51 protein-coding genes are annotated in these 51162 nt (G+C 34.4%); 33 read left to right on the top strand and 18 right to left on the bottom strand.

The genetic code is table 11. From position 1 onward, the window contains the following. Positions 1 to 46 precede the first annotated feature (46 nt). The 8 genes from ASG22_RS17205 to ASG22_RS17170 all read right to left on the bottom strand — a co-directional run bounded on the left by ASG22_RS17205 (position 47) and on the right by ASG22_RS17170 (position 8994). Positions 47 to 1231 (bottom strand): hypothetical protein, encoded by a 1185-nt coding sequence (locus ASG22_RS17205; RefSeq protein ID WP_055987356.1) that lies wholly within the window; start codon positions 1229 to 1231, stop codon positions 47 to 49. A gap of 106 nt (positions 1232 to 1337) precedes the next feature. After that, positions 1338 to 2171 carry a type 1 glutamine amidotransferase gene (locus tag ASG22_RS17200; protein ID WP_055987355.1) on the bottom strand — a complete coding sequence of 278 codons (834 nt, stop codon included), beginning with the start codon at positions 2169 to 2171 and terminating at the stop codon, positions 1338 to 1340. A gap of 33 nt (positions 2172 to 2204) precedes the next feature. Further along, positions 2205 to 3323 carry a carboxylate-amine ligase gene (locus tag ASG22_RS17195; RefSeq protein ID WP_055987353.1) on the bottom strand — a complete coding sequence of 373 codons (1119 nt, stop codon included), beginning with the start codon at positions 3321 to 3323 and terminating at the stop codon, positions 2205 to 2207. 25 nt (positions 3324 to 3348) lie between these two features. Further along, positions 3349 to 4302 (bottom strand): RimK family alpha-L-glutamate ligase, encoded by a 954-nt coding sequence (locus ASG22_RS17190; RefSeq protein WP_055987351.1) that lies wholly within the window; start codon positions 4300 to 4302, stop codon positions 3349 to 3351. A 53-nt stretch (positions 4303 to 4355) separates the two neighbouring features. Continuing rightward, positions 4356 to 5069 (bottom strand): alpha/beta hydrolase-fold protein, encoded by a 714-nt coding sequence (locus ASG22_RS17185; protein WP_055987386.1) that lies wholly within the window; start codon positions 5067 to 5069, stop codon positions 4356 to 4358. Positions 5070 to 5101: 32 nt separating this feature from the next. Beyond that, complete coding sequence (locus ASG22_RS17180; RefSeq protein ID WP_055987348.1) at positions 5102 to 6313, bottom strand: acetyl-CoA carboxylase biotin carboxylase subunit family protein; 1212 nt, start codon at positions 6311 to 6313, stop codon at positions 5102 to 5104. A 141-nt stretch (positions 6314 to 6454) separates the two neighbouring features. Beyond that, on the bottom strand, positions 6455 to 7870 hold the full coding sequence (locus ASG22_RS17175) for a M17 family metallopeptidase (RefSeq protein WP_055987346.1): 1416 nt from the start codon (positions 7868 to 7870) through the stop codon (positions 6455 to 6457). Positions 7871 to 7872: 2 nt separating this feature from the next. Beyond that, complete coding sequence (locus ASG22_RS17170; RefSeq protein ID WP_055987344.1) at positions 7873 to 8994, bottom strand: alpha/beta hydrolase; 1122 nt, start codon at positions 8992 to 8994, stop codon at positions 7873 to 7875. Between the two features lie 208 nt (positions 8995 to 9202). Here ASG22_RS17170 and glgB point away from each other — a divergent pair, with 208 nt between their 5' ends. The 7 genes from glgB to apaG all read left to right on the top strand — a co-directional run bounded on the left by glgB (position 9203) and on the right by apaG (position 19845). Beyond that, positions 9203 to 11149: a 1,4-alpha-glucan branching protein GlgB gene (gene glgB / locus ASG22_RS17165; protein WP_055987343.1), complete on the top strand. Its 1947-nt coding sequence runs from the start codon at positions 9203 to 9205 to the stop codon at positions 11147 to 11149. A gap of 3 nt (positions 11150 to 11152) precedes the next feature. After that, on the top strand, positions 11153 to 12559 hold the full coding sequence (locus ASG22_RS17160) for a glycogen synthase (RefSeq protein ID WP_055987341.1): 1407 nt from the start codon (positions 11153 to 11155) through the stop codon (positions 12557 to 12559). 198 nt (positions 12560 to 12757) lie between these two features. Further along, positions 12758 to 14026, top strand: a complete 1269-nt coding sequence (locus ASG22_RS17155) for a glucose-1-phosphate adenylyltransferase (protein ID WP_055987339.1) — start codon at positions 12758 to 12760, stop codon at positions 14024 to 14026. Between the two features lie 83 nt (positions 14027 to 14109). Further along, positions 14110 to 15150, top strand: a complete 1041-nt coding sequence (locus ASG22_RS17150) for an SRPBCC domain-containing protein (RefSeq protein WP_055987337.1) — start codon at positions 14110 to 14112, stop codon at positions 15148 to 15150. A 123-nt stretch (positions 15151 to 15273) separates the two neighbouring features. After that, positions 15274 to 18081 carry a 2-oxoglutarate dehydrogenase E1 component gene (locus ASG22_RS17145; protein ID WP_055987336.1) on the top strand — a complete coding sequence of 936 codons (2808 nt, stop codon included), beginning with the start codon at positions 15274 to 15276 and terminating at the stop codon, positions 18079 to 18081. Positions 18082 to 18119: 38 nt separating this feature from the next. Beyond that, positions 18120 to 19373, top strand: coding sequence for a 2-oxoglutarate dehydrogenase complex dihydrolipoyllysine-residue succinyltransferase (gene odhB, locus ASG22_RS17140; protein WP_055987333.1), 1254 nt, complete (start codon positions 18120 to 18122; stop codon positions 19371 to 19373). 82 nt (positions 19374 to 19455) lie between these two features. Beyond that, positions 19456 to 19845 carry a Co2+/Mg2+ efflux protein ApaG gene (gene apaG, locus ASG22_RS17135; RefSeq protein ID WP_055987331.1) on the top strand — a complete coding sequence of 130 codons (390 nt, stop codon included), beginning with the start codon at positions 19456 to 19458 and terminating at the stop codon, positions 19843 to 19845. A gap of 20 nt (positions 19846 to 19865) precedes the next feature. Here the strand turns inward: apaG and ASG22_RS17130 are convergent, their stop codons facing one another. Genes ASG22_RS17130 through ASG22_RS17120 form a run of 3 tightly spaced genes read right to left on the bottom strand, consistent with a single transcriptional unit; the run spans position 19866 to position 22310 of the window. Continuing rightward, a complete protein-coding gene (locus ASG22_RS17130) occupies positions 19866 to 20420 on the bottom strand; it encodes a 3'-5' exonuclease (RefSeq protein WP_055987329.1) in 555 nt (184 codons plus the stop codon). A 21-nt stretch (positions 20421 to 20441) separates the two neighbouring features. Beyond that, positions 20442 to 21431 (bottom strand): glycosyltransferase family 2 protein, encoded by a 990-nt coding sequence (locus ASG22_RS17125; RefSeq protein ID WP_055987328.1) that lies wholly within the window; start codon positions 21429 to 21431, stop codon positions 20442 to 20444. Further along, a complete protein-coding gene (locus ASG22_RS17120; protein ID WP_055987326.1) occupies positions 21432 to 22310 on the bottom strand; it encodes a lysophospholipid acyltransferase family protein in 879 nt (292 codons plus the stop codon). Positions 22311 to 22389: 79 nt separating this feature from the next. On the opposite strand from ASG22_RS17120, the gene ASG22_RS17115 reads away from it, so the two are divergent. Beyond that, positions 22390 to 22959 carry a thioredoxin family protein gene (locus ASG22_RS17115; RefSeq protein WP_055987324.1) on the top strand — a complete coding sequence of 190 codons (570 nt, stop codon included), beginning with the start codon at positions 22390 to 22392 and terminating at the stop codon, positions 22957 to 22959. Between the two features lie 37 nt (positions 22960 to 22996). Here the strand turns inward: ASG22_RS17115 and ASG22_RS17110 are convergent, their stop codons facing one another. The 6 genes from ASG22_RS17110 to ASG22_RS17085 all read right to left on the bottom strand — a co-directional run bounded on the left by ASG22_RS17110 (position 22997) and on the right by ASG22_RS17085 (position 28330). Then, positions 22997 to 24358: an aldehyde dehydrogenase gene (locus ASG22_RS17110; protein ID WP_055987322.1), complete on the bottom strand. Its 1362-nt coding sequence runs from the start codon at positions 24356 to 24358 to the stop codon at positions 22997 to 22999. A gap of 229 nt (positions 24359 to 24587) precedes the next feature. After that, positions 24588 to 25106, bottom strand: a complete 519-nt coding sequence (gene rplI, locus ASG22_RS17105) for a 50S ribosomal protein L9 (protein WP_055987320.1) — start codon at positions 25104 to 25106, stop codon at positions 24588 to 24590. A gap of 117 nt (positions 25107 to 25223) precedes the next feature. Then, positions 25224 to 25526 (bottom strand): 30S ribosomal protein S18, encoded by a 303-nt coding sequence (gene rpsR / locus ASG22_RS17100; protein ID WP_055987318.1) that lies wholly within the window; start codon positions 25524 to 25526, stop codon positions 25224 to 25226. Between the two features lie 30 nt (positions 25527 to 25556). Next, positions 25557 to 25898, bottom strand: coding sequence for a 30S ribosomal protein S6 (rpsF, locus tag ASG22_RS17095; protein ID WP_055987316.1), 342 nt, complete (start codon positions 25896 to 25898; stop codon positions 25557 to 25559). Between the two features lie 230 nt (positions 25899 to 26128). Continuing rightward, complete coding sequence (locus ASG22_RS17090; protein ID WP_055987314.1) at positions 26129 to 27439, bottom strand: dihydrolipoamide acetyltransferase family protein; 1311 nt, start codon at positions 27437 to 27439, stop codon at positions 26129 to 26131. 63 nt (positions 27440 to 27502) lie between these two features. Next, positions 27503 to 28330, bottom strand: coding sequence for an S-adenosyl-l-methionine hydroxide adenosyltransferase family protein (locus ASG22_RS17085; protein ID WP_055987312.1), 828 nt, complete (start codon positions 28328 to 28330; stop codon positions 27503 to 27505). Between the two features lie 131 nt (positions 28331 to 28461). Here ASG22_RS17085 and ASG22_RS17080 point away from each other — a divergent pair, with 131 nt between their 5' ends. The 5 genes from ASG22_RS17080 (at position 28462) to ASG22_RS17060 (ending at position 32476) form a co-directional block, all read left to right on the top strand. Continuing rightward, on the top strand, positions 28462 to 29421 hold the full coding sequence (locus tag ASG22_RS17080; protein ID WP_055987310.1) for a PhoH family protein: 960 nt from the start codon (positions 28462 to 28464) through the stop codon (positions 29419 to 29421). Positions 29422 to 29563: 142 nt separating this feature from the next. Continuing rightward, complete coding sequence (locus ASG22_RS17075; protein ID WP_055987308.1) at positions 29564 to 30232, top strand: porin family protein; 669 nt, start codon at positions 29564 to 29566, stop codon at positions 30230 to 30232. 131 nt (positions 30233 to 30363) lie between these two features. Further along, entirely contained in the window at positions 30364 to 30873 is a 510-nt protein-coding gene (locus ASG22_RS17070; protein WP_055987307.1) for a hypothetical protein, read from the top strand. A gap of 213 nt (positions 30874 to 31086) precedes the next feature. After that, the gene (locus tag ASG22_RS17065) at positions 31087 to 31743 is read left to right on the top strand and encodes an outer membrane beta-barrel protein (protein ID WP_055987305.1); all 657 of its coding nucleotides are present in this window, start codon (positions 31087 to 31089) and stop codon (positions 31741 to 31743) included. Positions 31744 to 31831: 88 nt separating this feature from the next. Further along, positions 31832 to 32476 (top strand): OmpW family outer membrane protein, encoded by a 645-nt coding sequence (locus ASG22_RS17060; RefSeq protein ID WP_055987303.1) that lies wholly within the window; start codon positions 31832 to 31834, stop codon positions 32474 to 32476. 80 nt (positions 32477 to 32556) lie between these two features. Here the strand turns inward: ASG22_RS17060 and ffh are convergent, their stop codons facing one another. Then, on the bottom strand, positions 32557 to 33918 hold the full coding sequence (gene ffh / locus ASG22_RS17055; protein WP_055987301.1) for a signal recognition particle protein: 1362 nt from the start codon (positions 33916 to 33918) through the stop codon (positions 32557 to 32559). Positions 33919 to 34115: 197 nt separating this feature from the next. Between ffh and ASG22_RS17050 the strand changes: the two genes are divergently transcribed. From ASG22_RS17050 to ASG22_RS16955, 20 genes are all read left to right on the top strand, one after another. After that, on the top strand, positions 34116 to 34487 hold the full coding sequence (locus tag ASG22_RS17050) for a hypothetical protein (RefSeq protein ID WP_055987299.1): 372 nt from the start codon (positions 34116 to 34118) through the stop codon (positions 34485 to 34487). A gap of 59 nt (positions 34488 to 34546) precedes the next feature. Next, entirely contained in the window at positions 34547 to 35647 is a 1101-nt protein-coding gene (gene atpB / locus ASG22_RS17045) for a F0F1 ATP synthase subunit A (RefSeq protein ID WP_055987297.1), read from the top strand. Positions 35648 to 35694: 47 nt separating this feature from the next. Continuing rightward, positions 35695 to 35889, top strand: a complete 195-nt coding sequence (gene atpE / locus ASG22_RS17040; RefSeq protein WP_002979108.1) for an ATP synthase F0 subunit C — start codon at positions 35695 to 35697, stop codon at positions 35887 to 35889. Positions 35890 to 35975: 86 nt separating this feature from the next. Further along, the gene (gene atpF / locus ASG22_RS17035; protein ID WP_055987295.1) at positions 35976 to 36473 is read left to right on the top strand and encodes a F0F1 ATP synthase subunit B; all 498 of its coding nucleotides are present in this window, start codon (positions 35976 to 35978) and stop codon (positions 36471 to 36473) included. Between the two features lie 2 nt (positions 36474 to 36475). Then, on the top strand, positions 36476 to 37015 hold the full coding sequence (atpH, locus tag ASG22_RS17030) for an ATP synthase F1 subunit delta (protein WP_055987293.1): 540 nt from the start codon (positions 36476 to 36478) through the stop codon (positions 37013 to 37015). A gap of 17 nt (positions 37016 to 37032) precedes the next feature. After that, complete coding sequence (gene atpA / locus ASG22_RS17025; RefSeq protein ID WP_055987292.1) at positions 37033 to 38610, top strand: F0F1 ATP synthase subunit alpha; 1578 nt, start codon at positions 37033 to 37035, stop codon at positions 38608 to 38610. Positions 38611 to 38696: 86 nt separating this feature from the next. Beyond that, positions 38697 to 39560, top strand: coding sequence for an ATP synthase F1 subunit gamma (atpG, locus tag ASG22_RS17020; RefSeq protein ID WP_055987290.1), 864 nt, complete (start codon positions 38697 to 38699; stop codon positions 39558 to 39560). Between the two features lie 101 nt (positions 39561 to 39661). Continuing rightward, a complete protein-coding gene (locus ASG22_RS17015) occupies positions 39662 to 41020 on the top strand; it encodes a hemolysin family protein (RefSeq protein ID WP_055987289.1) in 1359 nt (452 codons plus the stop codon). 21 nt (positions 41021 to 41041) lie between these two features. After that, the gene (locus tag ASG22_RS17010; protein ID WP_055987287.1) at positions 41042 to 41347 is read left to right on the top strand and encodes an ATP-dependent Clp protease adaptor ClpS; all 306 of its coding nucleotides are present in this window, start codon (positions 41042 to 41044) and stop codon (positions 41345 to 41347) included. A gap of 138 nt (positions 41348 to 41485) precedes the next feature. Further along, positions 41486 to 42100 carry a uridine kinase gene (gene udk, locus ASG22_RS17005; protein WP_055987285.1) on the top strand — a complete coding sequence of 205 codons (615 nt, stop codon included), beginning with the start codon at positions 41486 to 41488 and terminating at the stop codon, positions 42098 to 42100. Between the two features lie 12 nt (positions 42101 to 42112). Beyond that, complete coding sequence (locus ASG22_RS17000; protein ID WP_055987283.1) at positions 42113 to 42469, top strand: FtsB family cell division protein; 357 nt, start codon at positions 42113 to 42115, stop codon at positions 42467 to 42469. Between the two features lie 143 nt (positions 42470 to 42612). Beyond that, positions 42613 to 43764 (top strand): methylmalonyl-CoA mutase family protein, encoded by a 1152-nt coding sequence (locus tag ASG22_RS16995; RefSeq protein ID WP_055987281.1) that lies wholly within the window; start codon positions 42613 to 42615, stop codon positions 43762 to 43764. Continuing rightward, positions 43764 to 44204: a DinB family protein gene (locus ASG22_RS16990; protein ID WP_055987279.1), complete on the top strand. Its 441-nt coding sequence runs from the start codon at positions 43764 to 43766 to the stop codon at positions 44202 to 44204. The genes ASG22_RS16995 and ASG22_RS16990 overlap by 1 nt, the downstream gene beginning before the upstream one ends. 3 nt (positions 44205 to 44207) lie before the next feature. Next, positions 44208 to 45356, top strand: a complete 1149-nt coding sequence (locus ASG22_RS16985; protein ID WP_055987277.1) for a class I SAM-dependent methyltransferase — start codon at positions 44208 to 44210, stop codon at positions 45354 to 45356. 136 nt (positions 45357 to 45492) lie between these two features. Further along, complete coding sequence (locus tag ASG22_RS16980) at positions 45493 to 45777, top strand: hypothetical protein (protein ID WP_055987275.1); 285 nt, start codon at positions 45493 to 45495, stop codon at positions 45775 to 45777. Between the two features lie 168 nt (positions 45778 to 45945). Continuing rightward, entirely contained in the window at positions 45946 to 47325 is a 1380-nt protein-coding gene (locus ASG22_RS16975; protein WP_055987273.1) for a dipeptidase, read from the top strand. An 89-nt stretch (positions 47326 to 47414) separates the two neighbouring features. Beyond that, positions 47415 to 48431: a T9SS type A sorting domain-containing protein gene (locus tag ASG22_RS16970; RefSeq protein WP_055987271.1), complete on the top strand. Its 1017-nt coding sequence runs from the start codon at positions 47415 to 47417 to the stop codon at positions 48429 to 48431. Positions 48432 to 48510: 79 nt separating this feature from the next. Continuing rightward, positions 48511 to 49218 carry an SDR family oxidoreductase gene (locus tag ASG22_RS16965; protein WP_055987269.1) on the top strand — a complete coding sequence of 236 codons (708 nt, stop codon included), beginning with the start codon at positions 48511 to 48513 and terminating at the stop codon, positions 49216 to 49218. 196 nt (positions 49219 to 49414) lie between these two features. Continuing rightward, positions 49415 to 50161, top strand: coding sequence for an electron transfer flavoprotein subunit beta/FixA family protein (locus tag ASG22_RS16960; protein WP_055987267.1), 747 nt, complete (start codon positions 49415 to 49417; stop codon positions 50159 to 50161). A gap of 41 nt (positions 50162 to 50202) precedes the next feature. Beyond that, a complete protein-coding gene (locus tag ASG22_RS16955; protein WP_055987266.1) occupies positions 50203 to 51150 on the top strand; it encodes an electron transfer flavoprotein subunit alpha/FixB family protein in 948 nt (315 codons plus the stop codon). The last annotated feature ends 12 nt before the right edge of the window (positions 51151 to 51162 follow it).

The following is a 51162-nucleotide window of genomic DNA, read 5'->3' as shown; positions in this document are numbered from 1 at the left end:
GGCATCGAAGATGCCGCCGAAATTTTTATTTGTTTGTATTTTGTATCTATTCTGCAACAAAAAATGCATTCGAACTGCCAATCCAGATGGCATCTTTTTTATTAAAATCTACATTTACCATTGCGGCTTTTGTCATTCTTCCCAAATTTTCCAATAGGATAGGGCGTTCGTCATTTTCACGCCAGATATATAATAAACGGATTTCGGCTTTTGAAAACTCACCGTTAATATCTTCGAACACCGGTTCGTAAGTGACTTTTCGTTGTAAAATATAATTTTCTTTATCTTCAATTGCATCCGTAATTTCTTTGGTTGGCTTTAAATTTACGCCGCTTCCCGCAAAAGAAAATAAAGGTTTTAAAACAAAATCCTCAAGGTCTTCATTGTCTGGGAATTCATGCAGAAAATAACTTTTCGGAACAAATTGATGTTTTAAATAAGGTAATAAAAATTTAGAAATTTTAAAAAACCAATTCGGATGAGTAACCCAGGTTACCTCAATATCTTCACGGAAATCAAATTCAACTTTTAAATCAGGAATTCTGTCCAGTTCATCGAAAATGATACGATTATAAATTCTTTTAATTTCGATTGGTTTTCCCTCATTTTCATAGAATAATTTTTTTCCTTCTTTCTTTACTTTTGTTAAGCAGACCGTTTTTATTCCTAATAATTTTTCAGTTAAAGCAAAATCAATCGCTGTCTTTTGTTTTTCAGGATAAATTTCAAGCAGAATTACATTTTCGGGATTTTCATTGCCAATAATCACTTCTTTTAAGTAGTTTTTAAATTCCTCATGCGGCATTTTGTTTCTGATTTCTGAAAGAAAAGGATAGACTTCACAAAATGAATCTTCAAAAACTTTTTGAAAAGCATATAACGAAGGAAAAGCTTGAAGTTCAATGAGCTGTGGCTCTATTTCGCCGTTTTCACTTTTGCAGATTCCAAAATCGATGGTGAAAAAATGAGGTTTTTCGGTATCATTCGGAACCCTGCAATTGTCAGGAATAGCTTTCTGTAAAGTTTCAGATGGTATATTTTTAATTTGATCAATAATGCTTTCCGTGACATCCAGCAGTTTACTTTCAAATTCTTTAGTAAGAAAAAACGGACTTTCAGAAATTCTGAAACCTGGTTCTAATCCACTTTTTTGCTTTAAAAGATCTTTAAGCTGATCGTATTTTTCCTGTGAAAATTCCTCATTAAACTGCTTTCTGTATTTTGGAATCATATTTTTTTCTTTTGTGATTTAAAAAATCGGACACTCTTTGCCCGATTTATATATTGTTGTTTATTACAATAATTCTTCTGAATTTGTCAGAGAACGTATTATAATTTTAAGCGTTAGTTTTAATTTGCTTCAAAATATTTTCTTTCGCAGACTGCAGAAATCTCGGAAGAATCTGAGCTTGCGTGAGCATAATTTTATCCTCATCATCCATTCTGTCAACAGTTTCAAGATATTTTTCCATTCCGTAGTTTTCAATCATGGCATTTTTATTCTTTTCGTCTTTAAGATTTTCAATCATACCTTCAGAATTTGCTTCAGGATGAAACTGTGTTCCGAAAATTTCTTCCGAAAAACGAATGGCCATAATCGCTCTTTCCAAATTAATGTGTGGACGGAACTTTTCAATAGCGACGATTTTCATCCCCAATTTTTCAAAACGATCATGATCAGGCTCTATAAACTGAAAAGCCCTTGAATCTACTGCGTAAAAAGGATCGGGAAGGTTTTCAAATAAAAACTCATTTTCGCCTTCTTTTGTTTTGTGAATAGGCATCACTCCAAAAGAATACGATTTTCTTCGGTTGATCATTCCTAACTCCCAATGAATACTTGCCAATTGGAAAGAATGGCAGATCAGAAATAAATATTTTTTCCTGTCATTTTCTTTATTATATTGAAAAACAGAAGTTAAAAAACTTGCAAACTTATCTTCCCATTCTAGTCCTTCTCTGTGAGGATTTCCGGGACCACCGGATGATATGAAAATATCAAAATCTTCCACATTTGGCATTTCATTTTTAAATCTCACATCAAAAGTCTGAATACTTACATTTTCTTCGGAACTCCACTGAAAAGCTTCAGAAATTTCTTTAATATTTCTAAACCCTTGATTTACATTGTTGTTATTCATATCCAGCAAAGCGATTCGAATATCTTTCATACTACATTATTTTCTGCCAAGTTACCAAAAATATTACAAAGCTGTCTCGCCATGTGTGATGCCATATTCTGTCTCTGAGATCATATAATCAACAACTTTGGTCAAATCTCCAGTCTCATGGAAGATCTTAAGCTGCCGGTCTGCGCCTGTTCCGTTTTCAAGGATTTTCCAGGCATATTCGACTTCTTTTCTACAACCCAAATCATCCACGACATCATCAATAAACTCTAAAAGTTCTTTTAATAAATGAGGATAGGGAACAGATTCTTCTTTACCAAAATCAATCAAATGGGCTTCTATTCCACTTTTTGAGGCTCTCCATTTATTTTCGTTTAATAATAATCTTCTATAGCTTCGGAAGCTTAAATTTTGCTGATGAAGTTTATAAATTTTTGCTACCAAACTCTGCATAATTGCCGCCATACACACCGTTTCATCAATTCTCAACGGCATATCGCAAATTCTAAACTCAATAGTAGGGTAGAATGGATGAACTCTTAAATCCCACCAAATTTTCTTAGCGTTGTCAATCGTTCCTGTTTTAACTAAAAGATCTACGTAACTGTCAAATTCTGCCAAAGAATTAAAGTAGCTTGGAATCCCTGTTCTTGGGAATTTTACGAAAATTTCCTGTCTATAAGATTTGAAGCCTGTATTTCTTCCGATCCAGAAAGGCGAATTCGTTGAAAGCGCATACACGTGAGGTAGAAAATAACGCATCACATTCTGAATTCTCACACCTTCTTCACGATTTGGAATTCCGATATGAACATGCAGTCCGAAAATAAGGTTTCCACGGGCAACATCTCCCATATCATCTACGATTTTATTGTATCGTTCTCCATCTGTAATTGTATTATGCTCCCAGTTTGAAAATGGGTGAGTTCCACCTCCGGAAACGCGAAGCCCCTGTTCATGAGCTGTATTGATAAGGTGTCTTCTTAAATTCGTAAGCTCGGCCCTTGCTTCCTGAATATTCTGGCAGATTCCGGTTTCCATTTCAATCATGGATTCGTGCATTTCGTGCTTTAAGTTTTCACTTAAAACTGCTTTTCCGCCTTCAATAATTTTCGAAACATGAGAGATCAGATCTCTGCTTTCAACATCGATGATTTGATATTCTTCTTCGATTCCAATAGTAAACTGATGCATTTTTTTTCGATGTGTTTATAGTTGTTTATTTTACTGAATCTTTTACGAAAGTTCCCCAGGAAATATTAGGTTTGCCAGGAATATATTCTTTGGCTTTTTCAATCGCAAGTTTTGCCGAATGTTCCACAATCCATGCGAAGTTTTCTTCACCAACAGCATTTCTGTCGGCATCCGGAGCCGGATTACAGAAGTCGATGGCATAAGGAATTCCGTCTCTTACCGCAAATTCTACCGTATTGAAATCATACCCTAAAGCTTTATTCATTTTGATTGTGTAATCGTGAATGGTCTTTAATAATTTTTCCAATTCTTTACCTTCGGTCTGGTGAGTTGTTGCATATCTCAAATGAGGTGCATTTCTTGGCTCATAAGGCATAATGTGAACATATTTTTGCCCGAGACAATAAACTCTGTAATAATCATCAAAAACAATTTCTTCCTGTACCATCATTACCAATTGCTCAGTTTCACCCAGTTTATTCCAAAGATCTTCAGGATTTTCCACTCTGTAAACGCTTTTCCAGCCACCGCCGTCGTGAGGTTTCATGTAAGCAGGAAATCCTACGTATTCAAAAATATAATCCCAATCGTGAGGGAATTTTAAATTTCTGAAAGATGTTTCTGAAGTATTGGAAGGTCTCTCGTATGAAGGCAATAAAACTGTTTTCGGAAGCGGAATTCCCAATTTTGACATTAAAGCATTGTTAAAAAATTTTTCGTCTGCACTCCACCAAAAAGGATTATTGATAACATAAGTTCCATTGAGCGCTGCATTTTTCAAATAAGCTCTGTAGAAAGGTACATCCTGCGAAATTCTGTCGATAATTACTGCATATCCGTAATCCGCTCCTTGTTCCAGCTTGTCGATATGTACAGGTTCTGCAATGATTTCTCCGCCGCCTAATTCATTTACTTTATCGATAAAAGCCCAGGGAAACGTATCTTCCATACCGAATAGAATTCCTACTTTTTTTGCCATAATTGTATTTTTTTAATTTTTTATATTAATATTTTGATGTAAGTCTAACGTTTTTAAGAAAAGAAATTCCCTATGAATGTAGGGAAAACCATTCTCCACAATACCCAGTCATGGTTGATCCATTTTCGTTCATCGTACCAGAAATCAATTCCTTTTGTCCTTAAGATATCTGCCATTTCGAGATTTTTATCTTTACAAATGTCTTGATCAGATGTGCTTAAAACAATATGCATATGCTTATATTTCCAGGCTTCGTCATTTTTTACAAACTCTCTTGGGCAATTGAAATAAACCAGGTCATCAGAATATCCATCCATGAAATTTCTGATGCTGAAAGCGCCTGAAAGACAGAATAAATGTGAAACAACATCTGGGAATCTAAACGCAAAATTTGCTGCATGATAACCACCGAAACTTGCCCCCGCAACCGCAACACGATGTACTTTGTGAAGTTTTTGGATATAAGGAATGAACTCTTTAATTAAAAACTGAACATATTTTTCGTAATTTCTGATTCTTTGTTGAGGAGAAATATTATCGTCGTAAAAACTCCAAGCATCAATCGTCTGAATATTGTAAAGCTTAACTTTTCCCTGTTCGATAAACCAATTAATGCTTCCATTCAAATGAAAATCATGGTTTTGTGTATATTGTCCCTGAGAAGTCGGAAACATAATGATCGGATGACCATAATGACCTGTAATTTCTACTTTGAGGCTTGTTCCTAAAATATGTGAGTAATAATCTGTATGTTCTATGTGAGGCATTTTTCTTCTTTTAAGATTTTCAATTGACAATTTTAGCTTGTCGGTTTGCTTTTGGGAGGTAAAATATTCAGCATTTCTGCATGAATTTTTTCGGCTGCAAGATCCAGTTTTTCCTGTATAACAGCTGCATCGCTTGATTTGTAAACAATTCCCACATGATAATCGATCGGTAAAAATTTTACAACTTCTTCACTTTCAAACTGACTGTAATCGGGTTCTTTATCTTTAATTAAAGCAATAATTAATCCCGAATAATAATCTGTAGATTTGGCAATAGTATAATCTTTTCCTCTCAGTAAAGCATCTTCAATTTTTGCCCATTCTCTCCAAATATTAATATTGCTTGAAGCTTCTACTAAATCTGGAATATGCGCTCCGCCAACTCTTGAAGATGTTTCCAGAAAATAGTATTTTCCATCGTCTTTACTACGAATAAATTCTGTGTGAGTAGCGCCGTTCATTAGTCCAAAATTTGAAAGAACTTTTGTGTTGGCTTCATCAAGAGCTTTAAATTCTTCAGAATATCTTCCTAATGTTTTTGTTCTGAAAACTCCGCCTTCATGAGAAACCTGCATTGGCGGTGCCAGATATTTTGAGGCAGATGTGAAAATGATATTTTTGTTAAATGTAAGACTGTCGACGTGATAAACATCTCCGGGTTTGAAACTTTCCAGCAGAAAAAGGTGTCTTTCCTCACCCAAAGCATTTAGTTCGTCCCAAAGTTCTTCTTTGGTTTTGATTTTTTTAATGCCTGATGCAGAAGCTTCTGAGCGAGGTTTTAAAACCCACGGAGAAGGAACTTTTTCCACAAAAGCATTAACCTCGTCATTATTGAAAACAGCGGTAAATTCGGGCATATTAATTCCCGAATCCTTTGCTTTTTGTCTCATGGCAAGTTTATCTCTGAAATAACGATGCGTTGTCTGTCCCATCCCCGGAATTCTGAAAGACTCTCGGATTAACGCAGCTTTTTCAACATCGTAATCATCGAGGGCAATCACAGCATGTACTTTTCTGGTCTGCATCAAATGAGAAAATCCCTGAATTAGATGTTCCAGATTCCATACGGAAGGTTTTACTTCAGGCATGTAGAATACTTCATTTATAGCATCCCATGGCCAGTTTTTTTCTTTGAGATTTTCAGATGTTACTAAGATTACTTTATTACCAAGCTTGTGCATTTCATCCATGAAATCATAGCCTTTGTAATAGCATGAAATACATACTATCGTTTTCGTCTCCATATAACGTTTTTTAGTTTTTAATGGGTTTTCAAAAATAAAATTAAATTTTTGTTAATTACTTAATATAAAAATTTAAAATATAGTATGTATTTGAAAATTGCCTTACCAATTATACAGAGATTTTTTGTAATAAACTAATTTTTAGTGATAATTTTCGATTAAATCTACAAGCAATTGTACACCAAAACCGGTTGCAGCCTTCTCTTTAGCATATCCTACATTTCCGAAAGCAACTCCTGCAATGTCTAAATGAGCCCATTTTGGATGGTTTTCAATAAATTGTTCTAAAAATTTTGCTGCAACAATACAGTCTCCGATAGGCTTCATGGAAATATTTTTCAGATCTGCCACATCAGATTGAATATCATCTTCCCAGACATCCCAAAGCGGTAAATTCCATAATCGCTGATTGGTTTTATCACCAGTTTTCAATAAAATATTTTTTAATTCTTCATTATTAGAAAACATCGCTCCGCAGGTATCTCCAAACATTCTTACCGAACTTCCGGTTAAGGTAGCAAGATCAATTAAAAAATCTGTTTTGTAATTTTTAGCCATGTAAGAAAGTCCGTCTGCGAGGATCATTCTACCTTCCGCATCGGTATTGAGGACTTCGATGGTTTTTCCGTTATAAGCTGTAATTACATCACTTGGAAGGAAAGCGTTTTCGGAAATGGCATTGTCAGTGATCGGTAAAATAGCGATAATATTTACCGGGAGCTGCATTTCTGCGGCATAAATTAATGTTCCTAAAACAGCCGTCGCGCCACCCATATCCGATTTCATATAATGCATATTGTCGGGATTTTTTAACGAAACTCCGCCTGTGTCGAATAGAACACATTTTCCGACCAATCCGAAAGTCTTAGCATTTTTTACGGTAGTATTATACTCCAAAATCGTAAAAGCTGCATCATAAGCACTTCCTTGATTAACAGAGAGATAAGCTCCCAAACCAAGTTCTTCGCATTTTTTTCTGTTAAATGAAGTGTATTTTATATCGTGCTTCTTTGCTAAATTTTTAAGATATAGACTGAAAGTATCCGGCTTTTTTAAATTGGCCGGTTTATTTAACCAATCCTGACAGGCAGTTTGTCCGTTGCTTAATGCTTCGGTCCTTTGGCTTATTGTATCTAATTTTTTCTGACTTAAATTTTCAAAATGAATTTCAAACTTAACATTCCAGAAAGAATGAGTTTTTTCAAAAGGATAGTTGTACGTTCCTATTAAAAGACCTTTTATAAATTCCTCAAACTGTTTTTCATTCATAAAATCTGCTAAAACCAATGTAGGAACTGCTTGTAAATTTTTCTTTTGAGTTTGAGAAAATTTCGTTGCGACCTGTTGAATTTCAAAATTTTGAAGATCAGATTTTCCTAAACCGATAAAATAAGCAATTCCCTCTTCCTGAGCATTAATGAAAACCTCATGCTTTTTACCTGTAAAAAAAGTGGAAATATTTTTATTGAAACTTTTATTCGTTTTTGCCCATTCTTCCTCGGTGAATAAATGGAAAATCTGCCTGTAGTCTTTATTTTTTTTGTTAATTAGTTTCATAATTAATTATTAATGCTTTTTTGTTGTGGTTTTACTTCCACGGGATTTTCTGTATTGTTGTAAAACAGCCATTCTATCGCCCTCGGAAATTCCTGAGACCAATAAAATTCATTATGTGTTCCTTCCGGATTTATGCTTGTCTTAAATTCAAAATCAAACAGATTTTTCTTTTCCCAGCGTTTTAAATATTCTTCAAAAATTTCAATTCTTTTTACCATTTTAGAACCTTCCTGACCGCCTCCATAAAGATAAATTTTTGTTTTAAAAGGTACCCGGAAATTCATCATCGGGAAATTATTATTCGGCTCCACCCAAAGTGACGGAGAAAAAATCAATAATTTTGAATACACTTCAGGATATAGAAAACCGCTGTAAATACTAATAAGAGCACCTAAAGAACTTCCCCCAATTCCGGTATTGTCACGGTCTTTTTTTGTTCTGTATGTTTGATCTACATAAGGTTTCAACGTGTCTGTGATGAACCGGATGTATTTCTTACCTTCCGAGCCGTTGGCAACATTATCGTTATCGAAAATATATTCTTTAATTCTGTCTTCACTGCCGTGTTCTATGGCGATAATAATGACATCACCACGTCTGTATTCGGCAAGAATGGAAAGTTTTTTATCGATTTCCCAATTTCCGTATCCGCTTCCTTCATTAAAAAGATTTTGTGCATCCTGAAGATACAAAACAGGATAGCTTTTGTTGGATACATAATAATCATAGGGGAGAAGCGCCCAAACCTTTCGGTAACGGTCAAGCTGCGGAATATAAAATTCATCGGAAATCACCTCAGCAATCGGAAAAAATTCTTTTTTGAATGGTCCCCAGTTTAATCTCCATTTTTCTACCGTATCAGAAGATTTTTCTGTTGATTTTAAAGCTTTTCTATTAGGTGTAATATTTCCGTATTTATCAAGTTCTACGTTTTCCCATCCGCCTTTTGTAAATTTATAATCAATTTCCTCTGGAAGAATTTTGTTATTAATGTCAATGGAATAGCGATTGGAATCATTTTTTGTTAATTCATAATGATTCTCCTTTGGATTCCAGCTGTTGAAGTTTCCTGTGATATAAATAGGGCGGTCGTCAATTTCTTCGGTGTATAATTCAAACCTCATCTTGTGCTCTTAATCTGTTTAACTGCTAAATTTATAAAAAATCTTTTAGCTTAAATGTTTAAATTGGCATAAAAATCGAATAAAAAAACAATACATTTGATGAAAGCAATTATATCAGTGAATTGATAATGATTATTTCATCAATGAATAACTTTATGTATTCAATTTTTTCGTAGTTTCAAGAAATTTAAAATTAAACCAAACCGTGATGAATTCGGTTAAAACCTACACGCTTTTTACGGATCATGATATTTATCTTTTTAAAGAAGGTAAACACTATAAGCTGTATGAGAAATTTGGGGCACATTCTGCTGAGAAAGACGGTGTTCAGGGGATTTATTTCTCCGTATGGGCTCCCAATGCAAAGAAAGTTTCTGTAATCGGGAATTTTAATACATGGAATTCTCAGGATCATATTTTATTTCCACGATGGGATGGTTCCGGTATTTGGGAAGGCTTTATAGCAGGGCTTACATGGGGAACCTTGTATAAATATGCCATAGAAACTTATAGTGGAGAGATTCTTGAAAAAAGTGACCCTTACGCATTAAGCTGGGAGCAAAATTTGCAGGCAGCGTCGTTAGTTTCTACCAATTGGTACGAATGGAATGATAAGGAATGGATGAAAAACCGTTGGAGAAAAAATACATTGAGCGCACCGATTTCCGTGTACGAAATGCATTTAGGTTCTTGGGTAAGAAGTACTGACAATCCTGAAAGGTTTTTAAATTATCGGGAAATTGCCGAAAAACTTGTTCTTTACATCAGAGAAATAGGTTTTACTCATGTAGAATTTATGCCGATCATGGAATTTCCTTACGATCCAAGTTGGGGATATCAGATTACAGGTTTTTTTGCTGCCAATTCACGATTCGGTTCACCGCAGGATCTCATGTTTCTTATTGATGAACTTCATAAAAACGGAATAGGTGTTATCTTAGATTGGGTTCCTTCACATTTTCCGGGGGATGCCAATGGATTATATAAATTTGACGGTTCTCATGTATACGAACACGGAGATCCCAGACGAGGTTTTCATCCCGATTGGAAATCGTATATTTTCGATTATGGAAAAAATGAGGTTAAGTCTTTTCTAATATCAAACGCCATGTTTTGGCTTGATCGTTATCATGCTGATGGACTGCGTGTGGATGCGGTAACATCTATGCTGCATCTCGATTATTCCAGAAATGAAGGAGAGTGGGAGCCGAATATTTACGGTGAAAATGTAAATCTTGAAGCAAAAAAGTTTCTACAGGAATTTAATACAGCTGTCTACAAAGAATTTGGAGATAATATTATTACGATTGCAGAAGAAAGTTCAGATTTTCCGATGTTGACAAAGCCTGTTCATGACGGGGGAGTCGGTTTTGGAATGAAATGGATGATGGGCTGGATGCATGATACGTTGGATTATTTTAAAGTAGAACATTCTGAAAGAAAATTTTCTCATCATAAACTTACTTTTGCTTCCGTATATATGTATAATGAAAATTATATGATGCCTTTGTCACACGATGAAGTAGTGCACGGAAAAGCAAGTTTAATTTATAAAATGAAAGGTGATGAATGGCAGAAATTTGCCAATCTTCGTGCGTTATATGTTTATATGTTTACACATCCGGGAGCGAAGCTGCTTTTTATGGGTGATGAATTCGGACAGACAAAAGAATGGAATTTTAAACAAAGTTTAGATTGGCATTTGCTTGAATATCCCGTCCATAAGGGATTGCAGACTTTAGTGAAAGATTTGAATCATCTATACAGAAATGAAACAGCATTTTACGAAAATCAATTCAATAGCAATGGTTTTGAATGGGTAGAAGCAGATGATGTGGAAAATTCCGTTTACATTTATTTGAGAAAAGGAAAAAAAAGGGATGATGTCTGTATGGTCGTTTTAAATTTAACTCCAAATGTTCTGGATTATAAGATCGGCGTTAATGCAGGAACTCACTGGGACGTTATTTTTAATTCTGATGATGAAAAATATAGTGGAAGTGGCGTAGAATCCGTAGTTTTTAAAGAACAATACGAACAGTGGATGAATCATCCGAAATCAATTAGTTTAAAATTGCCTCCGCTTGCAGGAATTATTTTAAAGCAGAAAAAAGATAAGAAGTATAAATTACATAGAATTAAGCATAAAAAATAAAAAATGACTGTTTATCATCTAAGTACGGAATGTTATCCGATAGCAAAAGTGGGTGGTTTGGCCGATGTGGTGGGAGCTTTACCGAAATATCAAAATAAAATAAAAGGAGTTGATGCCAAAGTGGTGATGCCCTGGTACAACAAACCTTTTGTTCATGAGCATGAGTTTGATACGGTTTTTGACGGCTTCATTCATCAGGACGGAAATATGCTGCAGGTTCAGGTTTTTAAAGAGAAAACCAATGTGCTGGGATTTGAATTGTATATGGTGAAAATTCCGGGGCTGTTAGATCGTGATAATCCTTATGGTTATGAAGATGAAAGCTATCAGTTTTTGGCTTTTCAGCACGGAGTTTTGCATTGGTTAAGTGCTATGCAGATTCGTCCCGACGTACTTCATTGTCACGATTATCATACAGGATTGGTTCCTTTTATGATTGAAAATTGTCCCGAATTTAGATTTTTAAAAGGTGTAAAAACTATAGGAACCATTCACAACGGCGAATATCAGGGAATGATGAGCTGGGAAATGGCAACAGTTCTTCCTTCTTTCGATTCCTATAAATGGGGAATGATGGATTGGAACGGCTTGATTAATCCGCTGGCAAGTATGATTAAATGTGCCACGGCTTTCACCACGGTTTCTCAGGGTTATCTTGAAGAGCTTTTCGTAAGTTTCCGAGGATTGGAAAGTTTGGTTCGTGACGAGTTTGGAAAAGCGTACGGAATCATCAACGGAATTGATACCGAAGTCTGGAATCCTCAGACAGACCCAATGCTTGATTTTAATTTTACGATTAAAAATGTCATTGAACAGAAGAAGAAAAATAAAGAAAAACTTTGCAAAGAATATGGTTTGAAGCCGGAACTTCCTTTATTTGCTTTTATAGGAAGATTCGCCACAGAAAAAGGAGCAGATTTTCTTCCTGATGTAGTCTGGAGAAGCATTAAACAAAGTTATGGTGGTTTAAATATTATGATTTTGGGTTCAGGAAATGAGTATATTGAAAATAAATTAAAAGAATATGATTATACCTACACCAATTTCGCATTGGATTTGGGATATAAAGAGCATCTTTCTCACAAAATATATGCTTCAGCAGACTTTTTGTTGATGCCATCAAGAGTTGAACCTTGCGGATTGAACCAGATGTATTCTATGAAATACGGAACAATTCCGATTGTGAGGTATACGGGAGGTTTAAGAGATACCGTTGAAGATATTTCAACGGGCGGCGCAGGAATTAACTTTACTTATCCCGGAGTTGATGATATTCTTCATGCGATGGATAGAGCATTGAGCATTTATCCTCAAAAAGATGTCATGGATAAACTCGTACACGCCAATATGAATTTTGATTTTGCATGGGAAAAATCAGCAGAAAAATACATAGCTTTATACAATAATTAAGACACTAAAAATCTTTAAATAAGAGCTTTTAAGCAATATTATGAAAATGATAATTCTGAAAAATATGTTGTTGAATAAGTCTGGATCTCATTAAAGTGAATATTTATTGAAAATATATAGGAAAAGGTACGGCTTTTGCCTTATTGCAGATAGTTAAAATATAAAAGTAAAACTAATAAAATAAACGCAGGATAATTTATGAATCGCAATGTTATATCCATTGTTTTGGGGGGAGGCAGAGGAACCAGACTTTTTCCATTAACGTACACAAGATCGAAACCGGCTGTTCCTATTGCAGGAAAATACAGATTGGTGGATATTCCTATTTCTAACTGTTTAAACTCTGGATTAAATAAAATCTTGGTTTTAACACAGTTTAATTCAGCTTCTTTAAATTCACATATTAAGAATTCTTTCCATTTTGATATTTTCAGCAAAGGTTTTGTTGATATCTTAGCAGCGGAACAGAATGTAGAAAATGAAAGTTGGTATCAGGGAACAGCGGATGCGGTTCGCCAGTCAATGAAGCATTTGGAGAAATATGATTATGAATATATCTTAATCCTTTCGGGTGATCAGCTTTATCAGATGGATTTTAAAGAAATGCTTGATTTCCATATCGAAAAAGGCGGTGATGTAACAATTGCTACCATTCCGGTAAATGCCAAAGATGCGACAGGTTTTGGAATTTTAAGTTCTGATGATGAAGGAAACATTACTTCTTTTGTTGAAAAACCGGGTTATGATATTTTAGATGGTTTAAAATCTGAAGTTTCTGAAGAAAATAAAGTTGCAGGAAAAGAATATTTAGCTTCGATGGGAATTTATATTTTCACGAAAAGTATTCTTAAAAAAATGTTTGATGAAGGAGCGGGCGATGATTTCGGAAAAGATATTATCCCTAATTCTATCGGGAAATACACGACTTTAAGTTATCAATATGAAGGATATTGGACAGACATCGGAACCATTGAGTCTTTCTACGAAGCCAATTTAGATCTTTGCCAGGATCTTCCCCAGTTCAATCTGTTTTCTTCTTCTCCGATTTACACAAGAGCGAGAATGCTACCGCCTTCAAAAATTAATGGTTCTTATGTAAGTAAAGCAGTTTTCGGAGATGGATGTATCATCATGGCTGATAAAATCGAAAACTCAGTCATTGGAAACCGAACAAGAGTAGATAAAGGAAGTACGATTGTTAATTCTTACGTCATGGGCGCCGATTTTTATCAGAATACAAAAGAAATTGTAATGAACGATGAGAGAGGACAGCCCAATATGGGAATCGGAAAGTACTGTTATATCGAGAGAGCAATTTTAGATAAAAACTGTTATATAGGAGATAATGTAAGAATTATCGGAGGAAAGCATTTAAAGGATGGAGATTACGGCACCCATTCCGTGCAGGACGGTATTGTGGTCGTGAAAAAAGGAGCAATTTTACCGGCGGGAACGCATATAGGATAAATTGAGATTATCTATTAAAATAAAAACAACACAAGAGTGATCAAGATATTGGTCACTCTTCATATTTATATTACTTTTGTGTAATGCGTTTTTTCAAAATCATAGCGGTACTTATTATTTTGCTGGGAGGAGCTTATGCGGCCTCCATGTATTATTTCGTGGATGAAAGCAAAGACTTCAAAATTGAAAAAGAGGTGGATTTCCCTTTGGAAAAAGTTTTTTCTCAATTCAATAACCTTCAGCATTTTACCCGTTGGAATAATTTCTTTACAAGTTCTCAATCGATTGATATTGATTATTATACACCTTACGAAGGACAGGGGAGTTCCATTAGTTACGTAGATTCGAAACAAGATACAGACGGAGAAATGTTCATTCGTTATGAAAATCCGAACAAAACCTTAAGATATCAGCTTTTTGAAGATAATAATGAAAATCCGACCTTGGTTGATGTTAAATTTAAAGCTCTTTCAGCCGAAAAAACAAAGATTACATGGATTGTACATACTCCAAAATTATCTGTTTTACAAAGAGTTGAGAATTTCTGGACAGAAGACAGATTTGCCGAAAATATTAATAAAAGTATGGCAAATCTTAGAAATGTGTTAGGAAATAAAGTGGAAAAAGACAATCAAATGGCTGCCATAAAATACGACAGCTTAATGGTTGAGAATGAAGAGGAAAAGTTGTTGTTGGGTATTAATGCAAGCACTTCCAACAAAAAAGATGCGCTTTACAAAAATATTGTAATGAATTTTAACAAAGTGTATAATTACACAACGATGGATCTTGGTAAAAAAGATGACGAATTCGGTTTTCCGGTCTTGATTACCGATGCAGATAATTACAAAGATAAAGAAGTATCTTATTTCTTAGGAATTCCTTTGTCTAAAAAGTTTGGAATTACAGATAATAACTTCAGTTTCAGGACACAGAATCCTACTCAGAATTATGTAATGTACTATAAAGGAAGTTACGAAGGAAGAGTGAAGGCTATACAACAATTAATTCAGAAGGCAAAGAAAGACGAGATGCGTTTTAATGATATTCGTCAGACTTTTATCGAACGCCCGATGGAGGATCAGGATGTTAATATGAAGCTCTCATTATCAGTATTTAAGTAAATTTGTCAAATTTATTTGTTTTATGGTTTTTTTAATAGTTTAAGGCTGTCACACCTCGGTTTTTTTTATTAAATTTGAAGCTTAATTCTACAAACAAATTTTAATAACAGATACACTGTAATAATGGACAGATTTTCATTCCTAAACGCAGCTCATTCTCAGTTAATTGAGGATTTATACCAACAGTATTTAAAATTCCCGGACTCTTTAGAACCATCATGGAAAGCCTTTTTTCAAGGCTTCGATTTTGCGTTGGAGAACTATGGAGATGAGGATAACGTTCAATATATTCAGGCTCCCGCTGCTCCTGTAGTACAGCAGGCAAATCAGGCAGCTTCAAGCGGTGAAGTTCCTGAACACATCAAAAAAGAATTTAAAGTTGTAAACCTTATCGAGGCGTACAGAACGAGAGGTCATTTGTTTACAAAAACAAACCCGATCAGAGAAAGAAGACATTATACACCGACTCTGGATATCGAAAATTTTGGTCTTGAGCAATCAGATTTAAATACAAAATTCAACTGTGCTGTAGAAACAGGCATGAAAGGTCCTGCAACACTTCAGGAAATTATCACGCACCTTCAAAATATCTATTGCGATTCTATCGGGATAGAGTATATGCACATTAATAATGTTGAGGAAAAAGATTTCATCAAACAGTGGATTCAGGTTAATGAAAACCACCCATTGCTTTCTGCAAATGAAAAGACTGAAATTTTATTAAAATTAAATCAGGCAGTTGCTTTTGAAAACTATCTGCATACAAAATTTGTTGGTCAGAAAAGATTCTCTTTAGAAGGTGGTGAAACGTTGATCCCGGCATTGGATCAGTTAATTTCAAGATCTTCTCAATTAGGCGTAGATGAAGTGGTGTTAGGAATGGCTCACAGAGGTAGATTGAATGTTCTGACTAATATTTTTGGGAAATCTTACAAGCAAATTTTCTCAGAATTCGAAGGAAAAGAATTTGAAGAAGATGTATTCTCAGGTGACGTTAAATATCACTTAGGTTCATCTAAAAAAATAAAAACTGCTTCTGGAGAAGAAGTTGCCATTAACTTAACGCCTAACCCATCTCACCTTGAAACGGTTGCTGCTCTTGTAGAAGGGATCTGCCGTGCAAAAGTAGATGATAAGTATAAAGATTATTCTAAAATTTTACCAATCATCATTCATGGTGATGGTGCCATTGCAGGACAGGGTATTGCGTACGAAGTTGCTCAGATGATGACTTTGGAAGGATACAAAACGGGAGGTACTGTTCATATTGTTGTAAATAACCAGGTTTCATTTACAACCAACTATATGGATGCAAGATCTTCTACGTATTGTACAGATGTTGCAAAAGTTACAGAATCTCCTGTAATGCACGTAAATGCTGATGATGCAGAAGCGGTAGTTCACGCAATCCATTTTGCTGCTGATTTCAGAGCGAAGTTTGGTAAAGATGTTTATATTGATTTATTAGGATACAGAAAATATGGTCATAACGAAGGTGATGAGCCAAGATTTACGCAGCCTAATTTATATAAATCAATTTCTAAACACCCGAATCCAAGAGAGATCTATAAAGATCAATTATTGAAAGATAACGTTACTTCAAACGATGTTATTGCTAAAATGGAAACGGAATTCAAAGCTCTTTTAGATAAAGACTTTGATGCTTCTAAAGAAATTGAGAAAAACGTTATGGACGTTTTCATGGCAGAAGACTGGACGAATTATCCTATTGGAAAAAGAGGAGCAGTTCAGACTCCTGTTGATACAAAATATGACTTAGAGAAGTTGAAAGAATTGGCTATTCAAATGTCAACACTTCCGGCTGATAAAAAGTTCTTAAATAAAATCACAAGACTTTTCGAAAACAGAATCAATGCTATTGAAGGAAATTCTTTAGATTGGGCTCTTGGAGAGTGGTTGGCATATGCTACACTTTTGGTGGAAGGTCATAATGTAAGAATTTCCGGTGAAGATGTGGAAAGAGGTACATTCTCTCACAGACATGCCGTAGTAAAAACTGAAGATACGGAGGAAGAATATGTTCCTTTAAAAGAAGTTTCAGACAGCAGATTTGATGTTTTCAACTCTCACCTTTCAGAATATGGAGTTCTAGGTTTCGATTATGGTTATGCAATGGCATCTCCTAATACGTTGACGATCTGGGAAGCTCAGTTTGGAGATTTCGTAAATGGTGCTCAGATTATTGTTGATCAGTATTTGGCGGCAGCAGAAGAAAAATGGAAAATTCAGGATGGTTTGGTGATGTTGTTACCTCACGGTTCGGAAGGACAAGGTGCAGAACACTCTTCAGCAAGACTGGAAAGATTCTTAACACTTTGTGCTAATGAAAATATGGTGGTTGCGAATATCACTTCTCCTGCCAACTATTTCCACTTGCTAAGAAGACAATTAAAATGGTCATTCAGAAAGCCATTAATTGTTATGAGCCCTAAATCATTGTTAAGACATCCAAAAGTGGTTTCTCCGCTTGAAGATTTCTCAAACAAAGGATTCCAGCCAATCTTAGACGATCCAACTGCAGATCCTGCAAAAGTTGAAAAATTAGTGTTGTGTTCAGGTAAATTATACTTCGAATTATTAGCTAAAAAAGAAGAATTAAATGCTGAAAATATCGCATTGGTAAGATTCGAACAGTTGTATCCGTTACAGACTGACGCAATCGAAGCTGTATTTGCTAAATATTCAAATAGAACTTCAATCGTTTGGGCTCAGGAAGAACCGGAAAATATGGGTGCTTGGTCTTATATCTTGAGAAATTTCAGAGATACAGGAATTCAGGTAATTTCTCCTGTACCGAGTGGTGCTCCGGCTCCGGGAAGTCACAAAATGTTTGAGAAAAACCAAAATGCAGTAATCAACAGAGTATTCGACAGAGATGATGCTCCTGTAAAAAGACCTGTAACAGCTTAATTTTAAATAATAATTAATAAAAAAATAAAAAATACGATATGTCAGTTTTAGAAATGAAAGTTCCTTCACCAGGCGAATCAATTACAGAAGTTGAAATCGCAACTTGGCTTGTGAAAGATGGTGATTACGTAGAAAAAGATCAACCTATCGCTGAAGTAGATTCAGACAAAGCAACTCTTGAATTGCCGGCTGAAGAAAGTGGTGTTATTACTTTGAAAGCTGAAGAAGGTGATGTGGTACAGGTAGGACAAGTGGTTTGTTTAATTGATAGAGATGCTGCAAAACCTGCGGGTGGTGGCACTGATCCTGCTGCTGAAGCTCCAAAACAAGAGGAGAAACCGGCAGAACCAGCTAAACAGGAAGCTCCAAAACCTGCTGCTCCGGTTGCTGCTCCTCAAACGTATGCAACAGGTGCTCCGTCTCCTGCTGCTAAGAAAATTCTTGACGAAAAGGGTATCGATGCATCTCAGGTTTCAGGTTCTGGAAGAGATGGAAGAATCTCTAAGTCTGATGCTGAATTAGCGGCTGTTCCTGCAATGGGAGGAAGCTCTGTAACGGCTACAGGTTCAAGATCTACAACAACAACTAAACTTTCAGTTCTTAGAAGAAAAATCGCTCAAAGATTAGTTTCTGTAAAGAATGAAACGGCAATGTTGACTACTTTTAATGAAGTTGATATGTCTGAAATTTTCAGATTAAGAAAACAATATAAAGAAGAATTTGGTCAAAAACATGGAGTAGGACTAGGTTTCATGTCTTTCTTCACAAAAGCGGTTACAAGAGCATTACAATTATATCCTGATGTAAATGCATCTATCGACGGAGATTTCAAGATTAATTATGATTTCTGCGATATTTCAATTGCAGTTTCAGGCCCTAAAGGATTAATGGTTCCTGTATTGAGAAATGCTGAAAATATGTCTTTCGCAAACGTTGAAGGAAACATTAAGGATTTAGCGATCAAAGTAAGAGACGGAAAAATCACTGTTGATGAAATGACAGGTGGTACTTTCACTATTACAAATGGTGGTACTTTCGGATCGATGTTATCTACGCCGATTATCAACCCTCCACAATCTGCTATCTTAGGAATGCACAATATTATCCAAAGACCGGTTGCGGTTGACGGACAGGTTGTTATTCGTCCGATGATGTATGTTGCAATGTCTTATGACCACAGAATTATCGACGGTAAAGAGTCTGTAGGATTCCTTGTTGCGATAAAAGAAGGTATCGATAATCCGGTAGAAATTCTATTGGGTGGAGACGAAAGAAAAGGTCTTGGATTATAAGATTTTAATAAAATTATAATATAAGTTTACAATCTCGCCTGAAAAAGGCGAGATTTTTGTATTTATGTAATCAAATACTAAGATGATGTTTTCAAAAACGACCTTAAATATCAAAGTTTCAGTAATACCTGAATATGATAGCAAAAACAGTTTTCCGTCCGAAAACAGATACGTTTTCAAATACAATATAACAATCGAAAATGATGGTGATTTTCCTATAAAAATTCTTAAAAGAAAATGGCTAATCTTTGATGTTGGCTTTGGATATACGGAGATTATCGGTGATGGAGTAATAGGTTTAACACCGGAAATACCAGTAGGCGAAAATTTTGCTTATTTTTCAAATGTAATGCTTCGTTCCGGAGTGGGAAATATGAGCGGAAAATACTTGGTTAAAAACGCAGGAACACAGGAAAGTTTTGAGATAGATATTCCAAAATTTAATTTGTTATCAGAACTTTTAAGTAATTAATCTTAAAAAATTGAAAAGGATTAAAGCTTTTTGATCTTCAATTTCATATATTCAGAAATCTCTTCATTGCTGGTGATAAACAATTTTTCAAAGGCCAATAAGGAGATTTTTGCACAAACCTCTGCATCAGCACCTGCTCTGTGATGATTAAATTTGATCTGATGATGTTCAGCTAAATTTTTTAATCCATATTTCGGAAGGTAGTTCCATGATTTTTTAGCAAGCTGAATACTGCATAAATAGTCTAATTTAGGTGTAAACATTCCATAATAATCTAGACATCCCCGTAAAACTCCCGCATCGAAACTTGCATTATGGGCAATCATTAAAGTTCCGTACATCATCTCCTGAACTTCATACCAAATCTCATCAAAAGTAGGAGCATCTTTCACATCGTTTGGAAGAATACCGTGAACAGCAACATTAAACCTACTGAAATAAGGATAACTTGGGGGTTTTATCAGCCATGTTTTTGTTTCAACAATCTTAGAATCCTGAACAATACAGATTCCCAGCTCACAGGCAGAATTTTTCTCATGAGTAGCAGTTTCGAAATCTATTGCGCAAAAATCCATTTTATGTAAAATAAGTTTAAATTATTTTTTACCTCCTAAAAAGTGCTTAAAAATAAGCCATTTCGTTTGATAATATTTTGTAGTCTGATGCTTTTGACGACGTTTCAAAGTTCCTGGAAGTTGAGCATAAAATCCAAAATGACCTCTTGCAACTGCCCAAAGATGTGAAAATCCGTTTTTGTAAGCAAAATAAAATGATGCAATTCCGTCTAAGCATAATCTGAAAAATATCAACCAAATTAACTTCGGAAATGGTAAATTCTTCAACATCATTGATAAATTGTTTCTGATGTTTAAATACGTTTTCTGAGCACTTTGCTTATTTAAAGTTCCGCCTCCTACATGATAGACTTTGGATTTTCCTGTATAAAATATTTTCTTTCCAGAATTGATTAATCTCCAGCAAAGATCAATTTCTTCCTGATGGGCAAAAAATCTTTCATCAAAACCTTTCTGTTGCCAAAAATCTTTAGATCTTATGAACAGGCAGCAACCCGAAGCCCAGAAGATCTCCGTTTCATCATTATATTGCCCTTTATCTTCTTCTACATCATCGAAAGTCCGTCCTCTGCAATAAGGATAACCTAAATTATCAATTAACCCTCCACCGGCTCCCGCAAATTCAAAATAGTTTTTATTATTAAAAGATAAAATTTTAGGCTGAATGGCAGAAATTGATGAATTTTTTTCAAATAGATCTAAAACAGGTTCAATCCAATTTTCGTTGACTTCAACATCAGAATTTAGCAGACAATAATATTTTGCATCAATTTCTTTTAAACCTTCATTATAACCACCAGCAAAACCGTAATTTTTATCATTAATAACGATTTTAACAGTAGGAAATTTTTGTTTTAGATATTCAACTGAATTGTCATCAGAATGGTTGTCAATAACGTATATTTCAGCATCTTTGGAGAAAGTGATTACGCTGGGAAGAAATTTTTGAAGCCAGTTTTTACCATTCCAATTTAAGATGACAACTGCAAGATTTTTAGGTTGTTGTGTCATTTATTCGCCGTCGTAAGTTTTAATAGAATCCTGGTATTTCCATTTTCTGTGTGACCATAGATAGTTGTCAGGATTTTTTTTGATTGTATTTTCAAGCAGTTGATGAAACTTTCTTACCACTTCATTTTTCACAAACTTTTCTCCGTCGGAATAAATTCTATGGTAATTAACCTGATAAAAACCTCTTTTTACTTTCTTCATTTCACAATAAATGAAAATAAGATCCATTCTTGTGGCGAGTTTATCATAACCGATAAAGGCGGGCGTTTTCTGATTTAAAAAGTTTAAACCGTAATTAACATGAGCAACATGCGGTGTCTGATCTGCAACGAACATATAAATTGATTCACCATCATTTTTGTTTCTGAAAATATTCAAAATTACCTCGTTCGCTTCTAACGCTTCATTACCAAACTTATTTCTTACTATTTTCATCTGATCTTCCCAGAAACTGCTGTTTACTTTTCGGTATACCGGATGAGAATTTTTTTGTGGAGTAATAGTTGCCAGCGCATTCATCCATTCCCAATTGAAAACATGACCAGCCATCAAGATAATATTTTTGCCTTCAGCCTTAGCCTGGTGAAAAAGATCTTGGTTGATATGCTGCATTCTGACTTTTGCTTCATTTTCAGAAATACCAAAAGATTTAATAGTTTCAACAAGATAATCTGAGAAATTACGATAGAATTTTTTTCTTATTTCTGTTATTTCTGCATCAGATTTTTCAGGAAACGAATTTTTTAAGTTTTGGGTAATTACATTTTTCCGATACCCAACAATATAAAAGTTCAGAAAAAACATAATATCTGAAAAAATGTATAAAATTTTCAGTGGTAACTTAGAAATTAAGTATAATATTTTGATAAGGAAATTCATAAAACAGGCAAATTTACGGATAATAAAATTATGGTTCTATTTTTGATGATAATAACTATTATTTTTTTATTTTTATGTTATGAAAAAATTATCGTTACTAGCATTTTTGGGTTTAAGTTTTTTAGCTTTTTCTCAGGAGTTGAAAGATAAACCCGAAGCAAAAGATACTGACAAAGCCTTATTGGTAAAAGCAGATCATGCAGAATTGGATGCCAAGAAAAAATCAGCAGAAGAGAAAGCAAAGTTTCCTAAGCCTTACGATCCGAAAGCCGATGCGGAAAAAGATATCCAGAATTTGATTGCGAAAGCAAAAAAGGAGAAGAAAAATATTATGATTCAGGCGGGTGGGAACTGGTGTATTTGGTGTCTTCGTTTTAATCAATACGTACAGACAACTCCAGAATTGAAATCTATTGTAGATAAAAACTACGAATATTATCATTTAAATTTTTCTCCTGAAAACGAGAATAAAGAAGTATTTGCTAAATACGGGGATCCGGGAAAGAAATTTGGATATCCGGTTTTTATTGTTTTAGATAAAAACGGAAAAATGATCCATGTTCAGAATAGTGAAGTTTTGGAAGAAGGAAAAGGCTACAGCCTTGAAAAAGTAAAAGAGTTTTTCAAGCAATGGGCTCCAAAATCTTAAAATAAAAAACCGGAAATTTTCCGGTTTTTTTTGTTTTCTAAAGAAATTTTTTAATCCAATTTAATTTTTTATCTGAATAGGGAGGATATTTAATATTCGGTTCTCCCCATGTTGTTCTTTCTAGAACGGCTTTTTGGTGTGAAAAAGTCTCAAAACCGAACTTACCATGGTAATTGCCGATTCCGGAGTTTCCCACGCCGCCGAAAGGCAGATTATCATTTCCTAAATGCATAACTACATCATTAATGCATCCTCCTCCAAAAGATAATTTTTGAGTAAAGTTTTCTTTTTCTTCAGAATTATTTGTGAATAAATAAGCGGCTAAAGGTTTTTCGTGTTCTAAAATTTCGTTTAAAATAATATTAAAATTTGTAAATGAAATAATGGGTAAAATCGGACCGAAAATTTCTTCCTGCATAACTTCATCATCCCAATTAATATTCGTTAAAATCGTTGGTTCAATGTACAATTTTTCATTATCCGAAGTTCCTCCAAAGTAAATTTTATCTTTATTAATTAATTTTATCAATCGTTCAAAATTCTTTTGATTAATAATTCTTGTGTAATAATCAGAATCCGATGTATAGTTAAACTCCTGAATATATTTTCTAAGCATTTCTAAAAACTGCTCCTGAATTGATTCTTCAACCAATAAATAATCCGGAGCGACACAGGTTTGTCCGGCATTTAAAAATTTCCCCCAAACAATTCTTTTGGCTGCGACTTCAAGATTGGCTTCTTTGGTAATAATTGCAGGGGATTTTCCACCTAATTCCAACGTTACAGATGTTAAATTTTCTGCGGCAGCTTTATAAACAATTTTTCCCACTTTTGTACTTCCGGTGAAAAATATTTTGTCAAATTTTAATTTTAAAAGTTCTGTCGTTTCTTCAATGCCGCCTTCGTAAGCATAGACATATTCCGGTGGAAAATTTTCATTAATAATTTTCACCATGATCTTCATTGTATTTTCTGCAATTTCACTGGGCTTTAAAACACAGCAGTTGCCCGCTGCCAATGCTGCGACAATAGGAGAAAGTGATAATTGATAAGGATAATTCCATGCCCCGATGACGAGAATATTTCCTAATGGTTCCTGATGAATTCTGCTTGTTCCGATTTGATTAACAAGATTTGTATTTACTTTTTTAGGCTTTGAAAGGGATTTTAAATTTTTAAGGTAATATTTAATATCATTTAAAACAAAAGAAATTTCGGTAGTAAAAGTATCAAATTTAGACTTTCCAAAATCTTTCTGAATTGCCTCATATAAAAGATTTTCATTTTCTATAATCAGGTCCCTAAGTTTCTCAAGATACATTTTTCGAAATTTAATATTTTTCGTTTGCTGTGTTTTAAAAAAGTCTTTTTGTTTTGATACGATTTCCTGAATTTTCATAAATCAAATTTCAGGAATTATAGCAAATTTTTTGCCTAAAAACTCTAAAATATTTATAATGGGAATCTTTATCTGAAAAAGGATAATGAATATTATTTTCCGTTTAGTGGGTAAAGATTAGACGTATTAAATCGAATCTAATTAGTTTAGAGAAAGTCAAGGAGAGTGATAAAAGAAAACCCACTTCAATTGAAGTGGGTTTATATAGTTAGAGAAAAATCTCGTAATCTTAAGCTTCTTCAGAAGGAGTTTCTTCTACAGCAACTTTTTTAGGAGCAGCTGGTTTAGGAGCTTCTACCGGTGCGTCAGATACGATATCGAATTCGAAGTTGTATTCAACGTTTCTGTGTAATCTGATGTTTGCAGTTACTTTACCAGTTCTCTTAATAGTGTTCCCTGGAATTTTGATATATTTCTTATCAACAGAAACTCCAGCTTTAGCAAGAGCAGCAGAAAGATCTGCATTGTTGATAGATCCGAATAATTTGTCACCAGAACCTACTTTTGCAGGAATTGTGATAGAAGTTTTCTTCAATTGATCTACTACACCGTTTGCTGTAGCGATTAATTTAGCTTCTTCTTCTTTTCTAGCTTCCAAGGTAGCTTCTAGAGCTGCTTTGTTTTTAGGTGTAGCTAAAAGAGCGATACCTTGAGGTAACAAGAAGTTTCTTGCATAACCAGGCTTTACGCTTACTGTATCGAATTCAAGACCTAAGTTTTCTACGTCTTTTTTTAGAATAATGTCCATTGTTGTTGTCCTTTTTTAGATTTTAGAATGTCTAAAATCAAGTTAGAATTAAAATTATTTATTCAGCAACAAAAGAAGAAAGCAAGCTCTCTTCTTTTATTTATTTTTTTTGTTGGCTTATTTCAACAAGTCAGCTACGTAAGGCATCAAAGCAAGGTGTCTTGCTCTTTTGATAGCAGCAGAAACTTTTCTTTGGTATTTCAAAGAAGTTCCAGTATATCTTCTTGGTAAAATTTTACCTTGCTCGTTTACGAACTGTAATAAGAAATCAGCATCTTTGTAGTCAACGTGCTTAATTCCGAATTTTTTGAATCTACAGTACTTTTTATCAGTTTTTGTATTAATATCAAGCGGAGTAAGGAATTTTACTTCAGATTCTCCTCCAGCTGAGGCTTGTTTAGCCATATCATCTATTGCCATGTCTTGTCTTTTTTAATTTTGGGTTAATAATTAAGCCTTAGCTGTTTTTACTTTAGTTCTTCTAGTGATAGCGTACTCGATAGCATGCTTGTCTAGTTTTGTAGTAAGGTAACGGATTACTCTCTCGTCACGTTTGAATGCTAATTCTAGATCAGCAACTACAGTACCTTCACCTTTAAACTCAATTAAAGTGTAAAATCCATTCTTTTTCAATTGAATAGGATAAGCTAATTTTTTTAGTCCCCAATTTTCTTTGGCAACGATCTCGCAGTTCTTTTCTTTCAAAAGATCTACAAATTTGTTCACTGCTTCCTCCACCTGAGCTTCAGATAGAACGGGAGTTAAAATGAAAACAGTTTCGTAATTGTTCATAATGTTAAATGAATTTGTTAATTATTTCGAGGTGCAAAAATAGTGAATATATTTAGAATATACAATATGTAAGCTATTATTTTAATGATAATAACGGTAATAATAATTCGCTTTTTTATTTTTCTTTACAAAGAAATTTTAATCATATTATATATTTAATAAAAAACCTCCGAAAAATCGAAGGCTTCTATTTTGAAACGACAAAATTACTCTTGCCGATTATTCATTACTTATATTTCTGTATTCAGATCCCAGTTTTGAAGGTAATCATGAACGTGCTTCAGCATCATTCCACCTAAAGATCCGTCTACAACTCTGTGATCGTAAGAGTGAGACATAAACATCAACTGACGGATTGCAATTACATCACCGTCTTTAGTTTCAAGAACTGCCGGTTTTTTAACAATAGCTCCAATTGCCATAATAGCAACCTGAGGCTGAGGAATAATTGGCGTTCCCATAAGGTTTCCGAAGCTTCCTACGTTAGAAATCGTATAAGTTGCACCTTGAGTGTCTTCTGGTCTTAATTTTTTGTTTCTTGCTCTGTAGGCTAAATCGTTAATTGCTTTTGCCAACCCTGAGAGTGATAATTGGTCAGCATTTTTAATAACGGGAACAATAAGATTTCCGTCTGGTAAAGCAGTTGCCATACCGATATTAATATTTTTCTTTTTAATGATATTATCTCCGTTAATAGAAACATTGATCATAGGGAAATCCTGAATTGCTTTTACAATTGCTTTTACAAAAATTGGCATGAAAGTTAATTTTTCACCTTCACGTTTTTCGAACATATCTTTGTTTTTAGCTCTCCATTTTACAACGTTAGTAACGTCGGTTTCAATGAAAGAAGTCACGTGCGGAGCAATTTGTTTTGCTTTCACCATATTTTCAGCAATGATCTTTCTCATTCTGTCCATTGGAATGATTTCGTCACCTGCTGCAACAGAAATGGTAGAAGCCGGAGCTGAAGTCGCAACCGGTTGTGGAGTAGAAGCTACCTGTACCGGAGCAGCTTTCTGTACAGGCTGATTTCCTCTGTTACTTACGTAAGCTAAAATATCTTCTTTGGTAATTCTTCCTTCTAAACCGCTTCCTTTAATAGATTTAAGTTCAGTTTCAGAAATATTTTCTTGTTGTGCGATTGATTTTACAAGCGGAGAAAGGTAAATATCTCCCGAAAACTCTGTTGAAGCAGTAGTCTGTAATGGCTCTTCAATCGTTTTTAATGTTTCAGCATCCGGAGTTGAAACAGGAGTTTCAGTCTTTACTTCTTCTGAAACTGTGTTTCCACCTTCACCTTCAATTTCTAAAATGGCAATGGCTTCACCTACTTTTGCAACTTCGTCCTTTTGTTTCAAAATCTTTACAATTTTCCCCGAAGCCGGTGTCGGAACGTCTGAATCTACCTTGTCAGTTGCAATTTCTACTACGGAATCATCCTCCTTTACATTATCGCCTTCGTTGAACAACCAAGTGATAATTGTCGCTTCCATAACACCTTCTCCCATGGAAGGAAGCAATAATTTGTATTCTGCCATTTTTAATTTTTAGATTTTGACAAATATATAAAAAAAATCGATTTTTTTATGAAATATTAAATTTTAGGAAAATTCAATGTAAATATTTTCTCCTACATTCATTCCGAATAAACTTTTGGCACCGTTCTTTTTGCTTCCTTTGTATATCGTTAACTCCAAAAGCTGACTGTCATTGAATATTGCCGCAGACTGACCATGAAATTCGGTCTCTCTTTCCCAGTCGGAAACTACTTCCGTATGACTTGAAAATACTTTTGAAAGAGCCAGATTTCTGAATTTTATGGTGAAATTTTCGTATCCTTTGCTAATTGTTTCAAAAAAATCTTTGTTGATATTTGAAATTATATTTCCGAAATTATCAATATAGTTAACTTCCCCAATAATGATTTTTTCAGACTCATTAAAGACAGGTTTTGGGAATAAAAGCTGTTTTGCAGAATCTATTTTTCGCCCAATAACTTCAGGAAGTCCGCCATTTGCCAAATGCACAGCTGCAGGAACAAAAACGTCTGTTGAAGTGAAATTGACAATGTCGTCGAATCTGTTATTTAATGTGATTTCATAAATCGCTTCAGGTTTAATATCAAAGAAAATTAAACTTAGAAGCCCGTTATCCGCCGAAATAAAATAATGTCCGGCTGATTTATATAAAATATTTTTCCGTGATTTATGCTGAAAACTATCAACGGAAAGAATGTGAATAGTGCCTTTCGGAAAATGTTTGTAAGCGTTTCTTACAATATATGAGGTCTGTATAAGGTTGAAAGCCTGAATATCGTGAGTAATATCAACAATATTAACCTCTTGATTTAGAGACAGAATACTGCCTTTCAAAGCGGCAACTCTGTAATCCAAATTTCCGAAATCTGAAGTAAGGGTAATAATTGACATTGTAGTTTGTGAAATAATCGAATATTGCAAATTTATCTAAAATAAAAAGAAAGCCCGAGATATTATGGAAAAGAATTTGATATAAATTTCAAAAAAAAGTTTAAATTTAAATTCTAAAATAAAAATACTGCATGTTTGAATTAACATATGATTTGGAAGAGATCGATTCAAAAATCTTCTATGGAGTTAATAACCAATATTTCAATTTAATAAAATCAACTTTTCCGACACTGAAAATTACAGGGAGAGATCACTATATTTTTGCGATGGGAAATCAGGAAGCTTTAGATGTATTTAAGACAAAGCTTGATGATATTGTCAATTTTATTTCAAAAAACAATTCTATAAGTCTAAAAGACGTTGAAAATCTTCTTAACATAAAAGATGAAACCGAAAAGCAACTTGTTTTTGATCAGGACATCATTGTAAAAGGTGTCAACGGAAAAATAATTAAAGCTAAAACCACTAATCTTAAAAAACTGGTAAAGGAAACTGAGAAAAAAGATATGGTTTTTGCCATAGGGCCAGCCGGAACAGGGAAGACTTACACCAGTGTGGCTTTGGCGGCAAGAGCTTTAAAAAATAAAGAAGTTAAAAGAATTGTCTTAACAAGACCGGCCGTAGAAGCAGGAGAGAGTCTGGGATTCTTACCTGGTGATTTAAAAGAAAAGCTTGATCCTTATTTGCAGCCTTTATATGATGCGCTTCGAGATATGATTCCGCATGAAAAACTGGAAGGTTTTATCGAGAAAAAAGTAATTGAAGTAGCTCCATTAGCATTTATGAGAGGAAGAACGCTGGATGATGCTTTTGTTATTTTGGATGAAGCGCAAAACACAACACATTCCCAAATGAAAATGTTTTTAACCAGAATGGGGATGAATGCGAAATTTATCATCACAGGAGATCCTACCCAGGTAGATTTGCCGCCGAAACAACAATCTGGATTAAAAGAAGCCATGAGAATTTTAGGGAATGTGAAAGAAATAGGTTTTGTACACCTTACAGAAGAAGATGTTGTAAGGCACCCTGTTGTTAGAAAAATTATTCTGGCTTACAACGACGAAGATAAAAGACAGAGAAACGATTAATTAATCATATAAAATCAATAAAAGGGCAGAACAATAACAATTGTTCTGCCCTTTTATTTTTGTGAAATACGACCTAAAACTTTTGTATTTGAAAAAAAATACTATTTTTGCCCCGAATTAATTAAAAAAAAACTTTTTAACAATGAAAAAATTATTATTCGCTGCTGCAATAGCTGTGATGGGAATGAGTGTAAATGCTCAGGAATTCAGATTCGGACCGAAAGCAGGTTTTGCAATGTCTACACTTAAAATTGACGAAAATCAGGATGACTTAGGAAAAAGAAGTATGGATCCTAAGTATACTTTCTATGTTGGAGGTATGGCAGAATACAAAATCAGTGATAAATTCGGTTTTCAGGCAGAAGTTTTGTACTCTCAGCTTGGAGGTAAAGAAAAGATCGATGGAGTAAACGCTGGAGGAATGTTTTTCGGTGAACAGACAAAAGTAACTTTCGGAACATTGTTGGTTCCGGTTTCTGCAAAATATTTCATTACTGAAGGTTTATCAGTTGCTGCAGGTGCTAACTTCGGAATTATCCTTACAGCAAAACAAAAAACTGTAATTGGTTCAGATTTTATTTCTATAGATATTGAAGATGATAACGGTGAAGGAGAAGTAGATATTAAAAAAGATATCAAAAAGTTGAATCTTGCTCCGTTTGTAGGAGTTGAATATATGTTGGAAAACGGATTATTCTTTGATGCAAGATACAGTTTAGGAGTTTCAAACCTATCAAACGATAACAGCGGTGGTAAAATTACCAACAGCTTTGCGCAAGTGGGAGTAGGATTTAAATTCGGAAATAACTAAGAATTTTTTTCATAAAAAATTAAAGCGGCACAAATTTTGTGTCGCTTTTTCGTTATATTATATGATACCACACTTTGGTTTCGATTTTAGATAGAATATATTTCTCAGTTCAATATATAAACTTATTAAAAATGAAAAAACTATTATTAGTAGGTGCTTTTGCACTGTTCGGTGGTCTTGCGCAGGCGCAGGAAGGATTTAGATTGGGTGGGCATATTGGTGCTCCGCTGGGTGATGCTTCAGATGCAGCAAGCGTTACATTAGGTATCGATGCGGCTTATATGTGGAATATTACTAAAGGGCTGGATATTGGTGTTACTACAGGATATTCTCATTTTTTTGGGAAAGATAATGTAGATGATTTCGGTTTTGTACCTATTGCAGCGTCCGGAAAATATAAATTTAATAATCTTCCTCTTTTTGTAGGATTAGATTTGGGAGCAGCAATTTCTACCAGAGATTATATTAACAGCGGTCTGTATGTTGCGCCAAGAGTAGGATATCAGATGAAAAAGGCAGAATTGTATTTAGGATTCCAGAATATTAGCAGTAAATATAAAGGAAGAGGCCCTTATTGGGACGGTAACGACAGATTCAGCTTTGGTGCTGTTAACTTTGGTGCCAATTTTTTCTTAAACTAAGATTTTTTTTAAATCAATTATATTTGACTCCGATTGAAAGATTGGAGTTTTTTTATTCAAAATTTTGTGAAAAAGCTAAAACTCTCTAATTAATAAGATTTTTTATCGAAAATTGCTAATATTAACGAATGATATTAATCACGTTAACAAATTGTAATACTACCACAGCATCACTGTAAATTTGCGGTCAGAAAGTATTAAAATTTTAAAAAAATGAAAAAAGTATTACTAGCAGGTGCTGTTGCACTTTTCGGTTTATCAAATGCTCAAATTGCTAAAGGAACTGCATATTTATCTGGTTCAGTAGGATATTCTCAAGAAGAGACTAACAACGGTAACAATAAAGTAGAAAACTTTAACGTATTACCAACAGTTGGATATTTTGTAGGAACAAACTTAGCAGTAGGTGTAGGAGTAGGATATCAAACAGAAAAAAGAACTAATATCTCTACAGTTGCTTTTCCTAATGCTACTTCTGTATCTACAAACGAAGTAAAAGAGCCTGCATTTGTTGTTGCTCCTTTCGTAAGAAAATACTGGACTTTAGGAGATAAATTATACATCTTCGGTCAATTGGCAGTGCCAATGCAGTTTGGTAAAACTGAAACTGAGAACTCTACTGTAACTTCTACAGGTTCTACAGTAACTACTGTATCAACTTCTACAGAAGCTAAATACACTCAGGTTGGTGTAACTGTTAAGCCAGGTTTAGATTATTTCTTAAACAAAAACTGGTCTATCGAAGCTACTATCGGTGAGTTTGGTTACAATAACTACAAACCAAAAGATGGTGATGCTACAAACAACTATACATTTGGTTTAAACTTATCTTCTGTAACTTTCGGAGTTAAGTATGTTTTCGCTAAATAAGTAAGCAAAAATAGTAAAAATAAAGTCCTAAGTTTTCTTAGGGCTTTTTGTACATTTAAGAACATTAACTTTAATTAAATTAATAACTATGAAAAAAGTATTATTAGCCGGTGCAATTGCACTTTTCGGTTTATCAAACGCTCAAATGACTAAAGGAGACTGGGTAATCAGTGGTAACACAGGGTTAGGTTTTAACGCTACAAGCTCGAAAGTAAAAGCTAACGGAGAATCTTTAGACGGACCTAAAATTAGCAGTTTTTCTGTTACTCCTTCCGTGGGTTATTTTGTAATTGACGGTTTAGCTGTAGGAATCGATTTAGGATTCGACAGCAGAACAACTAAGCAGGATGGTGATAAAGTAACTGTTTCTACTTTTTCTGTAATGCCTACTGCAACATATTATTTCAATACAGGAAGTAAATTTTTCCCATTTGTAGGTGCAGGAATCGGTTATGCTTCAAGCAAAACAAAATATAGCATTAACAGTTCAATTATGGATCCGCTGCTTTTTGAAGGAGATAGTACAACTGATGGTTTAGCTTGGAAAGCAAAAGCAGGAGTTACTTATATGGCAACTCAATCTTTAGGAATCAATTTAGGTGTTGGATTTGATCAGTTTTACAACAAAGACACTTATTTTGGAACGGAAGTTAAAACTACAACGAGCAATTTTGGTGTAAACGTAGGTTTCTCTTATTTCATCAAAGCTAAAGCTCAAAAATCTGATAAGTAATCTAATTATTTAAAGATAAAAATATAAAATCCGACTCAGTTTTGAGTCGGATTTTATATTTTGAATTGTTTGTTATGAAATTATTTTCCAAACATTCCGCCCATTCCCGGCATATTTGGCATTTTGCTCATCATCTGCATCATTTGCTTTCCTTGAGGTCCCTGCATCATCTTCATCATTTTCCCCATTTGGTCAAATTGTTTCATTAAAGCATTTACGTCTTCAATTTTTCTTCCTGCACCTTTTGCAATTCTGTTTTTTCTTTGAGTATTGATAATAGAAGGTCTTCTTCTTTCATCCGGAGTCATAGAATGAATGATTGCTTCAATATGCTTAAACGCATCATCGCTGATTTCAACATCTTTAATCGCTTTTCCAACTCCAGGAATCATCCCCATCAAATCCTTCATGTTACCCATTTTCTTGATTTGGTTGATCTGCTTCAGGAAATCATCAAAGCCAAACTCATTTTTAGCAATTTTCTTATGAAGTTTTTTGGCTTCTTCTTCGTCAAACTGCTCCTGAGCTCTTTCTACCAAAGAAACAACGTCTCCCATTCCCAGGATTCTATCCGCCATCCTTTCAGGGTAGAAAAGATCTAAAGCTTCCATTTTCTCACCTGTAGAAATGAACTTGATTGGTTTTTCAACCACAGAACGAATCGTCAGCGCAGCTCCACCACGGGTATCACCGTCTAATTTCGTTAAAACAACTCCGTCAAAATTCAAAGTGTCGTTGAATGCTTTCGCAGTATTCACCGCATCCTGACCCGTCATTGAATCTACAACGAAAAGTGTTTCGTTTGGCTTAATGGTGGTGTGAACAGTTTTAATCTCATTCATCATCTGCTCATCAATTGCCAAACGACCCGCCGTATCCACGATAACAACATCGTGACCGTTAGATTTAGCAAAATTAATGGCGTTTTGAGAGATAACTGAAGGATCCATATTGCCTTCTTCAGTATAAACGGGAACTCCTGTTTGTCCACCCAACACTTTTAGCTGGTCGATCGCAGCAGGACGATAAATGTCACATGCTACTAAAAGAGGTTTTTTATTTCTTTTCGTCTTTAAATAATTCGCTAATTTTCCGGAGAAAGTAGTCTTACCTGAACCTTGAAGACCTGCAATAAGAATAACAGACGGTTTTCCTGAAAGATTGATTCCTTCCTGAGAACCTCCCATTAGATCCACCAATTCGTCGTGAACGATTTTCGTCATCAGCTGTCCCGGTGTAAGCGACGTAAGAACATTTTCTCCCAACGCTTTATCCTGAACTCTTTTCGTAAGATCTTTGGCAACTTTATAATTAACATCGGCATCTACCAATGCTCTACGAATCTCTTTTACGGTTTCCGCAACATTGATTTCCGTGATTTTTCCTCTTCCTGAAATATTATGAAGTGCTTTGTCTAATTTATCCTGTAAACTATTAAACATATGTATTGTAAATTATAGGTTTGCAAAAATAAGGAATTTTTTAATATATATATCCCTTCTGCACGTAATATTATATATAAGGTATAAATTCATGAGATGATATAAATCAAATCATAGTAAAATAAGATAGAAAAAGTCTATTTTTGTGATCAATTAAAATTAGCCTAATAGATGTTAGGAAGAAAATAGATTTTGAAATGAAAATTAATCCAAACATTCTGGTTACTGTATTGTTTTTTTTAACATTTGCGATTCATTTTTCTTTGTGGAAATTTGTTTTTCATTTGGATGAAATTGTGATCGTAAAGTTTTATTTATTTTTAAGTGTAATGTTCATGATGATGATCACACTTATCGTATTAATTAATAAAGTGGTTCCGGAGTTTTTAGGATTGTCTGTCATCGGTTTGATTCTTCTGAAGTTTGTTTTAATGTATTTAATCAGAAAGAAATTGAACTTTGAGGTCATTCCAGGGTATAAATTTCATTTTATAATCCCTTATTTTGTTCTGACAACGCTGCTTACCTACTATGCGATTAAGCTGATTAATCATGACAAAAAACAGTAAAATTATTTATTGAAACTAGAAAAATTATTATATTTTTGCACAACGAAAAAAACCTATCAATGTTTAAGAAATTCGCAGTTTTATTCTACAGTATTTTTGTATTAAACTTAGTGTCTGCACAGCACGGTGAGGCTACTGCCGAGGCGGGGGCTACTACAGAGCTTTCAGAGAAAGACAAAGTAAAGAAAGATATAAAAGAGCACATCGATCATCACATCTTAGATGCACACGATTTTACATTGATGGTGGATAAAGAAGGTCATCATATCGGTTTCCCTCTTCCTGTTATTTTTTATGACAACGGATTCCATGCTTTTATGAGTAACAGTAAAGAAGGTTTCATGCATGGAGAGGTTACTGAAGTTGATGGTTCTTATTATAAATTGCACCATGAGAAAATTTTCAAGACTGATGCGTCAGGAGAATTGAAACACGGTGAAGATGGTTTTCCAACCAATGAAATGCCTTTAGACTTGTCTATTACAAAGAGCGTTCTTGTTCTTTTATTAGGTTCAGTCTTTTTATTAGTATTGTTTACAGGAGTTGCTAAGTCTTATAAAAAGTCTCAGGTTCCTACAGGTGCTGCAAGATTTTTAGAGCCGTTGATTATTTTTGTAAGAGACGAAGTTGCAATTCCAAACATCGGTCATAAATATAAGAGATTTATGGGTTATCTTTTAACAGTATTTTTCTTCATTTTATTCTTAAACGTATTAGGGCTAATGCCTTTCGGAATCAATGTTACGGGTAATATTACTATGACATTCTTCTTGGCGATCCTTACTTATTTAATTACTACATTCTCTGCAAATAAAGATTACTGGAAACACATCTTCTGGATGCCGGGAGTTCCTGTACCGATGAAATTAATCATGTTGCCAATCGAATTATTGGGAACAATTACTAAGCCTTTCGCATTGATGATCCGTCTTTTTGCAAACATGACAGCAGGGCACATCGTAGTAATGAGTTTGATCGGTTTGATCTATGTATTTAAGAATGTTGCTGCAGGTATTGCATTCCCGTTCTTAACATTAGTAATCTATTTATTGGAAGTATTGGTAGCATTCTTACAGGCTTATATCTTTACAATGTTATCGGCTTTGTTCATCGGAATGGCAGTACAGGAGCACGAGCACGAACATCATGCAGCTCACTAATTAATTAGATTTAAATAAAAAGAAACAAATTTTTAAAATTATATATTATGGAAATCCCTAAAATTGTAGGTGCTGGTATCGTAGTACTAGGTGTTGGTATTGGTCTTGGTAAAATCGGAGCTGCTGCTCTTGAAGCTATCGCTAGACAACCTGAGCAATCTGGAAAAATCCAAACAGCTATGCTTATTGCTGCTGCACTTGTTGAAGGTGTTGCGTTTGCTGCTCTATTCGCAGTAAACTAATTAAAACAAAAACCACTATCCGTAACGGTTGGTTACGAGTAGTGGTTATTTAAGAAAAAAATAATAATTATTTATACATTAATATAATGGAATTAATTCACCAGTTTTCATCAGGATTATTTATTATTCAGTCTGTTATTTTTCTAGCACTATTGTTTTTGTTAGGTAAATTCGCTTGGAAACCTATTTTAAAATCAATTAATGATAGAGAAACTTCTATTGTTGACGCTCTTAACCAAGCTACATTAGCGAAAAAAGAGATGGAAACATTGAAAGAAGATAACGAAAGAATCATTCGTGAGGCTAAAATAGAAAGAGATGCTATCCTTAAAGACGCAAGAGACATCAGAGATAGAATCGTAGGTGAGGCTAAAGATGTTGCTCAGGCTGAAGGTGATAAAATAATCGAAGCTGCTAAGCAAACAATCAATGCTGAGAAAAATGCTGCAATGGCAGACATCAAAACTCAGATTGGTGCTTTATCTGTGAACATCGCAGAATCTATCTTGAAACAAAAATTAGATAACAGCGAAGCTCAAAACGAATTAGTTCAAAATTATTTAAACAAATCAAACCTTAACTAATCATGCTTACATCTAAAGTAGCTAAAAGATACGCACAAGGTTTACTTGATTTCACAAACGAATCAGGGCAAACGGCTACTGTATTTTCTGAAATGAAAGATGTGGTGAAGATTATGGCTGAATCTGTTGACTTAAACAAATTTTTCCATACGCCATACATTGATTCTAAAAAGAAAGTAGAAGTAGCAAAAGAGATTTTCAAAGGTTTATCAATTTCTTCTCAGAATTTGATTACATTGGTGATTAAGCAAGGTCGTGAAAACCAATTAAAAAATATTGCTCAGGAGTTCATTAATAAAGTTGAAGATATCAACGGTGTACAGAGAGTAACTCTTACAACGGCGACTCAGCTTTCTAAAGAAAATCTTGATCAGATCCTGAGATCTACCAACTTGGTGAATCCTAACTCAAACTTCGATTTGAACGTAAATGTAAAACCGGAAATTTTAGGAGGTTATATTTTAAGAGTTGGAGACCAGCAGGTAGATGCATCTGTAAAGTCTAAGCTTAATCAGATTAAAAAAGATTTTCATTTAAATTAAGAAAAAACAACCATACAATGGCAGAAATAAATCCGGCAGAAGTATCTGCGATCTTAAAACAGCAATTGGCCAACTTCGATACTCAATCTAATGTTGAGGAAGTAGGTACAGTTTTAACCATCGGTGATGGTATTGCTCGTGTATACGGGTTAGAAAACGTACAATACGGAGAGTTGGTGAAATTTTCTAGTGATGTAGAAGGTATTGTACTAAACCTTGAAGAAGACAACGTGGGTGTTGCTCTACTTGGTGAAAGTAAATTAGTAAGAGAAGGAGATACAGTAAAAAGAACAAACAGAATTTCTTCTATCAAAGTAGGAGAAGGGATGTTAGGAAGAGTAGTAGATACTCTTGGTAACCCTATCGATGGTAAAGGTCCTATTACAGGGGAGTTATACGAAATGCCATTAGAAAGAAAAGCTCCTGGAGTTATCTTCAGACAGCCGGTAACTGAGCCTTTACAGTCAGGTATCGTTGCTATCGACTCTATGATTCCTGTAGGAAGAGGGCAGAGAGAGCTTATTATTGGTGACAGACAAACAGGTAAAACTACTGTTGCGATTGATACGATCATCAACCAGAGAGAATTTTTTGATGCAGGTCAGCCTGTATATTGTATATATGTTGCTATCGGACAAAAAGCGTCTACTGTAGCACAAATCGTTAAAACATTATCTGATAAAGGAGCTTTAGCATATACGGTAATCGTTGCTGCTAACGCATCAGATCCGGTTCCAATGCAGGTATATTCTGCAATGGCAGGTGCTTCTATTGGTGAGTTCTTCAGAGACACTGGTAGACCGGCATTGATCGTTTATGATGATTTATCTAAACAAGCAGTTGCATACCGTGAGCTTTCTCTTCTATTGAGAAGACCACCGGGACGTGAGGCTTATCCTGGAGATGTTTTCTATCTTCACTCAAGATTGTTGGAAAGAGCGGCTAAAGTTATCGCTGATGATAAAATTGCTAGCCAGATGAATGATTTACCTGAGTCTCTAAGACCAATTGTAAAAGGTGGTGGTTCATTAACAGCACTTCCGATTATCGAAACTCAGGCTGGAGACGTTTCTGCATATATTCCAACTAACGTAATCTCTATTACAGACGGACAGATCTTCTTAGAGTCTGACTTGTTCAACTCAGGGGTTCGTCCTGCGATCAATGTAGGTATCTCTGTATCGAGAGTAGGAGGTAATGCTCAGATTAAATCAATGAAAAAAGTTTCTGGTACTCTTAAGTTAGACCAGGCTCAATATAAAGAATTGGAAGCGTTTGCTAAATTCGGTTCTGATCTTGATGCTTCTACTTTAGCAGTTATTTCTAAAGGAGAAAGAAACGTAGAGCTTCTTAAGCAGCCGGTAAATTCTCCGCTTCCTGTAGACAGCCAAGTTGCTATGATCTACGCTGGAACTGAAAACTTATTAAGAAACGTTCCTATCAGAAAAGTAAAAGAATTCCAAATCGAATATATCGAGTTCTTAAGATCTAAGCACCCTGAAACAATGGCTGCTCTTAAAGCTGGAAAATTTGATGATTCAATTACCAGCGTTCTTAAGCAGGCTGCTAACGATTTGGCTTCTAAATATAACTAAAAATTAGTTGATGGTTTTTGGTTGGTAGTTGATAGAAATTTCTAAAAACTAACAACCAACAACCGACAACCAACAACTAACCCAATATGGCAAACTTAAAAGAAATACGAGGTAGAATTACGTCAATTTCATCTACGATGCAGATTACACGTGCTATGAAAATGGTTTCCGCAGCGAAACTTAAAAAAGCACAGGATGCAATCGTAATGTTAAGACCGTATTCTGAAAAATTACAGGAACTTATCCAAAATGTAAATTCCAGTTCAGATCCTGATCAGGTTTCTATTTACGCTCAGAAAAGAGAAGTAAAAAAAGTTCTTTTTATCGCTATTACTTCAAACAGAGGTCTTGCGGGAGCTTTTAACTCTTCTATTGTTAAGGAGCTTAATATACAGTTTCAAAACAACTCTCAATATGAGGTTGAAGTTCTTTCTATCGGTAAAAAAGCTTTCGATGCAGTAAGAAGAACCCGTACGGTTTATGCTAACGAAAGTGCAGTTTACGAAAACCTGAACTTCGATGCTGTTGCTCACGTTGCTGAAGCGGTAATGAGCAGCTTTACGGAGGGTAAATTTGATGAAGTTTATTTAATTTATAATAAATTCGTTAATGCGGCTACTCAGGAAGTGACTACAGAACAACTTCTTCCGATTTCAATGCCCGAAACTACAGAACCTCAAGTAGAAACAGATTATATTTTTGAGCCAAATAGAAAAGAAATCTTAGATAATTTGATTCCTAAATCTATTAAAACTCAGGTTTTCAAAGCTGTTCTTGATTCAGTAGCATCAGAGCACGGAGCGAGAATGACTGCAATGCACAAAGCAACAGATAATGCAGAAGCTTTGAGAAATGATCTGAAAATCTTCTACAACAAAGCGAGACAGGCTGCTATTACAAACGAAATCTTAGAAATCGTTTCAGGAGCAGAAGCTTTGAAAAATTCGTAAAGAATTATTTTAACATAATATTAAAGCATCGTGATATACGATGCTTTTTTTGTTATTTTTATTTTGTATATCTTTGTAAGAATAAATTATATAATTTCTAAATGGACTCGGACATAGTCAGGCTTTTGCTAGCCTTATTACTTGTTTTACTTAATGGCTTCTTCGTAGCCGCAGAATTTTCAATTGTTAAAGTTCGTTATTCCCAAATCCAGCTAAAAGCCGCAGAAGGAAACTCTATGGCAAAGCAGGCAGAGCATATTATCAAGCATCTTGATGAATATCTGTCGGCAACGCAGTTAGGAATTACGTTGGCATCTCTTGCCCTGGGTTGGGTTGGAGAAAGCGCTTTGCATCACGTTGTGGAAAGTATCATGCATTCTCTGAATGTAGAGTTTGCTCAAACAACAATTACTACTATTTCAGTGGTTATCAGCTTTGTTTTGATTACTGTAATGCATATTGTTTTTGGTGAGCTAATCCCGAAATCAATAGCCATTAGAAAATCAGAAGCAACTACAATGGCTACAGCAGTTCCGTTGAGAGTTTTTTATACTGTTTTCAAGCCGTTTATCTGGTTGATGAACTTAATGTCGAATACTTTTTTAAGATTAGTTAAAATTCACCCTGCGTCAGAACAGGAAATTCACTCGACTGAAGAGCTTCAGCTATTGGTAAAACAAAGTGCTGACAGCGGAGAGATCGAGGAAGAAAACTATGAGATCATTAAAAATGCATTCGATTTTACAGATCATTCTGCAAAACAGATCATGGTTCCCCGTCAGAACATTACTTCAATTGATTTCGAAGAAGATATCAACGAAATCATTAACAAAATAATGGATAGCGGTTATTCCCGTATTCCTGTTTACGAAAATTCAATCGATAATATTATAGGTATTCTATATACAAAAGAGATTATCAGAGAATTTGTAAGAAGAAAAGGGGAAATTAACCATGAAGATTTGAAAGAATTGATGCGTGATGCCTTTTTTGTGGTTGGAAGTAAAAAGATTTCAGATTTATTGAAAATTTTTCAGCAGAAGAAACAGCATTTAGCAATTGTCATCGACGAATTTGGTGGTACAGAAGGTATTATCACACTGGAAGATATTCTGGAAGAATTGGTAGGTGAAATTCAGGATGAAGAAGATGATGAAGAAAAAATAGTTGATAAAATAGGAGAAAATACTTATTGGGTTCAGGCTACGCAGCCATTGGACGAAATCAATGAATTTTTACCTAAAAAACTTGCTCTTTCAGAAGAAAGCGAGTATAATTCATTGGCAGGATTTATTCTTCATGCATTGGCAGATATTCCGGAAGAAAATCAGGAATTTGATATTGATCATTATCATTTTAAGATTTTAAAAATGAATAATAAGAGCGTTGAGCTCGTAGAATTGGTTTATGAAGAACCGAATAATATTAATGACCTTGCTGAAAAAATAGGAGAGGTTTAATCTACTTTAAATACAATAAAAATGATTTTTTATAACAGCATAAAAGATTATGAAGATCCTAAACGCCAGTACGAAGAAGAAGTACTCGTTTTGGATGAAACTGATGAAGTCTATAAATTAGTTTTGCATAATGATGATGTACACACATTCGATTATGTAATTGATTCTCTGATTCAGGTTTGCAAACATAGCTTAGAACAGGCCGAGCAATGCACGATTCTTGTTCATTTTAAAGGAAAATGCACTGTGAAAACCGGTTCAATAGATATTTTGAAACCAATGCACGAGAAATTGCTTTCAAGGGAATTAACAAGCGAAATCGTATAAAATTAAAAGCTCCGACAATTTGTCGGAGCTTATTTTTTACTCAAAAAAGATTTTCATTATTACGTTTTATATTTTACAAAGTGCATTGTCACGTATAAAATAGTATATTTGTACCAACTATAAAGAAACTCTAAAAGAATGCTTGTAATAGGAATTGCAGGAGGTACAGGATCCGGCAAAACTACAGTTGTTGACAAGATCCTTCAGCAGCTTGATGTTGAAGGAATGAACATCCTTTCTCAGGATAATTATTATCATGATAATCATAATTTAACGCTTACAGAAAGAGAAGCTCTCAATTATGATCATCCAAAGTCTATCGATTTTGAATTGATGCTGAAACATGTAAAAGCGCTTAAAAATAATGAGGCGATTGAGCAGCCGATTTACAGTTTTGTTACCCATTCCAGAACGGGAGACCATGTAACGGTAGAACCGAGAAATGTATTGGTAGTAGAAGGAATTCTTGTTTTAACGAACAAAGAATTGTTGAAAGAGTTTGATTTAAAAGTGTTTGTTCATGCAGATTCCGACGAAAGATTGATCCGAAGAATCCGTAGAGATACTCAAGACAGAGGAAGAGATTTGGGTGAAGTTCTTCACCGTTATCAGACGACCCTGAAACCTATGCATCAGGAATTTATCGAACCTTCAAAAAATGAAGCAGATCTAATTATTCCCAATATGAGACAGAATTCGGTGGCTATTGATTTTCTGACCACCGTGATTAAAAACTCACTTAGAAAACATTAAAATCTTCTGAAAATGGCTGAGAAAAAATTAATAAAGGATATTCAACCGACATCGGAAACACTTAAATTTATCAAAACTTATGTATTGAATAAATATGTGATTACGATCTGTATGTTTCTGGTGTGGATGGTTTTCTTTGATAAAACTTCTTTTCTCGTTATTAATGAGCTCAACGGAGAAATCGGCAAATACGAAGAACAATTGGAATATTATAAAACAGAATACGAAAAGAATGATACATTCTACAAGAAACTGATGAATAATAAGTCCGAAAAAGAAAAATACGCACGAGAAAATTATTTTATGAAAAAGCCGAATGAAGAGATTTTCATTTTGGTAGTCGACAGTACAAATGTTGCCAAAAAATAATGTAGAAGTGAATATTGAATGATCAATTCACTTTGCGTGTTAATTTTTAAATGTAAATCCATATAGAATGTCAAAATTTGTCGATGAAAAATTCACTTGTGAAACAAAATTGACGATTGACAATTCACCAATAATAATAACCAATGTCAAATACAGTCTGGGAAAATTTAGTTAAAAAACAGCTTAAAACTGATGATATTTATTCAGTTCTGAAGAAAGAAAATCTTGAAGGGATTGAGGTGAAGCCTTTCTATGATTCTGTTCAAAAAGCTTTGGTAAATCTTCCAAAAATCGAAGAAAGCACGCATTTGGTTGCAAGATATCACGAAAGTTTAGAAGAAGATGTGTTTGCGTTTATTTTGGATCAGAATGTTGAAAATCTTGAGCAGAAAACAATTTTTGTAGATAATATTGATTTGGCTGGACATATCAGTCCTAAAGAAGAAGATCAGTATTTTTCGTTAATTAACGTTTTTGATGAAAAAGAAGCTACCATTAACGATCAGTTGGTGAAAGAATTATTGGCAAAAGAGTTTAGAAGAAATATTTGTGTAGATATTTCTCTTCATCAAAATGCTGGCGCTGCAATCTATCAGCAATTAGGAATTGCGTTGGCTAAAACGAAAGAACTGGTTGAAGTTTACGGTGCTGAAATTTTAAATAAACTGGTTTTCAGAATTGCAGTAGGAGCAAATTATTTCTTTGAAATGGCAAAATTGAGAGCTTTTAAAATGGTTTTCAATCAACTTTCCAAAGAATATACTTTAGACGAAATTCCATATATTTTTGCTGAAACTTCGTTAAGAAATAAAGCTGTTGCCGATAACGAAAATAATCTGATCCGTTCGACTTTAGAGTTGGCTTCTGCAATGATTGGTGGCGCAGATGCTGTTTTTAGTAATAATTATCTTGTTGATAAAAGTACCGATATTTCAGAAGAAATTTCTTTTAAACAGCAGATTGTTTTAGCTTACGAAAGTATTATTAATGTTTTTGAAGATGCTTCAAACGGGAGTTACTATGTAGAAGATATTACGCAGCAGATTGCCGAAAAATCATGGGCGTTTTTTGTTGAGATGGAAGAAAATGGAGGTTATATGGAGCTTTTAAAGCAAGGAATTATTCAGAAAAAAATCTACGACCACGCTGTTGAAGAACAAAAATGGGTAGAAGAAGGAAAAATAAAACTGATTGGCGTTAATTTATATCCAAAATTAGAAGTTAAAAAATCTGTTGAGGAATTATATAACGAAAACGAAATTAAGGCTGTTCGTTGGGCTGAAATGTTTGAATAATGACAGAAAAACTGATTGATTTATTTGAGTATTCCTATCATTTCAACAAAGAGATGATAAAAGTGATTTCTGAAAATCTTGAAAAGGTTGATGAGAAAGCAATCAGTTTAATCAATCATACTTTAAATGCTCAACAGGTTTGGAATTCACGGATTTTAGGAGAAGAATCTTTCAAAGTGTGGCAGATTAATCCTTTTGAACATTTGAATGAAATTAATCATCAGAATTTCAAAAAAAGTATCCAGATTATAGAAAGTTCGGATCTGGATCAAAAAGTTGAATATCAGAATTCGAAAGGAACAAAATTTGAAAACAGTATTTTTGAAATGCTTTTTCAGGCAATCAATCATTCAACGTATCACCGAGGGCAAATCAATTCTCTGTTGAAGCAAAACGGAATTAAACCGATACTAACGGATTATATTTTTTACAAAAGATAAATTGTGGAAAAAGAAATTATAAATCAAGAAGTTCAGAAATATATTAATGCAAATCTTACGACGGATTTGCATTCTTTATTGTTAAAAAAATCTCCCTTTACCGAAGTTTCTATGCAGGAAATCGTTCAACAGATTAAAGGGAAACAAGTGGCTAAGAAGAAGTTTCCGTTTTTGTTGAAAGAAGGAATCATTTTTCCACCGCAACTAAGCTTGGAACAATCTTCATCCGAAAAAACAGCTGAATATAAATCAGAAATTCTAAAAGGGAAAAAGTTTATTGATTTAACGAGTGGTTTTGGAATTGATGCATATTATTTGTCTCAAAATTTTGAAGAAATTACACTTATCGAACAGAATGCTGAGCTTTTGGAAATTGTTGAATACAATTGGAATATTTTAGATAAAAAAGCAAGATTCATCAATCAGAAACTGGAAGATTTTTTAACGGAAAATAATGAAAATTTTGATTTAATTTACCTTGATCCAGCGAGAAGGGACAATAATAAAAACAAAGTCTTTTTGCTGGAAGATTTATCACCGAATATTATTGAAATCCAGGAAAAGTTACTTTCAATTTCCAATGAAGTTGTCATAAAATTATCGCCTTTAATTGATTTAAAATACTTGATTTCTGTATTGAAAGGGGTTTCTAGAATTGAGATTATTGCTGTTAAAAATGATGTGAAAGAAGTGGTTGTCTTTTTATCAAATCAAATTTCAGATGAGATAATTTGCAATTGTATAAATCTAGAAAGCGACGAATCTAATTTTACTTTTACGTTCAAAGAAGAAGAAAATGCCCATGCAGAATATGCCGAACCTGAAAAATTTATTTATATTCCTAATAATTCTATGCTGAAAGCCGGAGTTTTTAATTTAATTTCAGAAAAATTTCAGCTAAAAAAGCTTCATCCGAATTCTCATTTTTATACTTCAAATGAAAAAAAAACCAATTTTCCGGGAAGGATTTTTGAGATGGAAATGATTGATGCTAAAGAAATTAAAAAGAAAAGTCAGTTTAATATTATTTCAAAAAACTACCCTCTAAAACCGGAAGAAATCAAGAAAAAATATGGATTAAAAGACGGTGGAAAAAACTATCTTATTTTTACACAATCCAAAAAAGGGAAAATAATATTAAAATCAGTCTAAAAATGTTGCTGAAAAAAATAGGAATCCTTAATTTTGGGCAATCAAAAAATTAAACATGAAATCGCTTGCTGTTAAAAATGATGATAAACGGCTACGTAATGTGATTTTATATGACCTTAAAAAATAAATTTTACATATGAAAAAATTAGTTCTATGTTTGGCTCTTGCTACTGTTGCTGTAAGCTGCAAAAAGATTCAGGCTGGCGGAAATAAGAATATTATTAAGCTTGAAGAAGGTGCAGACAGATATTCTGAAGATGTACAGGGTGGTGCTGAAGCTCACGGTCATGGTCATGAAGCTGCTGCAGAACATACAGAAGGTGCAACGGCTGAAAAGCATGATGAGGAAGCTCCTAAAACGGATAGCGCAACTTCAACAGCAAAGCCTGAAGAAGCACACGCTCCAAAAGCTGAACACTAATTATCAGTACACCATATAAAGAGTGCCTTGCAGAGATGCAGGGCATTTTTTGTTTGAGGTAATGTTAAATTCTTAATTATCAGTTATTAATAGGTATTAGGAAATTTGTCTGTTTTTGTTTGTTCCTGCGGGGCAATTTTTTTACTTTTAACAAAATAAAATTTTACAATGCAAGAGACATTACATTACATCAACGAAAACAAACAGCGTTTCGTTGATGAATTATTTGAATTATTGAGAATTCCTTCTATTTCTGCAGATCCTGCCTATAAAAATGACGTATTAAAATGTGCGGATGTCGTGGCAGAATACCTTAAAAATGCTGGTGCCGACAATGTGGAAATTTGCCAGACAAAGGGATATCCTATTGTGTATGGGGATAAAATTTTAGATAAAAACTTACCAACGGTTTTGGTTTACGGACATTATGATGTTCAGCCTGCCGACCCATTAGAATTATGGACAAAACCACCTTTTGAACCGTATATTGAGAAAACAGAACTTCATCCTGACGGAGCTATTTTTGCGAGAGGTTCTGCAGATGATAAAGGACAGTTTTTCATGCATTTGAAAGCTTTTGAAGCAATGATGCAGACCAATACACTTCCTTGTAATGTTAAATTCATTTTAGAAGGAGAAGAAGAAGTAGGTTCTGTAAGCTTAGGTGATTTTGTGAATGAAAATAAAGAAAAATTATCTTGTGACTGTATTTTAATTTCTGATACTCATATTTACAGCAACGAACAGCCAACTGTTACAACAGGTTTGAGAGGTTTAAGTTATGTGGAAGTTGAAATTGAAGGTCCAAACAGAGATTTGCACTCCGGACTTTATGGTGGTGCGGTTCCTAATCCGATTCATGTGCTTTCAAGAATGATTGCTAAGTTAATCGATGAAGACGGTCATATTACTATCGACGGCTTTTATGATAATGTAGAAACTGTTTCTGATGCAGAAAGAGCAGATATGAATAAATTGAAAGACAATCCTGAAGAATTCAAAAAATCAATCGGATTAAACGGAGTAGAAGGTGAAAAAGGGTATACGACATTGGAAAGAACATCTATTCGTCCAACATTAGACTGTAATGGAATTTGGGGTGGTTATACAGGAGAAGGTGCAAAAACAGTAATTCCTTCAAAGGCTTCTGCTAAAATTTCAATGCGTCTAGTTCCTTATCAGACTCCAGAAGAAATTACAGAGAAATTCACAAAATATTTTGAAAAAATAGCTCCTGAAAACGTAAAAGTAAAAATTACACCACATCACGGAGGTATGCCATATGTTTTACCGACAGATACAAAAGAATTCTTAGCTGCCAAACAGGCTATGGAGACAGCTTTCGGAAAAGAAGTTCTTCCATACAGAGGTGGTGGAAGTATTCCCATCACAGCGATGTTCGAACAGGTTTTAGGTGCTAAATCTGTATTAATGGGCTTTGGATTAGATTCTGATGCGATACATTCTCCAAATGAACATTACGGATTATTTAATTTCTACAAAGGAATTGAGAGTATTCCACTGTTTTTTGAAAATTATGCTAAATAGTATTTATAATTATTATAATTAATCTCTAAGATTTTCATTCTTAGGGATTTTTTTCTTATTTTAGCAATCAAATATTAAAGAAGAATATTATGAAAAAATTTTTACTTTTAAACTTGGCACTTATAGTGTCTTCGTCATTAACAGCTCAGGTTTTAGAGACTGATACGTATAGTTCATATACAGTGGGCAATATCGGAACAAGTACTACTGGAACAGTTGCAGGTCAAGGGGGAATGTATCCATACACAGGTGCAGTTACAGACTACCAAATTGTGTCAGGTACAGGAGGACACGGAAATTATCTGCAAGTTACAACAGGTAATACAGCTACTGCCACTGCATCTAGATATGTATTTAAGGATGGATTAGACGTAGCATGGAATACTAGGACTGCTGGAAATAATATTATAAAAGGTGTTGCTGACATTTATACTGGAACTTCTACTGGTGTTCATAGCTCGGGAGTTGCAATATATGGTGAAGATGCGGATGGTAATTCTGTTGGAATTGTCGGTATTAGATATAATTCATCTACTAAGACAATCAACGGGTTAGCATATCTTACAGACGGATTAACAGGTAATTTTTATAATATTACTGGACTAACGACAAGCACTTTCCCTGCAAATACTTGGGTTAGTGTAGGATATAGTTATGACACAATAACAGGTCAGATTACTTATGTAATTAATAATGGGACACCTTTAGTATTAAATGTTAACGGGTACTCCACTCCGGCTGGATTTATCCCGAATGAATTCGATGTATATAGTTCTCCGGGAACTGGAAATAATGCAACAACAACTTTTGGTATAGATAACTATAGAGTATTAGCTAGTAATACTTCAGCTATTTTGGCGATTGATGAAACTACTGTTGCCAAAAATGAAGGAATATCAATCTATCCAAACCCCGTTGTTGATTATTTAACAATTAAATCAGATAAGAAAGTTAATAAGGTAGAAGTTTTTGACATGTCAGGAAGAAATGTAAATGCTGAACTGAATGGTGAAAAAGTAAATGTTACAGATCTTTCGTCAGGAAACTATATCATTAATATTGAAACTAAAGAAGGAAAAACTTCTAAAAAATTCATTAAAAAATAAAATTACTGACAAATATTAGTATTAATAAAACGCTCCAATTGGGGCGTTTTTGTTATTTTTAAGAACTTAATCAAATAATATGATACAAGACAAAGTCGCTTATATAACAGGTGGAACGAAAGGAATAGGTTTCGGGATTGCAAAAATTTTGCTTGAAAACGGAGTTTCGATAGCATTTTCGGGAAGAAAAAGAGATGATGTAGAAAAAGCCGGACAGGAATTAAAACAATATTCTCAAAATGTTTTAGGAATTGTTTCCGATGTAAGAAGTCTGGAGAGTGAACAGGAGACGGTAAAATATATCATTGAGAAGTTTGGAAGACTGGATTTTGTAATTGCTAATGCAGGCTTAGGAATATTCAAACCCGTAGATCAACTTTCTGCGGAAGAATGGAATGATATGATTGAAACCAATTTAACGGGTGTTTTCTATACTTTAAAAGCTTCAGTTGAAGAATTAAAAAAGACAGAAGGATATTATATTACAGTTTCAAGTTTGGCAGGAGCCAATTTCTTTGAAAACGGAACGGGTTATAACGCTTCAAAATTTGGGGTTGTAGGATTCACTCAGGCTGCAATGATTGATTTGAGAAAATATAACATTAAATCAACGGTAATTATGCCAGGTTCAGTGGCAACAAATTTTAACGGAAATGTACCTTCTGAAAAGGATGCTTGGAAGATCCAGCCTGATGATATGGGGAATTTAGTTTTGGATATTTTAAAAATGAATCCGAGAGTTTTGCCAAGCAAGATTGAGTTTAGAGCTTCACAACCAGGTAAATAATACTTTTAATGCGCTGAATAGTAAAATAATAAGTATTATGCATGCATAATATATTTTTTATTTATATTAGCAAAAATTAATTAAACAAAATCTCGGTATAAAATGCCCTAATTTTTATACAAAAGAGAAACAATAAATAGAGTACACATGAAACCGAAAGGTTACATATGACAAATAAAATCAATAAGAACAACATATGAAAATATTAGTTTGTATAAGTAGTGTTCCGGATACTACTTCGAAAATTAACTTTACAGCAGACAAATCTGCTTTCGACAAAAACGGAATTCAGTGGGTAATCAACCCGTTAGACGAATTTGCGTTAACAAAAGCAATTAAATTTCAGGAATCTCAGGGAGCTACGGTAACGGTAATCAATGTTGGAGATGCTGCTACAGAACCTGTGATCAGAAAAGCATTGGCAATTGGTGCTAACGATGCGGTAAGAGTAAATCTTGATCCTAAAGACAGCTATTCTACGGCAAAAGAAATCGCTGCTGTGGCGCAAAACGGTGGTTATGACTTAATTCTTTGTGGTAAAGAATCTATCGATTATAACGGTGGTTCTGTTCCGGGAATGGTTGCTCAGTTGTTGAATCAGCCTTTCGTAAATGCATCTGTAGGTCTTGATGTAAATGGAAGTGAGGCTACTGCTGTAAGAGAAATTGAAGGAGGTAAAGAAACTATTTCTGTGAAATTACCGGCTGTGATTGCTGGTCAGAAAGGTTTGGTAGACGAAAAAGATCTAATTATTCCAAATATGAGAGGTATTATGTCTGCAAGAACAAAGCCTTTGCAGGTGGTTGAGCCGACTTCTTCTGAGGTGAAAGTTCAGGGAGTTTCTTACGACAGTGTACCTCCGAGAGCTGCTGTGAAATTGGTTTCTCCTGATAATTTGGATGAATTGGTAAGATTACTTCACGAAGAAGCTAAAGTTATCTAATCATTTAATTATTAAATTTTTTAATCTTAAAATCAAGAAAAATGGCAGTATTCGTATACGCAGAAAATATAAACGGAGTTTACAAAAAAGCAGCTTTTGAGGCAGTTTCTTATGCTAAAGCTATTGCAGATAAAGCTGGAGATACCGTTACGGCGATCTCTGTAAACCCAACAGATTCTTCAGATTTATTATATAAATATGGAGCATCAAATGTAATTAATATCAAAGATGAAGGGCTGAAAAGTTTCTCGGCTAAAGCTTATGCTCAGGCGGTAAATGAAGTGGCAAACGGAAATATCATCGTTTTCCCTCACACAACAGATGCTTCTTCTATCGCTCCGATGTTGGCAATAATGAACGGACATTCATTAATCACCAATACCTTGGAAGCTCCGAAAAGTCTTTCTCCGTTTCAGGTGAAAAGAAGAGCTTTCTCAGGAAAAGGATTTATGCATGCAAAATCTGAAGCAGCAGGAGCGATCTTAACGGTTTCTCAAAATGCTTTCGGTGTTAAAGAAAATTCAGTTTCAGGTTCAGAAGAAGTGAAAAACTTATCTGTGGCTAATGAAGATACTAAAGTAATTTCTCACGAACAGAGTTCAGGAAAATTAGATCTTAAAGAGGCTGAAATCGTAGTTTCTGCAGGTAGAGGATTGAAAGGTCCTGAAAACTGGGGAATGATCGAAGAATTGGCAAACGTTTTAGGGGCTGCTACAGCTTGTTCTAAACCAGTTTCAGATATCGGTTGGAGACCTCACACAGAGCACGTAGGACAGACTGGTAAAGCGATTTCTCCAAATCTTTATATCGCAGTAGGTATTTCTGGTGCAATTCAGCATTTGGCGGGAGTTAACTCTTCTAAAACTATTGTTGTAATCAACAGTGATGCAGAAGCTCCGTTCTTCAAATCAGCTGATTACGGTGTAGTAGGAGATGCTTTTCAGATTATTCCTGCATTAACAGAGAAAATTAAAGCATTAAAAGGATAAAAAAAGTGAATT

The sequence above is a fragment of the Chryseobacterium sp. Leaf405 genome (assembly GCF_001425355.1).
GTDB lineage: Bacteria > Bacteroidota > Bacteroidia > Flavobacteriales > Weeksellaceae > Chryseobacterium.
Note: the sequence above shows the minus strand (reverse complement) of the source record. Positions and strands in the feature narration are given on the sequence as shown.

Bases quoted from the DNA above. Each gene is read 5' to 3' on its own strand.
- ASG22_RS17205 (WP_055987356.1), bottom strand. From the start codon at position 1,231: ATGATTCCAAAATACAGAAAGCAGTTTAATGAGGAATTTTCACAGGAA.
- ASG22_RS17200 (WP_055987355.1), bottom strand. From the start codon at position 2,171: ATGAAAGATATTCGAATCGCTTTGCTGGATATGAATAACAACAATGTA.
- ASG22_RS17195 (WP_055987353.1), bottom strand. From the start codon at position 3,323: ATGCATCAGTTTACTATTGGAATCGAAGAAGAATATCAAATCATCGAT.
- ASG22_RS17190 (WP_055987351.1), bottom strand. From the start codon at position 4,302: ATGGCAAAAAAAGTAGGAATTCTATTCGGTATGGAAGATACGTTTCCC.
- ASG22_RS17185 (WP_055987386.1), bottom strand. From the start codon at position 5,069: ATGCCTCACATAGAACATACAGATTATTACTCACATATTTTAGGAACA.
- ASG22_RS17180 (WP_055987348.1), bottom strand. From the start codon at position 6,313: ATGGAGACGAAAACGATAGTATGTATTTCATGCTATTACAAAGGCTAT.
- ASG22_RS17175 (WP_055987346.1), bottom strand. From the start codon at position 7,870: ATGAAACTAATTAACAAAAAAAATAAAGACTACAGGCAGATTTTCCAT.
- ASG22_RS17170 (WP_055987344.1), bottom strand. From the start codon at position 8,994: ATGAGGTTTGAATTATACACCGAAGAAATTGACGACCGCCCTATTTAT.
- glgB (WP_055987343.1), top strand. From the start codon at position 9,203: ATGAATTCGGTTAAAACCTACACGCTTTTTACGGATCATGATATTTAT.
- ASG22_RS17160 (WP_055987341.1), top strand. From the start codon at position 11,153: ATGACTGTTTATCATCTAAGTACGGAATGTTATCCGATAGCAAAAGTG.
- ASG22_RS17155 (WP_055987339.1), top strand. From the start codon at position 12,758: ATGAATCGCAATGTTATATCCATTGTTTTGGGGGGAGGCAGAGGAACC.
- ASG22_RS17150 (WP_055987337.1), top strand. From the start codon at position 14,110: ATGCGTTTTTTCAAAATCATAGCGGTACTTATTATTTTGCTGGGAGGA.
- ASG22_RS17145 (WP_055987336.1), top strand. From the start codon at position 15,274: ATGGACAGATTTTCATTCCTAAACGCAGCTCATTCTCAGTTAATTGAG.
- odhB (WP_055987333.1), top strand. From the start codon at position 18,120: ATGTCAGTTTTAGAAATGAAAGTTCCTTCACCAGGCGAATCAATTACA.
- apaG (WP_055987331.1), top strand. From the start codon at position 19,456: ATGATGTTTTCAAAAACGACCTTAAATATCAAAGTTTCAGTAATACCT.
- ASG22_RS17130 (WP_055987329.1), bottom strand. From the start codon at position 20,420: ATGGATTTTTGCGCAATAGATTTCGAAACTGCTACTCATGAGAAAAAT.
- ASG22_RS17125 (WP_055987328.1), bottom strand. From the start codon at position 21,431: ATGACACAACAACCTAAAAATCTTGCAGTTGTCATCTTAAATTGGAAT.
- ASG22_RS17120 (WP_055987326.1), bottom strand. From the start codon at position 22,310: ATGAATTTCCTTATCAAAATATTATACTTAATTTCTAAGTTACCACTG.
- ASG22_RS17115 (WP_055987324.1), top strand. From the start codon at position 22,390: ATGAAAAAATTATCGTTACTAGCATTTTTGGGTTTAAGTTTTTTAGCT.
- ASG22_RS17110 (WP_055987322.1), bottom strand. From the start codon at position 24,358: ATGAAAATTCAGGAAATCGTATCAAAACAAAAAGACTTTTTTAAAACA.
- rplI (WP_055987320.1), bottom strand. From the start codon at position 25,106: ATGGACATTATTCTAAAAAAAGACGTAGAAAACTTAGGTCTTGAATTC.
- rpsR (WP_055987318.1), bottom strand. From the start codon at position 25,526: ATGGCAATAGATGATATGGCTAAACAAGCCTCAGCTGGAGGAGAATCT.
- rpsF (WP_055987316.1), bottom strand. From the start codon at position 25,898: ATGAACAATTACGAAACTGTTTTCATTTTAACTCCCGTTCTATCTGAA.
- ASG22_RS17090 (WP_055987314.1), bottom strand. From the start codon at position 27,439: ATGGCAGAATACAAATTATTGCTTCCTTCCATGGGAGAAGGTGTTATG.
- ASG22_RS17085 (WP_055987312.1), bottom strand. From the start codon at position 28,330: ATGTCAATTATTACCCTTACTTCAGATTTCGGAAATTTGGATTACAGA.
- ASG22_RS17080 (WP_055987310.1), top strand. From the start codon at position 28,462: ATGTTTGAATTAACATATGATTTGGAAGAGATCGATTCAAAAATCTTC.
- ASG22_RS17075 (WP_055987308.1), top strand. From the start codon at position 29,564: ATGAAAAAATTATTATTCGCTGCTGCAATAGCTGTGATGGGAATGAGT.
- ASG22_RS17070 (WP_055987307.1), top strand. From the start codon at position 30,364: ATGAAAAAACTATTATTAGTAGGTGCTTTTGCACTGTTCGGTGGTCTT.
- ASG22_RS17065 (WP_055987305.1), top strand. From the start codon at position 31,087: ATGAAAAAAGTATTACTAGCAGGTGCTGTTGCACTTTTCGGTTTATCA.
- ASG22_RS17060 (WP_055987303.1), top strand. From the start codon at position 31,832: ATGAAAAAAGTATTATTAGCCGGTGCAATTGCACTTTTCGGTTTATCA.
- ffh (WP_055987301.1), bottom strand. From the start codon at position 33,918: ATGTTTAATAGTTTACAGGATAAATTAGACAAAGCACTTCATAATATT.
- ASG22_RS17050 (WP_055987299.1), top strand. From the start codon at position 34,116: ATGAAAATTAATCCAAACATTCTGGTTACTGTATTGTTTTTTTTAACA.
- atpB (WP_055987297.1), top strand. From the start codon at position 34,547: ATGTTTAAGAAATTCGCAGTTTTATTCTACAGTATTTTTGTATTAAAC.
- atpE (WP_002979108.1), top strand. From the start codon at position 35,695: ATGGAAATCCCTAAAATTGTAGGTGCTGGTATCGTAGTACTAGGTGTT.
- atpF (WP_055987295.1), top strand. From the start codon at position 35,976: ATGGAATTAATTCACCAGTTTTCATCAGGATTATTTATTATTCAGTCT.
- atpH (WP_055987293.1), top strand. From the start codon at position 36,476: ATGCTTACATCTAAAGTAGCTAAAAGATACGCACAAGGTTTACTTGAT.
- atpA (WP_055987292.1), top strand. From the start codon at position 37,033: ATGGCAGAAATAAATCCGGCAGAAGTATCTGCGATCTTAAAACAGCAA.
- atpG (WP_055987290.1), top strand. From the start codon at position 38,697: ATGGCAAACTTAAAAGAAATACGAGGTAGAATTACGTCAATTTCATCT.
- ASG22_RS17015 (WP_055987289.1), top strand. From the start codon at position 39,662: ATGGACTCGGACATAGTCAGGCTTTTGCTAGCCTTATTACTTGTTTTA.
- ASG22_RS17010 (WP_055987287.1), top strand. From the start codon at position 41,042: ATGATTTTTTATAACAGCATAAAAGATTATGAAGATCCTAAACGCCAG.
- udk (WP_055987285.1), top strand. From the start codon at position 41,486: ATGCTTGTAATAGGAATTGCAGGAGGTACAGGATCCGGCAAAACTACA.
- ASG22_RS17000 (WP_055987283.1), top strand. From the start codon at position 42,113: ATGGCTGAGAAAAAATTAATAAAGGATATTCAACCGACATCGGAAACA.
- ASG22_RS16995 (WP_055987281.1), top strand. From the start codon at position 42,613: ATGTCAAATACAGTCTGGGAAAATTTAGTTAAAAAACAGCTTAAAACT.
- ASG22_RS16990 (WP_055987279.1), top strand. From the start codon at position 43,764: ATGACAGAAAAACTGATTGATTTATTTGAGTATTCCTATCATTTCAAC.
- ASG22_RS16980 (WP_055987275.1), top strand. From the start codon at position 45,493: ATGAAAAAATTAGTTCTATGTTTGGCTCTTGCTACTGTTGCTGTAAGC.
- ASG22_RS16975 (WP_055987273.1), top strand. From the start codon at position 45,946: ATGCAAGAGACATTACATTACATCAACGAAAACAAACAGCGTTTCGTT.
- ASG22_RS16970 (WP_055987271.1), top strand. From the start codon at position 47,415: ATGAAAAAATTTTTACTTTTAAACTTGGCACTTATAGTGTCTTCGTCA.
- ASG22_RS16965 (WP_055987269.1), top strand. From the start codon at position 48,511: ATGATACAAGACAAAGTCGCTTATATAACAGGTGGAACGAAAGGAATA.
- ASG22_RS16960 (WP_055987267.1), top strand. From the start codon at position 49,415: ATGAAAATATTAGTTTGTATAAGTAGTGTTCCGGATACTACTTCGAAA.
- ASG22_RS16955 (WP_055987266.1), top strand. From the start codon at position 50,203: ATGGCAGTATTCGTATACGCAGAAAATATAAACGGAGTTTACAAAAAA.